The sequence below is a fragment of the Klebsiella sp. F11 genome, assembly GCF_056712265.1.
This window is the reverse complement of sequence record NZ_CM160060.1, coordinates 1,814,730-1,871,882: the sequence shown is the minus strand read 5'-3', so window position 1 is coordinate 1,871,882 and position 57,153 is coordinate 1,814,730. Positions and strand designations below refer to the sequence as shown.

Genomic DNA, 57,153 nt, shown 5'->3' with positions numbered 1-57,153 from the left:
GGGCGGCCCTTCCCGTCTCTTTATCATGCGTCCGGTGGCCACCACCCTACTGATGGTGGCGATCCTGCTGGCCGGGATTATCGGCTACCGGTTTCTGCCGGTCTCGGCGCTACCGGAAGTGGACTATCCGACCATTCAGGTGATCACCCTCTACCCCGGCGCCAGCCCGGACGTAGTGACCTCAGCGATCACCGCCCCGCTGGAGCGCCAGTTTGGCCAGATGTCCGGCCTCAAGCAGATGTCGTCGCAAAGCTCCGGCGGCGCCTCGGTGGTGACCCTGCAGTTCCAGCTGACGCTGCCGCTGGACGTCGCCGAGCAGGAGGTGCAGGCGGCCATCAACGCGGCCACCAACCTGCTCCCTTCAGACCTGCCTAACCCGCCGGTCTACAGCAAGGTGAACCCCGCCGATCCGCCGATCATGACCCTCGCAGTCACCTCTTCCGCGATCCCGATGACCCAGGTGGAGGATATGGTAGAAACCCGGGTGGCACAGAAAATCTCCCAGGTCTCCGGCGTCGGCCTGGTGACCCTCGCCGGCGGCCAGCGCCCGGCGGTGCGCGTAAAACTTAACGCGCAGGCGATTGCCGCCCTCGGATTAACCAGCGAAACCATTCGCACCGCGATTACCAGCGCCAACGTCAACTCGGCGAAAGGCAGCCTCGACGGCCCTTCGCGGGCGGTGACGCTCTCCGCTAACGATCAGATGCAGTCGGCAGAGGACTATCGCCGCCTGATCGTCGCTTACCAGAACGGCGCGCCGATTCGCCTCGGCGACGTCGCCACCATTGAGCAGGGCGCGGAAAACAGCTGGCTGGGAGCGTGGGCGAACGATCAGCGGGCGATCGTGATGAACGTTCAGCGCCAGCCGGGGGCGAATATTATCGCCACCGCCGACAGCGTGCGCCAGATGCTGCCGCAGCTGACCGAAAGCCTGCCGAAGTCGGTCAAGGTGCAGGTCTTATCCGACCGTACCAACAACATTCGCGCCTCGGTGAGCGATACGCAGTTTGAGCTGATGCTGGCGATCGCCCTGGTGGTGATGATCATCTACCTGTTCCTGCGCAACGTCCCGGCGACCATTATCCCCGGTGTCGCCGTGCCGCTCTCGCTGGTGGGCACTTTTGCGGTGATGGTGTTTCTCGACTTCTCGATCAACAACCTGACGCTGATGGCCTTAACCATCGCCACCGGCTTCGTGGTCGATGACGCCATCGTGGTTATCGAAAACATCTCGCGCTATATCGAAAAAGGCGAAAAACCGCTGACCGCCGCGCTCAAGGGCGCCGGCGAGATCGGCTTTACCATCATCTCGCTGACCTTCTCGCTGATTGCGGTGCTGATCCCGCTGCTGTTTATGGGCGATATCGTCGGCCGGCTGTTCCGCGAGTTTGCCGTCACCCTGGCGGTGGCGATCCTCATCTCCGCCGTGGTGTCGCTGACCCTGACGCCGATGATGTGCGCGCGGATGCTGAGCCACGAATCGCTGCGTAAGCAAAACCGCTTCTCCCGCGCCAGCGAACGCTTCTTCGAGCGGGTAATCGCCGCCTACGGCCGCCTGCTGAGCCGGGTCTTGAACCACCCGTGGCTGACCCTCAGCGTGGCGCTGGCCACCCTAGCGCTGTCGATTATGCTGTGGGTATTTATCCCGAAAGGCTTCTTCCCGATTCAGGACAACGGCATTATTCAGGGCACGCTGCAGGCCCCGCAGTCGACCTCTTTTGCCAGCATGGCGCAGCGCCAGCAGCAGGTCTCGGCGCTGATCCTCAAGGACCCGGCGGTGGAGAGCCTGACGTCGTTCGTGGGCGTCGACGGCACCAACCCGGCGCTGAACAGCGCCCGGCTGCAGATCAACCTCAAGCCGCTGAGCGAACGCGACGATCGCGTCCAGACGGTTATCTCACGCCTGCAGCATTCGGTGGACGGCATTCCCGGCATCGCGCTCTATTTGCAGCCCACCCAGGATTTGACCATCGATACCACCGTCAGCCGCACCCAGTACCAGTTCACGCTGCAGGCCAACTCGCTGGATGCGCTCAGCAACTGGGTTCCGCAGCTGCTGACCCGCCTGCAGGCGCTACCGCAGCTCTCCGACGTCAGCAGCGACTGGCAGGATAAGGGCCTGGCGGCGTACATCAACGTCGACCGCGACAGCGCCAGCCGGCTGGGGATCGGCATGGCCGATGTCGATAACGCGCTGTACAACGCCTTTGGCCAGCGCCTGATCTCAACCATCTATACCCAGGCCAACCAGTACCGGGTGGTGCTGGAGCACGACACCCAGGGTACGCCGGGGCTTGCCGCGCTCGACGGCATTCGCCTCACCGGCAGCGACGGCGGCATCGTGCCGCTGAAATCGATCGCCACCGTTGAGCAGCGTTTTACCCCGCTGTCGATCAACCACCTCGACCAGTTCCCGGTGACCACCATCTCCTTTAACGTCCCGGATGGCTACTCCCTCGGCGATGCGGTGGAGGCGATTCAGGCCGCCGAACAGGCGCTGGATTTACCCACCGATATCCGCACCGAGTTCCAGGGCAGCACCCTCGCCTTCCAGTCGGCGCTGGGCAATACCGTCTGGCTGGTCGTCGCCGCGGTGGTGGCGATGTATATCGTCCTCGGCGTGCTGTATGAGAGCTTTATCCATCCGATCACCATCCTCTCCACTCTGCCGACCGCCGGCGTCGGCGCGCTGCTGGCCCTGTGGCTCGCCGGCAGCGAGCTGGACGTGATTGCCATTATCGGCATCATCCTGCTGATTGGCATCGTCAAGAAAAACGCCATCATGATGATCGACTTCGCCCTCGCCGCCGAGCGCGAACAGGGCATGCCGCCGCGGGAGGCGATCTATCAGGCCTGCCTGCTGCGTTTCCGCCCGATTCTGATGACCACCCTGGCGGCGCTGCTCGGCGCGCTGCCGCTGATGCTGAGCACCGGCGTCGGCGCCGAGCTGCGCCGCCCGCTGGGGATCGGCATGGTCGGGGGCCTGATGCTCAGCCAGGTGCTGACGCTGTTTACCACCCCGGTGATCTATCTGCTGTTCGACCGCCTGTCGCTGTATCTCAAAAGCCGCTTCCCACGGCATGAGGAGGAGGCGTAAATGAAGTTTTTCGCCCTCTTCATTTACCGCCCGGTGGCGACGATTCTCATTTCGCTGGCCATCACCCTGTGCGGCATTCTCGGCTTCCGCCTGCTGCCGGTCGCCCCGCTGCCGCAGGTGGATTTCCCGGTAATTATGATCAGCGCCTCGCTGCCCGGCGCCTCGCCGGAAACCATGGCCTCCTCGGTGGCGACGCCGCTGGAGCGCTCCCTCGGGCGCATTGCCGGGGTCAACGAGATGACCTCCTCCAGCTCGCTGGGCAGCACGCGCATTATTATGGAGTTCAATTTCGACCGCGATATCAACGGCGCCGCCCGCGACGTGCAGGCGGCGATCAACGCCGCGCAAAGCCTGCTGCCCAGCGGCATGCCGGGGCGCCCGACCTATCGCAAGGCCAACCCCTCCGACTCGCCGATCATGATCCTGACGCTCACCTCGGATACCTACTCCCAGGGCGAGCTGTACGATTTCGCCTCCACCCAGCTGGCGCAAACTATTGCCCAGATTGACGGCGTCGGCGACGTTGACGTCGGCGGCAGCTCCCTGCCCGCGGTGCGCGTAGACCTCAATCCGCAGGCGCTGTTTAACCAGGGCGTGTCGCTGGACGCCGTGCGCACGGCGATTAGCAACGCCAACGTACGCCGGCCGCAGGGGGCGCTGGAGGACGGCAGCCATCGCTGGCAGGTACACACCAACGATGAGCTAAAAACCGCCGCCGAGTATCAGCCGATAATCGTGCACTACAGCAACGGCGCGGCGGTGCGTCTCGGCGACGTGGCGAACGTTAGCGATTCGGTGCAGGACGTGCGCAACGCCGGGATGACCAACGCCAAACCGGCCATTCTGCTGATGATCCGCAAGCTGCCGGAAGCCAATATCATCCAGACGGTGGACAGCATTCGCGCCCGCCTGCCGGAGCTGCAAAAAACCATTCCGGCGGCGATCGATCTGCAAATCGCCCAGGACCGCTCGCCGACGATCCGCGCCTCGCTGGAGGAGGTCGAGCAGACGCTGGTGATTTCGGTGGCGCTGGTGATTCTGGTGGTATTCCTGTTCCTGCGATCCGGCAGAGCCACGCTGATCCCGGCGGTAGCGGTGCCGGTGTCGCTGATCGGCACCTTTGCCGCCATGTACCTCTGCGGCTTTAGCCTCAACAACCTGTCGCTGATGGCCCTGACCATCGCCACCGGCTTCGTGGTGGATGACGCCATCGTGGTGCTGGAGAACATCTCCCGCCACCTTGAGGCGGGAATGAAACCGCTACAGGCGGCGCTGCAGGGAAGCCGGGAGGTGGGCTTTACGGTGCTGTCGATGAGCCTGTCGCTGGTGGCGGTGTTTTTACCGCTGCTGCTGATGGGCGGCCTGCCGGGGCGCCTGCTGCGCGAGTTCGCGGTCACCCTGTCGGTGGCGATCGGGATATCGCTGGCGGTGTCGTTAACCCTGACGCCGATGATGTGCGGCTGGCTGTTGAAAAGCGGCAAGCCGCACGCGCCTACGCGCAAGCGCGGCTTTGGCCGGCTGCTGGTCGCCGTTCAGGGCGGCTACGGCAAATCGCTCAAGTGGGTGCTGAAGCATAGCCGCATCACCGGCTTCGTCCTGCTGGGCACGATTGCGCTGAGCATCTGGCTCTATATCTCGATTCCGAAAACCTTCTTCCCGGAGCAGGATACCGGCGTGCTGATGGGCGGCATTCAGGCCGACCAGAGCATCTCCTTCCAGGCGATGCGCGGCAAGCTGCAGGATTTCATGAAGATCATCCGCGAAGATCCGGCGGTGGATAACGTCACCGGCTTTACCGGCGGCTCGCGGGTCAACAGCGGGATGATGTTTATCACCCTTAAATCGCGCGACCAGCGCCAGGAAACGGCGCAGCAGATTATTGACCGGCTGCGCAAGAAGCTGGCCAAAGAGCCGGGAGCCAACCTGTTCCTGGTGGCGGTGCAGGATATCCGCGTCGGCGGACGCCAGTCCAACGCCAGCTACCAGTACACCCTATTATCTGACGATCTGGCGGCGCTGCGCGAATGGGAGCCGAAAATTCGTAAGGCGCTGGCGGCGCTGCCCGAGCTGGCTGACGTCAACTCAGACCAGCAGGACAACGGCGCGGAAATGGATCTGATCTACGATCGTGATACCATGTCGCGCCTCGGCATCAGCGTGCAGGACGCCAACAACCTGCTGAACAACGCCTTCGGCCAGCGGCAGATCTCCACCATCTATCAGCCGCTGAACCAGTACAAAGTGGTAATGGAAGTTGACCCGGTCTACACCCAGGACGTCAGCGCGCTGGATAAGATGTTCGTTATCAATAGCGAAGGCAAACCGATCCCGCTCTCCTACTTCGCCAAATGGCAGCCGGCTAACGCCCCGCTGTCGGTGAACCATCAGGGGCTTTCGGCGGCCTCCACCATCTCCTTTAACCTGCCGACCGGTAAATCCCTGTCGGAGGCCAGCGACGCCATCAATCGCGCCATGACCCAGCTGGGGGTGCCCTCCAGCGTCCGCGGCTCGTTCGCCGGCACCGCGCAGGTTTTCCAGGAAACAATGAATTCGCAGATTGTGTTGATTCTGGCGGCGATTGCGACGGTCTATATCGTGCTGGGGATCCTCTACGAAAGCTACGTGCATCCGCTAACGATCCTCTCCACCCTCCCCTCGGCGGGGGTCGGCGCGCTGCTGGCGCTGGAGCTGTTCGGCGCGCCGTTCAGCCTCATCGCGCTGATTGGTATTATGCTATTAATTGGAATAGTGAAGAAAAACGCCATCATGATGGTCGACTTTGCGCTGGAGGCGCAGCGTAGCGGCAACCTGCCGCCGGAAGAGGCGATCTTCCAGGCCTGCCTGCTGCGTTTTCGCCCGATTATGATGACCACCCTCGCGGCGCTGTTCGGCGCGCTGCCGCTGGTGCTATCCGGCGGCGACGGCTCGGAGCTGCGCCAGCCGCTGGGGATTACGATCGTCGGCGGCCTGGTGGTAAGCCAGCTGCTGACGCTGTACACCACGCCGGTGGTGTATCTGTTCTTCGATCGTCTGCGGCTGCGTTTTTCCCGAAAAATCAGGCAACCGGTAAGCGAATAACATGACCGATCTCCCCTCCAGCGTGCGCTGGCAGTTATGGATAGTGGCCTTCGGCTTCTTTATGCAGTCGCTGGATACCACTATCGTCAATACCGCCCTCCCCTCGATGGCCAAAAGCCTCGGGGAGAGCCCGCTGCATATGCATATGGTTGTCGTCTCCTACGTGCTGACGGTGGCGATTATGCTGCCCGCCAGCGGCTGGCTGGCGGACCGGGTGGGGGTGCGCAATATCTTTTTTACTGCCATTATCCTCTTCACCCTCGGCTCGCTGTTTTGCGCCCAGGCGAATACCCTCGACCAGCTGGTGCTGGCCCGGGTGCTGCAGGGCGTCGGCGGCGCCATGATGGTGCCGGTAGGCCGCCTGACGGTGATAAAAATCGTCCCCCGCTCGCAGTATATGGCGGCGATGACCTTCGTCACCCTCCCCGGCCAGGTCGGGCCGTTGCTGGGTCCGGCGCTCGGCGGCGTGCTGGTAGAATATGCCTCCTGGCACTGGATTTTTTTAATCAACATTCCGGTCGGCATTATCGGCGCCATCGCCACGCTCTGTCTGATGCCAAACTACACCCTGCAGACGCGCCGCTTTGATATACTCGGCTTTATCCTGCTGGCCGCCGCCATGGCGACGTTAACCCTCGCCCTTGACGGCAAAAAAGGGCTCGGTATCTCTCCGCTGCTGCTGGCGGCGCTGGTGGCGATCGGTATCGCCTCCATTGGGCTTTATCTGTGGCACGCGCGGGGCAATGACGGCGCGCTGTTCAGCCTCGAACTGTTCCGCAACCGCACCTTCTCCCTCGGGCTCGGCGGCAGCTTCGCCGGGCGTATCGGCAGCGGCATGCTGCCGTTTATGACCCCGGTGTTCCTGCAAATTGGCCTCGGCTTCACGCCGTTCCACGCCGGGCTGATGATGATCCCGATGGTGCTCGGCAGCATGGGCATGAAGCGCATCGTGGTGCAGGTGGTCAACCGCTTTGGCTACCGCCGGGTGCTGATCGTCGCCACCATCGGCCTGGCGCTGATCAGCCTGCTGTTTATGGCCGTCGCGCTGGCGGGCTGGTACTGGCTGCTGCCGGTGGTGCTGTTTTTTCAGGGGATGATCAACTCCAGCCGCTTCTCGTCGATGAACACCCTGACCCTGAAGGACCTGCCGGACCCGCTGGCCAGCAGCGGCAACAGCATGCTGTCGATGGTGATGCAGCTGTCGATGAGTATCGGCGTAACCATCGCCGGCATGCTGCTGGGGATGTTCGGCCAGCAGCACCTCAGCGTCGATGCGGCTGCCGCGCACCAGGTCTTTTTCTACACCTACCTGAGCATGGCGGTCATTATCGCGCTGCCGGCGCTTATCTTTTCCCGCGTGCCGGATGACATAGAAGGTAATACCGTCATCGCCCGCCGCAAAAGGAGTGAATCGTGAAGTTTTGGCGTCCCGGCATTACCGGCAAACTGTTTCTCGCCATCTTCGCCACCTGCATCGTGCTGCTGATCAGCATGCACTGGGCGGTGCGTATCAGCTTTGAACGCGGCTTTATCGACTACATTAAGCGCGGCAACGAGCAGCGGCTGACGATGCTCAGCGATGCCCTCAGCGAGCAGTATGCCCAGCACGGCAGCTGGAAGTTTCTGCGCAACAACGACCGCTTTATTTTTCAGCTGCTGCGCACCTTTGAGCGCGACAACGACGATCGCTCCCCCGCCGGCCGCGGCCCTGACGAGGAACGGGGGCCAGGCCCCGACGCGGACCGCGGCGCGCCGCCGGACGACCGGCCGCGCGGCCCCGGGCCGGATATGCCTCCGCACGGCTGGCGGACAATGTTCTGGGTGGTCGATCAAAAAGGCCGCGTGCTGGTTGGCCCGCGGGAGCCGGTGCCCGGCGACGGTACCAGACGCGAAATCGTCGTTAACGGCGCCTCGGTCGGGGCGGTCATCGCCTCGCCGGTGGAGCGCCTGACCCGCAATACCGATATCAATTTCGATCGCCAGCAGAGGCGCACCAGCTGGCTGATTGTGGCCCTGGCGACCATTCTGGCGGCGCTGGCCACCTTCCCGCTGGCCCGCGGCCTGCTGGCGCCGGTCAAGCGGCTGGTAGAGGGAACCCATCGCCTCGCGGCGGGTGATTTCTCCACCCGGGTCACCGCCAGCGGCGGCGATGAGCTTGGCCGCCTGGCGCAGGACTTTAACCAGCTCGCCAGCACCCTTGAGCGCAACCAGCAGATGCGCCGCGACCTGATGGCGGATATTTCCCACGAGCTGCGCACGCCGCTGGCGGTTCTGCGCGGCGAGCTGGAGGCGATTCAGGACGGAGTGCGCAAATTCACCCCGGACTCGATCCCCTCTCTGCAGGCGGAAGTCGCCACCCTGACCAAGCTGGTTGACGATCTGCGCCAGCTGTCGATGTCGGATGAGGGCGCCCTGGCCTATCAGAAAACCTCCGTGGATATCATTACCCTGCTGGAGGTCGCGGCGGGCGCCTTCCGCGAGCGCTTCGCCAGCCGCGGGCTGGCGATCGGCGTATCGTTGCCGGAAAGCGCCGTCATTTTTGGCGACGGCGATCGCCTGATGCAGCTGTTCAATAACCTGCTGGAAAACAGCCTGCGCTACACCGATAGCGGCGGCCAGCTGCTGATTAGCGCCGCGCAAAACGGTCGGATGCTGAGCATCGACTTTGCCGATAGCGCCCCCGGCGTCAGCGACGCCCAGCTGGAGCGCCTGTGCGAACGCTTCTACCGCGCGGAAGGCTCGCGCAATCGCGCCAGCGGCGGCTCCGGCCTCGGGCTGGCTATCTGCGTCAATATCGTCGCCGCCCACGGCGGCACCTTACGCGCCGGCCATTCGCCTTTTGGCGGGGTTAGCATTAAAGTAGAGTTACCTCTGGAACGCGATTTACCGAGAGACGTATGACTGAATTACCTGTTGATGAAAACACCCCACGCATTCTTATCGTGGAGGATGAACCCAAGCTCGGCCAGTTGCTGGTCGACTATCTGCTCGCCGCCGGCTATGCGCCGACGCTGATTGACCACGGCGATCGGGTGCTGCCCTACGTTCGCCAGGCTCCGCCGCACCTGATCCTGCTGGATCTGATGCTGCCGGGCATCGACGGGCTGACGCTGTGCCGCGAAATTCGCCGCTTCTCCGACGTTCCGGTGGTGATGGTGACGGCCAAGATTGAGGAGATCGACCGCCTGCTGGGGCTGGAGATCGGCGCCGACGACTATATCTGCAAGCCCTACAGTCCGCGTGAAGTCGTGGCGCGGGTGAAAACCATCCTTCGCCGCTGCCGGCCGCGTCCGGAGCTGCAGGCGCTGGATGCCCTCAGCCCGCTGATCGTCGATGAAGGACGCTTTCAGGCCTCGTGGCGCGACAAGCTGCTGGATCTCACCCCCGCCGAGTTTCGCCTGCTGAAAACCCTCTCCCAGGAGCCGGGCAAGGTGTTCTCGCGCGAGCAGCTGCTGAACCATCTCTACGATGATTACCGCGTGGTCACCGACCGAACCATCGACAGCCATATCAAAAACCTGCGCCGCAAGCTGGAGTCGCTGGACGCCGAGCAGTCGTTTATCCGCGCCGTCTACGGCGTTGGCTACCGCTGGGAGGCGGACGCCTGCCGGCTGGCATAGGCCGGGACTATCGCCATTGCCCGCCTTCTGGCGGGTATTTTTGATGCTTACAGCGCCTCCGCCGTTATGCCCAATATAGCGCCTGAATCCTCCGCGCGGCGGGGGCATTTGCCGTCATTGCCCCGCCGCCGCCGGCGGGAAAGGGTTTACCTGCCTGCCCCACGGCGCTACAATGCCCGCCCTTAATGTGGGGACACTCCCCAACTCGCCCACCAGCTGCGGCGAATCTGACCTGTCATCAGAACGAGAAAATCATGTTTAAACCGGAACTCCTTTCCCCGGCGGGAACGCTGAAAAATATGCGTTACGCTTTCGCCTACGGCGCAGATGCCGTTTATGCCGGCCAGCCGCGCTACTCTCTGCGCGTGCGCAACAACGAATTCAACCACGAAAACCTGCAGCTCGGCATCAACGAGGCCCATGCGCTGGGGAAAAAGTTCTACGTGGTGGTGAACATCGCGCCGCATAACGCCAAGCTGAAAACCTTCGTTCGCGATCTGCGGCCGGTAGTGGAAATGGGGCCGGACGCGCTGATTATGTCCGATCCGGGATTAATCATGCTGGTGCGGGAAAACTTCCCCGAGATGCCGATTCATCTCTCGGTCCAGGCCAACGCCGTCAACTGGGCAACGGTCAAATTCTGGCAACAGATGGGGCTCAGCCGGGTCATTCTCTCGCGCGAGCTGTCGCTGGAAGAGATTGGCGAAATTCGCAGCCAGGTGCCGGAGATGGAGCTCGAAATTTTCGTTCACGGCGCGCTGTGCATGGCCTACTCCGGCCGCTGCCTGCTCTCCGGCTATATCAACAAACGCGACCCGAACCAGGGGACCTGCACCAACGCCTGCCGCTGGGAATACAACGTCCAGGAAGGCAAGCAGGACGACGTCGGCAATATCGTTCACAAATATGAGCCGATCCCGGTGCAGAACGTTGAGCCGACGCTGGGGATCGGCGAGCCGACCGACCGGGTATTTATGATTGAAGAAGCTAAACGCCCGGGCGAATATATGACCGCCTTCGAAGACGAGCACGGCACCTACATTATGAACTCGAAGGATCTGCGCGCCGTCGCCCACGTTGAGCGCCTGAGCAATATGGGCGTGCACTCGCTGAAAATCGAAGGCCGTACCAAATCCTTCTACTACTGCGCCCGCACCGCGCAGGTCTACCGCAGGGCCATCGACGACGCCGCCGCCGGCAAACCGTTCGACGAAAGCCTGCTGGAAACCCTCGAAGGGCTGGCCCACCGCGGCTATACCGAAGGCTTCCTGCGCCGCCATACCCACGATGACTATCAGAACTACGAGTACGGCTACTCGCTCTCCGAGCGCCAGCAGTTTGTCGGGGAGTTTACCGGCGAACGTAACGGCCAGCTGGCGGCGGTGGCGGTGAAGAACAAATTCACCCTCGGCGACAGCCTTGAGCTGATGACGCCGCAGGGCAACGTCAACTTCACCCTCGAGCATATGGAAAATGGCAAAGGCGAAGTGATGCCGGTCGCCCCCGGCGACGGCTACACGGTCTGGCTGCCGGTACCGGAAGATATGGTGCTGCAGTATGCTCTGCTGATGCGCAACTTTGCCGGCCAGAGCACCCGAAACCCACATGGCAACTAGTTTATAAGGGTTATTTTTTCAGTATGCACGGATATTAGAAACGGATCACATACCGTTTCGCTCAAAGCCGGTATTATCCATTTCGCTGAAAAACATAACCCATAAATGCTAGCTGTACCAGGAACCACCTCCTTAGCCTGCGTAATCTCCCTTACGCGGGCTCATTTTTTATTATTAACCCACCTGCCTGATTTCCTCTTTATCGCGGGGACCCATTCGCGATCGTGACCCTGAAATTAAAAATAATGCCCGCCTTTCCCGCAGGGTTTGCTTTCGCCGGCCCGATAGCACACGCCGTTTCGCCCCTATTCATTAGACAGATAATTATAATCACCCCAATTAAATGATAATGATAACTATTTGCATTTGATCAAACGGAAGCATAAACTGCCATCCTTTATTTTTATAGCGTTTTAAACCGGTAATTAACCAGCTATTGGTTTTTCATCGCTTACATTGTTGTATTTTCGATATCTTTTTAAAAAATAAGGAAATTTTATGGGAAAGCGCGCCTTAACCCTCGCTTTATCTACGTCGATTTTTACGGGTTCGACGCTGGCTGAGGGAAAAAATGACGCTGAAGAAACGATGGTCGTTTCATCAACGGGAACCACTGAAAACACCCTCTCCGGATCTGATCTAAACCGATTCAGAGGGATTGCCAATGCCGATATTTTCTCCTCTGAAACCTATATCCAGTCAAATAATATGAGAAACGAGGCGGGTTCAATCGATCCCGGAATCAGGGGACTGCAGGGTGAAGGCCGCGTTCCGGTATTTATTGACGGCTCTCTGCAGTCAACGCATACCTCAAGGGGCTATCAGGGAACCAGCGACAGAACCTACATCGACCCTGATTTAATCAGCAATATCGCCATCAGCAAGGGGGCCTCACAGAATAACAATGCCTTTTCATCCGGCGCCATCGGTGGGGTAATAAATATAAAAACCCTCTCCACCGAGAATATTATCAACCCTGGCAATAGCTATGGCTTACTGCTTAAACTAAGAACCTTTAACAATAATAAAAAGCCGGATATTCCCGATGATTACTCGGCGCAGAGCTATTATCAGCTGACGGACAAGCCCCGCGGGTACGATTTTAGAAACGGCTCCGCCACGCTGGCCTTTGGTTTCAGAGATGATACCGTTGATAGCGTTATTGCCTATAGTAAACGATCGACCGGCAACTATTTTTCGGGGAAAAAGGGATTTGATAAATTCAGCGATCCGGTGGTGTTTAAAAATGAAGAGGTCGTAAACACCTACTTCGAAAGTGAGTCGTTTATTTATAAGCTTGCCGTCAGCGCCGGCGACGATCACCACTTCAACCTTGCCTACCGCAACCATCGTCAGCAGGCCGGCGAAACGCTGGCCGCCTACTGGTATAAAAACGCTAACGACGCCGATTTCGAGCCCCTGCCCGCAGGGGTGGAATCCATGCCGCAGTGGAAGCCCGGCAGCGCGATTGTTAACGCCTACAGCGCCGGATATACCTACGCCCCGGTTGACAACCGGCTGCTTAATCTAAATCTGAACTACTGGCTGACCAATACAAACTTAAAGCAGTATAACGGCCTGTGGGCGCTGGGGACCAATGCTCAGCAATATCTGCACGCCTATAGCAACAATAAAAACGGGATCGCCATCGTCAATGAAAGCCAGCTAAACATGCTCACGCTACGCTACGGCTCGTCAACGCAAAAGGAGACGCTGGCGCCAAAATCTGACGGACTGACCCGCTTTACCGCCTACCCCACCTCGCGGCATGGTGAGAGGCGGGAGAATGCCCTTTTCGTCAACGGGATGATTGAGAGCGGCCCTCTCCAGCTCAATCTGGGAATTAACTATCACAATGCCGAAGCCAAAGATTTTCAGACCAATGAAAGCGTAAAATATCAGGCGAAAGCGGATCTGAGTTCCGAAATAAGCTATGCGCTGACCCCAGGCACAACCCTGTTTGTGAAAGCAGCCAGAAACTACAGAATGCCGAGCCTGTATGAAACCACGGTATCAAACGAGATATTCAGCTATAACCCGGCCAACCCCATTGCGCCGGAGGTCTCCCTGCAAAAAGAAGTTGGGGTTAAGATACATCGCCCGGCTTTATTATCCGCAGAAGATGCGCTTGACCTCTCCCTCTCCAGGTTTAACAACCGGACCAATAACTTTATCTCTCCCGGAATAAAGGATAAAACCGCGGGGATGCCGGCATGGGAGGATAACTTCACGTTTATGAATTATGATAAGCTCGATTTATCCGGCATTGACTTTTCGCTAAAATACAACAGCGAACTGTTCTACTCGGCCATTTCCGCCACGTTCTATAGCAAAACGGCGGTGTGTTCAAACTACTATGCGCAAAAATACAATACCAGCAATTGTAATAACCTCGGCTTCGCCTGGGGGTTAACGCCCACCAGAATCCCCGCTAAACAAAATATCGCGGTGAACCTGGGGAAAAAGTTCCTCAACGAAACCGTCGATGCCGGCATCAGATACCACTATCACTCGGCGAAAACCAACCCCGCGGGATGGCTTGAGGGAACGGCGGCCAACCCGGTTATCGAAATCCCTTCCGGCTACCAGGTTGATTTGTATGGCGAGTATATTTTCAATAAAAATGCGACCTTTTTTGCCACCGTTAATAACGTCACCGATCGCTATGATATCCAGCCCGGAGCGGTTATCAGCATGCCCGATCCTGGCAGAACGGTGATGCTGGGCGTTGACCTCCGCTTCTGATCGTACCCGGCGGAAGCGCTATCCGTGAAGAGGGCGATTTTAGCGCCCTCTTCCCTGCCGACTATGCGCTATAAATATTTATAGCCATCACACTTCGAAGAAATCGACCTTCCCGCCGGCAAGATGGTACATGCTGCCAACCATTTTGATTTTCCCTTGTTGTTCCAGCTTTCGCAGCACCGGACTATTCTTGCGAATATTTTCGATCGTCAGCTCGACGTTTTTCCGCGCCACGGCGTCAACGAAGTCGTAATTACTGCCTGTACGTTCGCCGCTGTACTCGGTTTTGGCGATGGCCGGTTTAATTTCATCCAGCAGGCCGGTCAGGTTACCCAATTCGGCATTATCAATGGCCCCGCGGACGGCGCCGCAGCGGGTATGCCCCATCACCAGCACCAGCACCAGCTTCGCCCCGGCGACGGCGCAGGCAAACTCCATGCTGCCTAACATATCGCGGTTGCTGATATTGCCCGCCACGCGAGAGTTAAAGGTTTCGCCGATCCCCGCATCGAGAATAATTTCTGCCGGCGCGCGGGAGTCGATACAGCTGAGGATCACCGCCGCCGGGAACTGCCCCGCCAGGCTGCTGCGCTTTTGCTGCAGATAATCGTGCTTAAGCGGGCGGTTTTCCCGGAAGCGCAGATTCCCCTGTTTAAAATGTTCAATCACCGCATCCGGCGTCATACCGTCGCGTTCTTCTTTGCTCAGAGAGGCGGCAAAAGAGATCGACGGCACCGACAGGGCCGCCAGCCCGGTAATGGATAGCGCGGAAAGCGCTAAAGTTTGTTTCAGAATGGTACGACGTGAAGGTTCAGCTTGTTGCTTCTGTTGCATAATATCGCTCTATAGTCCGGGTTATTCACATTACGCAGATAATCTCCTGGTAAAATGCAACCAAACTAAAACCACACGATAAATAGCGATATATTTTTGCCCTTTGTTTAAATAATGACGCTCGCAGGAGGTGGTTGTTAATATGAAGAAGCCTTTTTGAAAAGACTATTAACATAAAGCGCACAGTTTAAAAACCGTGCGCGAATATGATGAGACGTCATTACGTCATGTCGAATTACCGGTCCGGCACATTTGACCTGACGCTGACCCGCACGGTGGTCGCTTTCTCGGTGATATTCAGCCAGGGGCGGCCATAGACTAGGTTAATATTTCCGCTTCCCTGCTGGACGCCTTTAAAGGTGAAGGTTCTTTCCACCGGACAGCCCGCGGCGCGCTTACCGCAGCTGGCGGGCTGGCGGTAATTCTCGGCGACCAGCATGACCTGCGCAGGTAAGGAACGTAGCATCCACTTGTAGCCGGTGCCCGGGATATCCTGCAGCGTAACGGTAAACTGTTCCCCGCCGGAAATACGCTTCTCCGTCACCGGCGCGGAGATCGCCTGCAGGGAGAAAGCCAGGCAAAATAACGCTATGCCGGAGTTCGTTACGTAGGTGAATGTGTTACGGGACATCCTCTTTTCCTTACTGTATCAATGGTCAAATTTACCCGCGCAATTCTGACACTCCCGTGCAACCTATCACAGGACGAATAGCGCGCTGGTTGAGCTACCATTGCAGAAAAAGGGGGACGCGGCTATCGATAACCCAATATCCGCGCCGTCCGGCCGATAATTGCCAAAATATCCATCCTTCGCCGCATGCGGTACACTTTCTGCATCTTGTGCAATGAGGCAACCATCATGTCCACGTTTCCGGCCAGCTTACTGATTCTGAATGGCAAAGGCGCTAATGAGCCGCAGCTGCGCGAAGCGATAAACCTGTTACGCGCAGAGAGTGTCGATATCCACGTCCGCGTCACCTGGGAAAAAGGCGACGCCGGGCGCTTCGTCGATGAGGCCGAACGGCTTAACGTCGGCACGGTGATTGCCGGCGGCGGTGACGGTACCATTAATGAAGTCGCCACCGCGCTGGTCCAGCGCGGCAGCCAGGCGGCGCTGGGGATCCTGCCGCTCGGTACCGCCAACGACTTCGCCACCAGCGTCGGCATCCCGTCGGACCTTGCCAGCGCCCTCAAGCTGGCGATCGTCGGGCGCGATATGGCGATAGACGTCGCGCGGGTCAACGATAATACCGGCTTTATTAATATGGCCACCGGCGGCTTCGGTACCCGGATCACCACCGAAACGCCGGAAAAGCTTAAGGCCGCGCTGGGCGGCGTTTCCTACCTGATCCACGGCCTGATGCGCATGGATGCCCTTAAGCCCGACCGCTGCGAAATTCGCGGGGAGAACTTCTCCTGGCAAGGGGATGCGCTGGTGATCGGCATCGGCAACGGGCGCCAGGCAGGCGGCGGCCAGCAGCTGTGCCCCCAGGCGTTGATTAACGACGGGCTGCTGCATCTGCGCATCTTTACCGGTCAGGAGCTGCTGCCGGCGCTGTTCAGCACCCTGGCCAATCCCGACAACTCCCCTAACCTGGTGGACGGCGTGTCGTCGTGGTTTGAAATTACCGCCGCCCACGAGATGACCTTTAACCTCGACGGCGAGCCGCTGAGCGGCAAAACCTTCCGCATGGAAATTGTGCCCGGCGCCCTGCGCTGTCGGCTGCCGCCGGACTGCGCGCTGCTGAAATAATACCCGACGGCTGGCGGCTTATCACCGCCGCCGGCCGTCGTTCAGTACGCGGCCACCTCCCGCGCCATCTCCCGGGTATACTGCCGGCTGGCATTGACCAGCATCTGCGTATAGCTCGTCCGCGCCTCGCCGTTGACCAGCGCATCCACCGTCAGGGTTTCGAGGATCTTCCCGTGCTGCATCACCGCCACCTTATGACAGAGATGGGCGATGACCCCAAGGTCGTGGGTGACCATTAAATAGGTGAGCTTCTCCTCCCGCTGAAGCTCCGCCAGCAGGTTGAGGATCTCGGCCTGCACCGAAACGTCCAGCGCCGAGGTGGGCTCGTCCAGCAGCAGCACCTGGGGTTCGAGGATCAGCGCCCGGGCGATCGCCACCCGCTGACGCTGGCCGCCGGAAAGCTGGTGCGGATAGCGGTCGCGAAAGGCGCAATTTAGCCCCACCCTGTCCAGCAGCGTATTGACCCGCCGTTCGCGATCGCCGATACCGTGGATCTGTAGCGGTTCCTCAAGGATATTGCTAACGGTATGCCGCGGATGCAGCGAGCCGTAGGGATCCTGAAAGACCATTTGCACCTGGCGACAGCGCCGGCGGCTGATTTTATGCTCCAGCGCGCGGCCGTCGATCGCCAGCGCCCCCTGCCAGTGGGTAAACAGCCCGGCCAGGCACTTCAGCACCGTGGTTTTACCGGAGCCGGACTCCCCCACCAGGCCGTAGATCTCGCCGGGACGCACCTGAAAACTCACGTCGTGCAGGACCTGGCTACGCTTGTTGCCCTCGCCAAAGGCGAGGTTGAGGTTTTGTACGTCAATCATCAGGCTCTCCTTATTCCATCAGCCAGCTGGCCTGGCGCTGTAAGACCGGCAGCACCGGGCGGCGACGCTGCATATCCGGCAGGGAATTAATCAGCCCCTGCGTGTAGGGATGGCGGGCGTTATCAAGGTCCCTGGCGGCAATGGACTCCACCACCCGCCCGGCGTACATCACCAGCACCCGATCGCAGAAGCTGCGTACCAGGTTGATATCGTGGCTGATAAATATCAGCCCCAGCCCGCGCGACTGCACCAGATCGTCGAGCAGGCCGAGGACCTGCAGGCGCACCGAGACGTCCAGCGCCGAGGTGGGCTCATCGGCAATCACTAGCTCCGGGTCGACGATCAGCATCATAGCGATCATGATGCGCTGCCCCTGGCCGCCGGAAATTTCATGCGGATAGAGCCGATAGACGCGCTGCGGGTCGCGGATCCGCACCACCTCCAGCATCTCCAGCGCTTTGCTTCTGGCCTCGTTTTTACGCCCGGGATGGTGGGTGAGCCAGGCTTCGGCCACCTGATCGCCGACGCACACCACCGGATTGAGCGAATATTTCGGGTCCTGCATAATCATGGAGATGCGCTTGCCGCGCACGGCGCGCATCTGCGCCTCGCTGAGCTGCTGTAAATCAAGGTCGGCGAACTGCATCCGGCTGGCGCTAACCCGCGCTTTTTTCGGATGCAGCTGCAGCAGCGCCCGCCCGACGGTGGATTTGCCCGAGCCGGATTCACCGACAATCGCCAGCTTCTCCCGCCCCAGCAGAAAGGAGACGCCGCGCACCGCATGGGTGACCGCGCCGCCGTTAACAAAGTCGACGCACAGGTCGCGCACGTCGAGCAGCGGTGCGCTATTCGCTACGAGGATCGAGGATGTCACGTAGGCCATCTCCTAAGAAGTTGAATGCCAGACTGTTGATCAGGATCGCCAGCCCCGGAATCGTTACTACCCACCAGCACTCCATCATGTAGGTGCGACCGCTGGAGATCATCGCCCCCCACTCCGGGTCCGGCGGCTGGGCGCCGAGGCCGAGAAAGCCCAGCCCGGCGGCGGTGAGGATAATTCCCGCCATATTCATGGTGATGCGGATAATTACCGACGGCAGGCACAGCGGCACGATGTGCCGCCACAGCACGCGGGTCGCAGAGGCGCCCTGCAAACGCACCGCCGAGATAAAATCGGCCTGCCGCAGAGAGAGCGTCTCCGCGCGAGCGAGACGCGCAATCGGCGGCCAGGCGGTGAGCGTAATGGCAATAACCACGTGCTCAAGGCCGGGGCCCAGCGCCGCCACAAAGGCCAGCGCCAGCACCAGGCTCGGGAAGGAGACAAAGATATCGGTGACGCGCATCAGCACCCTATCCACCCTGCCGCCAAAGTAGCCGGCGCTCACCCCCAGCAGCAGCCCCAGCGGCCCGACGGTCACCGACACCAGCAGCACGATATAGAGCGTGATGCGCGAACCGTAGACCAGCCGGCTAAAGATATCGCGGCCAAACTCATCGGTGCCGAACCAGTGCTGCGCATTGGGCGCCGTCAGCGCGTTGTTGAGGTCCTGTACCAGCGGGTTATAGGGGGCAATCTGCGGCGCGAAAATCGCCACCGCCAGCAGCAGGCCGATGATTGCGCCGCCGATCGCGGTGAGGGGATTACGCGCCATCCTGCCGATAAACCCGGCGCCGCGCTTCAGCCCGCGAACGATCCGCTGACGGCCCTCGTTCGTTCCGCCTTGCAGCGTGGTATCCAGCGAAACCGTCATGATTTGGTCCTCGGGTCAAAGAATTGATACAGCATGTCGGAAAGCAGATTGAGCATCACGAAAATGATCCCGACCAGCAGCACGCAGCCCATCACAGCGTTCATATCCCCGAGCAGCAGGCTGCCGGTGAGATAGGAGCCGAAACCGGGCCACGAGAAGACCGTTTCGATCAGCACCGCCCCTTCCAGCAGCGCGCCGTAGGCCAGCGCCACGACCGTCAGCAGCTGTACCAGAATGTTGCGAAAGGCGTGATGCCAGATAACCTGCCGCTCGGTGAGCCCCTTCACCCTGGCGGTGATAATGAACTCCTGCGACAGCTGGGCCAGCATAAAGCTGCGAGTCATGCGGCTGATGTAGGCCAGCGAGTGAAAGCCGAGCAGCGAAGCGGGTAAAATCAGGTGATTGATGGCGTTCCAGAATACCCGGCCATTCCCCGCCAGCAGCGCGTCGACGGTCATCAGCCCGGTGCGCCGCGGCACGACCCCATCCAGGCCGAGATCCACCCGCCCGGCGCCGCCCACCCAGCCGAGCCAGGCGTAGAACACCAGCAGCCCGATCATCCCGACCCAGAAGATCGGCGTCGAGTAGCCGGCGAGGCTAATAATACGCACCACGTAGTCGCTGAGGCTGTTGCGCCGCGCCGCGGCCAGCACGCCCAGCGGAATGCCGAGCCCGGCACCCACGATAATCGCCATCGTCGCCAGCTCCATGGTCGCCGGGAAAACGCGAATAATATCGTCCATCACCGGTTTCCCGGTCAGCAGGGCGTTGCCCAGATCCCCGTGCAGCAGGTTGACGAAATAGATAGCAAACTGGGTGACCAGCGACTGGTCAAACCCCAGCTGATGGTAAACCTGCTGATAGGTGCCGTGGTCGGCATCCGGGCCAACAATCGCCAGCACCGGGTCGATGGGCATCACCCGTCCGATGGTGAAGGTGAGCAGCAGCAGGCCGAACAGCGTGATCGCCACCTGCAGCAGCCGGTTAGCCAAACGCCGGGCGCGGGAGCCGGGCGTGAGAAGGCGTGTACTCATCCTTTCTCTCCTTCGCTGACTTTATAGACTTCGCGTAAAAAGGTGGTGGCGGACGGATGCGGCCGATAGTCGCGCACCTCCCGGCGGACCACCACCGAATCAACCATCTGTGAAAGCGGGATCAGGGCCGGGATCAGCTGGTCGTAACGGGTCTGAATCGCCCGGTAGTCGGCAACCTGCTTCTGCGGGTCGCGTTCGAGCAGCGCGCCGTCGATCATCGCGTTGAGCTGAGGGTCGTAAAAACCGGTCCGCCAGCCCTGGAAATTGGTCAGCCGCGCGGCGTCGCTGTTATCCGGGTTATAGACCAGCGCCCGCAGGCTGGAGTGCGGATGCGGCTCCATCCCGCTGCCGCCGCGGCCGACCAGCAGGTCGAAGTGACGCTCGCGCATCGCCCCGTAGATCTGGTTGCCGGTACCGGTAATAATTTTGGCGTTAATGCCCGCCTGCATCAGCGTGGACTGCACGGCAATGGCGATATTGAGGAACGGCTGGTCGGAGAGCACCCGCAGCGTGGTAGCGAAACCGTCGGGATAGCCCGCCTCCGCCAGCAGCTTTTTCGCCCGCGCAATATCCAGCCGGTAGCCCGGGTCCGGCAGCGTCGAGGGCATGCCGGCTTTGATCGGCCGCTGGTGCAGCACGCCGTAGCCCGGCATCAGCGCCCGGTTAATCCCCTGGTAGTCAATCAGGTAGCGCAGGGCCTCGCGCACCCTGGGGTTGGCGAAGTGCGCCTCCTTCATGCTCATCGCCACGTAGTACATCGTTCCGCGCTGCACCGCATCGACGCTCAGCTGCGGGTTGCTGCGCAGGGCGTTGATATCCGCTACCGCCATATTGTTGGCGATGTCGAGATCGCCCTTCTCAATCATCAGGCGCAGCGTTTGCGACTCCTGAAAATGGCGTAACACCACCCGGCTCATCTTCGCCTCCCCGCGCCAGTAGTTCGGGTTGCGCTGCATGCGCAGCACCTCCTTCGCCTGCCAGGTTTCCAGCATAAACGGCCCGGACCCGGCTTCGTGAGTGGTCAGCCAGCGGTTGCCCCAGTCGTTATCCTGCGCGTGGCTTTGCACCGTTTTGCTGTCGATCACGCCGAGATTGCCCAGCGCCCCCAAGGAGTAGAGCACCAGTTGCGGATCGTTGGCCTTCGGCAGAGTGATTTGCACCGTCACGTCGTCCAGCGCCGTCACCTGCTTATCGATATTGCTTTTGCTGAAGCCGTAGGATTTCCACACCGAGGCCTGGGCGAGGTTAAGGTGCAGGATCCGCCGCATCGACCACACCACGTCGGCCGCGGTCAGCGGATTGCCGGAGTGAAACGTCACGTTGTCGTGCAGATGGAAGGTCAGCGTCGCGCCGTCCGGGCTTATCTCCCAGGATTTAGCCAGCGCTGGGCGCACGTTGGTGAGCTGCTCGGGGTCCAGTTCAACCAGTGAATCGTAAAGATTGACCACCACCCCCACCACCTCGTTGCCGGTCATGGCCGCCGGGTCGAGTGTCAGCAGGTTATTCATATTCATACCGACGATCAGCTGGTCGGGCGGCGTTTTGGCGTAGCTCGCCCCGCTCCCCAGCGTCACGGCAAGCGCGAGCAGGCACGCTCCCAGTAAGGAGGATTTCTTCATCTATCTTTCGCCTGTAGGGTACACGCCCGTCATCATTTGCGCCGCAGCGGCTGACTCAGGGCCTGTTTTATAATGGTTAACCGTTCGGCCATATCCGCTATGCCTTCGGCATGCGGACTTTTTATTAATCAGTCGTGGCTAACGGTGTTGGCTTCGATATACGCAAAGTTGATGTCTTCCCCGAGGCCCGGGCGCTGCGACAAATGCACAAAGCCCTGCTCATCCATCGGGTCAACGATGCTGTTGAGATAGGCGGCCGGCGCGTCGTAATCGAGGAACGGATGCAGCAGACCGCGCTCGTACCAGCGGCAGTTGCGGATCGCGCCCACCACCGCCAGGCTCGCCGCCCCGTTGCCGTGGACCTCGCAGTCCATGCCGAAAGACTCCGCCAGCGCCGCCACCTTCATGGTGGGCGCAATCCCGCCGACGCCGTTGGCTCCGGCGCGTAAAATATCGCAGGCTCCGGCCTTCACCCATTCAGCGCGCATATGATGCTTGCCGCCGAAGCTCTCCGGGCCGACGATCGGAATGGTCAGGTTTTCCGCCAACCAGGCGTAGGACGACATCGAATCCTCCTCCATTGGCTCTTCAAACCAGGCGAAATCGAGCTTTTCCAGCTCCTTGCCAATCCACAGCGCCTCGGCGCGGCTGTACCAATGGTAGCCGTCAATCATCAGCTCAACGTCCGGGCCAACCGCTTCACGTACCGCGGCGCAGGCTTTGATATCCATCTTCGGATTCGGCGCAAAGGCGATCGGCGGCATCCAGGTGTGCAGCTTGATGGCCCTGTAGCCGCGCACCACCAGCTTTTCGGCAAACGCCGCGAACTCGTCCGGCGTCGACAGGCCGCCGGGCAGATCGTCCCCGCACATGGTGCTGCCGTAGGCCGGCACCTTATCGCGATAGCCGCCCAGCAGCTTATAGACCGGCATATTGAGCCTGCGGCCCTGCAGATCCCACAGCGCCTGCTCGACAAACGACAGCGCGCGCTCGGTCAGCTGGTGGGCGCTGCCGCGCTGCCAGTGGTTAAGATCCTGCCAGATGCGCTCGCGATTAAAGGGGTCCTGCCCCACCAGAACCTTGCGGAAGAAAGCGTCAACCACAAACGGGCGCACCACTTCCGGCGGCGCGAAGGCGTAGCCCTGGGTCCCGTCATCGGCGGTGATGGTCAGCATCGCCATTTTCGCCAGCCCTTCCGCTCCCGGGTGAGAGTGCCCGGCGCTATCGGCAACCCGCCGGGTGGGATAGTGAAAAACGGTGACGTTTACAGATTCAATTTTCATTCTTTGTCCTTAGTACGATGCACCTGAACCCACCTGACCAAAATTCGCCCAATTGATAAGCATGATGAATGAGTTCACATAATTGAAAAAGCGTTTCAATTATTAATCTAAGCACAAATCATTAGCACTGCCTCGGACAAATTCCGCTATACAACGGTCGAATTTTAGGCATCGGCACGACAGGACGTGATTGTTTTCACAAAAGAGAGGGGAAATGTGAGGGCGATCGTCAGGGGAAAAGCGTGAAAAATGAGCGCAGAAAAGAGATAAACCGACCGTTTACACCTCCAGGGATCCTGCGCTCACCGATTCGTGACTATCCGGCCGCCTTAACGCGTTCATCGCGCGACAGCAGCAGCTCGGTTAGCGAATGATGGCGGGCCACGGCGCCGCGAAACCGCGGATGCTGGCAATCTTCAGTCACCGCGATTGTCGGGATGCCCGCGGCCCGGGCGGCCTGAAAGCCGCTGGCGCTATCTTCGATAACCAGGCACTGCTCGGCGCGAAGGCTGAGCTTGCGCAGGGTCGAGAGGTAGACCGCCGGGTGCGGCTTGCCCCACGCTTCGTCGTCGGCGCTGGAGATTGCGTCGAACCAGGGGCGCAGGGCGAGTTTATCGAGCACGGCGGCAATAACCTGATGGGATGAGGAGGTCGCCAGGGCAATCTTATAGCCGCAGCGGCGGAAATGGGCCAGGGCGTCATTGACGCCCTCCATCGCCTCCCCCCTGGCGGTAATCAGCCCGGTGATACGCTGCAGAATGTGCTGCTCCAGCTGCTGCGGAGCAATCAGCAGTCGGCAATGCCGGCACCACACGCGGGCAATATCGTCCAGACGTTTACCTTTGGTCAGCGTTTCGCACTCCTCTTCGCTGACCGTGGCGCCCAGAGATGCCAGGGCCCCCATCTGCGCCTGGCGCCACAGGCCTTCTGAATCAATAATCACGCCGTCCATGTCAAAAATTACCGCTTTAATACTCATCATCCACCTCAGGCGGGCCGCGATGTTGCTCTCGCGACCCGTAGACTCTCATCAGGAAAATTCGACGCTTTTACCGCTACCGGCCGGCTGCTGGCTAAAGCCCGGCTGCTCGACGCGAATAAACGCGCAGAGGAAGAACGCCAGCACGTACAGCCCGGTGTAGGCGATAACCACCCCGATGGTGCTGTAGTACGGCAGCAGAACCACCGCGATCGCCGGGGCGAGGAAGTTGGAGAGCCCCGCCGACAGGTTATACACCGAAATGGCCGCCCCTTTATGCTTCGGCTCAAGGGCCGGGAACACGGCAGCCATCGGCACGAAGGCGGCGACGAAGATCCCCAGCGCGACCGCCGGGATCAGCGCCATGGCGAAGTTATGCCCGAAGTGCTGCGGAATGTAGTAAAAGGCGAGGCTCGACAGCGCCATGCCGACGCAGCCAAACCAGCGCACCACTTTGATCCAGCCCAGCTTCTCGCCGAGGATCCCCCACAGCACGTTGGAGAAAATGGTGGTGAAGAAGAACACCGCCCACACCTGCAGCCACTCCGAGGTGGTGAAGCCCAGCTCATCAACAAACATCAGCGGCATAATGACCGCAAAACCGAACAGCGACAGGGTATTGATAATACGCACCACGCTGGAGAGCAGGATATTGCGATTGCTGTAGAGCAGCGTCACCGCCCGGCCCAGCTCGGCAAACTTCTCGCGGGTGGTCAGATTTTGCATATGCCGCGGGGTCTCAATATTGCGCAGCGCGACCATCGCGATAACGCCGCCGACGACGCAGAACGCCAGCGCCAGCCACAGGGTGCCGAGCTCGCCGATATGCGGAATGGTAAAGCTCGGGATGTAGCTGCCGAACACGCCGATACCGATTGAATAAACCGCCCAGAACCAGCCCAGCGCCGAGCTGGCGCTGTCGCTCTTGACGTTGTGAACAATCGCCACGATAAACGAGTAGAGGAACAGCGGATAGGCAAAGCCGCGGATGCCGTAGAACAGCAGGATCAGCGGATAGTTAGCGTGTCCGAGGCCAAAAACCAGGAACAGAACGTGGAACACGCACCACAGTACGAAGCCAATCATCATCGTTTTGAGCGGGGTGATGATCTCCGCCACCACGCCGGAAATCCACGCCGAGAGCGCGGCGGCCAGGCCGTACAGCGTAAAGGCGAAAGAGGCCTGCGCCGGGGTGAAGCCCAGCTCTTTGATATAGTGCGAGAGAAAAGCCAGCTCGAAACCGTCGCCGGTCATAAACACGGCGATAGCAATGTATCCCCATATCAGATTCAGGGGCAGACCGAGCCACTGTTTATTGGTTGCGGACATAATGACCTCGTTTGCAGGGTACAGGAGTCAGCTCCGGTGACGCCACCGGAGCGGTTGTTCTATCCGTCATCGTTCAGGCTACAGGCGCGTTGGCTTCCTGCAGCCCGAACTCGTTAGGATATGTTATTTATAATTAGCGCCGACGGTAATTCAGGTCGTTGATATATAAAGACTTAAACTGCGCATAGCGCTGCATCATGGCCTGATGGCGGGCCGGCGTTGCCCGCCAGGTTTGCCAGACTTCCGGCTTTGCGCACACCGCAGCCAGCGGCTTCCCTGCCGCCAGGCAGGCCAGCCGCGCCGCCCCCAGCGCGCCGCCGGTTTCGCCCCCTTTGTGGGTGACCACCGGCATCGCGAGAATATCCGCCAGCAGCTGGGCCCAGAACGGGCTTCGGGCGCCGCCGCCGACCAGCGAGCACTGTTCAATTCGCGTGCCGCTCTCCTTCAGCACCTGCAGCCCGTCGTTGATGCCAAAGCTCACGCCTTCCAGCACCGCGTAGCCCAGCTGCGCGCGCAGGCTGGAGTGCGTCATCCCCCAAAACATCCCCCGGGCATCGGGATCGTTATGCGGCGTGCGTTCGCCGGAAAGATACGGCAGGAAGAACGGAGCGTTGGCTTTCTCCTCCTCGCTGAGCTGGGCAATCTCCTCCAGCAGCGCGACTTCGGTAGTGCTGGTAAGACGGCAGAACCACTGCAGGCAGCTGGCGGCGCTGAGCATCACGCTCATCTGATGCCACAGGTTCGGCAGCACGTGGCAGAAAGCGTGAACCGCCGACTGCGGCGCCGGACGATAGGCGTCAGTCACCACGAACAGCACGCCGGAGGTCCCGAGAGAAATAAAGGCATCGCCCGGTGAGACCGCCCCAACGCCAATGGCGCTGACCGCGTTATCGCCCCCGCCGCCGGCCACCACCACCGAGGCGTTCAGCCCCCAGCGCTCCGCCACCTGCGGATCGAGGGTCGCGGAGACTTCGCAGCCTTCGACCAGCGTCGGCATATGGCTGCGCGACAGGCCGCACTTGTCCAGCAGCGCATCGGACCAGTCGCGCTTCGCCACGTCCAGCCACAGCGTGCCGGCGGCGTCCGACATATCGGAGATTTTCCGGCCAGTCATCCGATAGCGCAGATAGTCCTTCGGCAGCATCACCGTCGCCGTACGCTGGAAGTTGGCCGGCTCATGGCGGCGCACCCACAGCAGCTTCGGCGCGGTAAAGCCCGGCATCGCCAGGTTTCCGGCAACCTGATGCAGCTCGGGAGCCATCTCCTCCAGCTCGCGGCACTCGTCGGCGCAGCGGGTGTCATTCCACAGGATGGCCGGACGGATCACCTCCCCGCGGTCGTCCAGCAGCACCGCGCCGTGCATCTGCCCCGAAAGGCCAATCGCCTTGATAGCCGACCAGTGATGGCCGCACTTTTCCCGCAGGGTGGTCATCAGATACTCCGTGGCTTCCCACCACGCCTGCGGAGATTGCTCTGACCAGTGGGGATGGGGCCGCTGAATGCTCAGCGGCGCGCTATGGCTGGCGACGACGTCATTGTTCTCATCAATGACCAGCGCTTTCACTTCCGACGTGCCAAGATCGATCCCTAAGTACATAGCCACCTCTTACTTAATCAGCGTATAAACTGCGGCGATCTTCTCGCGCAGCAGCGCCAGGAAGTCTTCGTTCTCCGCCAGCGCGCCAAACAGCGCCCGGTCTTTGGCGTAGACGGCAATCGGGTCGCCGGCTTCGAACATCTCGTGCACCGCCTGCTCGTCGAGGATCCCGTCCTGGTACTGATACGGCAGCGTTCCCTTATGCCACTGCTCCATAAAGACGAAGAACAGCGCCGGGAGCATCGCCGTCGCTTCCGGGCGCGCGCCGCGCTGGTAGCACTCCTGCAGGGTCGGGGCGATCATCGCCGGGATTTTAGAGAAGCCGTCCGCCGCTACCCGCTGGTTGGTGTCCTGGATATAGGGGTTGGTAAAGCGTTTGAGCACCACGTCGCGATAGGTCGCGAGGTCGATACCGTTATCGCCGAGGCACGGGATCACGTCTTCGGTGACGTAGCGATCGGCGATGGCGTAAATGAACTCGGTCAGCGTGCTTTCGTGGATATAGCGCTGGCCGATGAGGGTACCCGCCCAGGCGATACAGCTGTGCGAGGCGTTGAGAACGCGAATTTTCGCCTCTTCGTAAGGGATAACCGACTCCACCATCTCAACGCCAACGGCTTCGAGATTCGGCCGTTCGGCGCGGAAGTTATCCTCCACCACCCACTGAATAAAGGTTTCGCCCATGACCGGCGCCTTATCGTCAATGCCGGTTTGCGCTTTAATGCGCGCCGGCAGATCCGCCGCCGGGCGCGGCGTGATGCGGTCAACCATGGTGTTCGGACAGTTGGCGTTCGCCGCCAGCCACTCGACCAGCGCCTGCCTGCCGGTGAGCTGCAGGAACTCCACCAGCCCGTCGTGGAAGCGCTCGCCGTTATGGCGGACGTTATCGCAGTTCAGCAGGGTCAGCGGCCCGGCGTTATCCGCCATGCGTTTTTCCAGAATACGCGCGATGGTGCCGTAAATGGTCTGGCAGTCGCCCTGCAGATCGGCAACCAGATCGGGGTTGCTGGTCTCCAGACGGTGGCTGGTATTGAGGTAGTAGCCCCCTTCGGTGACGGTGAAGGCAATGACCTTAGTCTGCGGGTTGGCCCCTTCATCAATCAGCGGCTGCAGCCCCTTCTGCCACGGCAGCAGCTTCTGAATAGAGGTGATTTCTTCATACTCGCGTTCACCTTCCGGGCTGACGGTCTCCAGCACGTAGCGCCCGCCCTGCGCGGTCAGCGCCTGCACCACCTGCTCGGCGTCAGCGCGAATATTGCCCGCCGCGATATGCCAACGCTTGTCGCCGCCGGAGATCAGGCGATGCAGATACCACGCCTGATGCGCACGGTGAAAAGAACCCAAACCGATGTGAAGCCATGTGTATTGCTGATTCATATTCCGATCTCCTTAAGTGATGTGGCTCACTGTAGATGATCATTTGACCTAAATAAGAGCCATAGATCACAAAAGAGCAATTACCCAAATAAATTACAAATAACCAAAAGAGAGCAAAAGCTTGCCTGTTTTCTGAGCCGCGGCCAAAATGCTGCTAACAGTCAAAATTATCGGGCCCGCGAAAAGACGTGCTTATCGCCGCGGCCGCCAACTTAAGGCAGGGAACCGTGAGTAAAGAAGATGACATCAGGCTGGACCAGAAGGTCCGCGCCGCGTGGATGTACTACATTGCCGGCCAGAATCAGAGCGAGATCGCCAGCCAGCTCGGCACCTCAAGGCCGGTGGTCCAGCGGCTGATTGCCGCGGCGAAGGAGGAAGGCATCGTCTCGATTGGGCTACATCATCCGGTAGCCAACTGCCTCGACTACGCCCAGCTGCTGCAGGAAAAATATCGGCTTATCGACTGCAATATCGTCCCGGCCTACAGCGAGGAGAGCACCCTCGATAGCGTGTCGTTCGGCTGTTACCAGCTGATGGCCCGCTATCTGCAGGACGATAAGGTCAAAATTATCGGCATTGGCTCCGGGCTGACGCTGAAAAAAACCATGCAGCGCATCGATTTCGACAGCCTGAACACGCGCTGCGTGGCGCTGATCAGCGCGATGGACGCCGACGGACAGTGCAACTATTACGACGACGTTCCCCTGCTGCTGGCGCGGAAAATTCAGGCCAAATATTACCAGTGGCCGGCGCCGCGCTACGCGCAAACGGCGGACGAACACCGGATGTGGTGCACCAGCCGGCTGTTCCAGAACGTGTCGGGCGTAGCGCAGCAGGCGGACGTGATTTTCGTCGGCATCGGCCCGCTGGGCACCCACAGCCCGATCTTCAAGGACGGATTTATCGATCGGGCGCAGCTTGACGAGCTGACGGCGCAGGGCGGGATCGGCGAGATCCTCGGCCGCTTTATCGATGCCGAAGGCGGCGTGGTGGAGAGCAATATCAACCAGATGATCACCAGCTACGATATTCGTCACAACCGCTGTCCGCGCATCGCGGTGGCCTGCGGCGAATATAAGCGTCCGGCGATTCTCGCCGCGCTGAAAGGCGGCTGGATCAACGGCCTGGTGACCGATGAGCACACCGCCCGCTGGCTGCTGACTCGCTAACGCCCGCGCCGGTTCAGATAGGTTCGCGGCTGCCGATCAGCAGCGGCGGGATTTCGATCAGCTGTTTAGCGGCGTCGCCGGAATCGATAATGCCGAACACCGCCTCCAGCATCGCCGGCACGTTCTGCTGAACCATGTCAATATCGTGCCCCAGCAGGTAGACGAAAGGGTCCCAGTCAAAGCAGCCCATCGGCGGCTGCCCGGTGCCGGTCAGGCCGCGCTGGGCCAGCCAGCGAACGACCCCTTCAAGCGAGATGGTCGAGTTGACGAAGAAGCCCTGCAGATGCTCATCCGGCGCGCCGAAGCGGGCCTGCATGCTGGCCTCAACTTTGCCTTTCGAGTAGCCGGGGGCGAGAATATTTTCCGCCGGCACGCTCAGGCCGCGCGCCCGATGCGCGTCGTGAAAGCCGCGCAGGCGCTCAAGGGTGTTGTGGTCGCTGCTGCGTCCGCCGACGAAGGTCAGCGGCGCCAGGCTGCCGTGCCGCCGCAGGCTATTGTCGAGGATTTTATCGGTCAGCGCCCGCGCCCCGGCGTAGTTGTCGGAGATCACCGACGGCGCAATGGTGCCCGGCAGGTCAAGATTGACGGCGGGCACCCCAGCCTGCTGGCACAGCTCGGTAATTTTGTCCGGGTTGGTCGCCCCGGTCGCCACCACCCAGTCTACCTGCCAGGAAAGCATCGCCTTCACCGCCTCAATCTCCAGCTCCGGGCGCCGGCGGGTACAGGTAATAATCGGCAGCAGGCCGCGCTCGCGCGCCATCTCTTCGAAACTTTCCGCCACCGAGCCGAAGTAGCGGTTATCATATTTAGGGACGATCATGCCGATCACGTGGGATTTTTTACTGCGCAGCATGCTGGCCTGGCGGTTGATGGCGTAGCCCTGCTCTTCGGCAATCCGGGTGACCTTCTCCGCCAGCTTCGCGCTGATGCGGCGTTTTTTCCAGTTACCGTTGAGGATCGCGCTCACCGCGCTGGCCGAAACGCCGGATAATTCCGCCAGATCGTAGATAGTGATTTTTTTCATTTTCCCAACTTGCGTCACAAATTCATTTCGCTGTTAATTTCCCCACTTGCTCAACCGATGAAGCTGGCGCACATTAGCTTCATCGATTGAGCAACCACTATGCTCCCCGGCGCGCCAGGTTGCACGCCGCTCAGTATCCAGCGTATATAAATAAATGATGCTGCTATTCAAAATCTTAGCAAGATTTAGTGTCCGACTCCAACGCTGGTCCCGGCTTGTTACGGGCCAGATCGATTTACCAAAATAGACTCGGTGAAGGATTATAAAATGAACCACTCTGTATCCTCTATGAATACTTCTCTCAATGGTAAAGTCGCCGCGGTGACCGGCGCGGCTTCCGGTATCGGCCTTGAATGCGCCAAAACCCTGCTCGCGGCGGGCGCGAAGGTGGTGCTGATTGACCGCGAAGGCGAAAAGCTAAATAAGATTGTGGCCGAACTGGGCGAAAACGCCTTTGCTCTGCAGGTGGATCTGATGCAGGGCGAGCAGGTCGATAATATTCTGGCCGGTATTCTCAAGCTGGCGGGCGGGCTGGATATCTTCCACGCCAACGCCGGCGCCTATATCGGCGGGCCGGTGGCCGAAGGCGATCCGGACGTCTGGGATCGCGTGCTCCATCTCAACACCAACGCCGCCTTCCGCTGCGTGCGCAGCGTACTGCCGCACCTGATCGCGCAGAAGTGCGGCGATATCATCTTTACCAGCTCCATCGCCGGGGTGGTGCCGGTTATCTGGGAACCTATCTACACCGCCTCGAAGTTTGCGGTGCAGGCCTTCGTGCACACCACCCGCCGCCAGGTATCGCAGCACGGCGTGCGCGTCGGCGCGGTTCTGCCCGGCCCGGTGGTAACCGCCCTGCTTGACGACTGGCCGAAAGAAAAAATGGAAGAAGCGCTGGCCAACGGCAGCCTGATGCAACCGATTGAAGTGGCTGAATCCGTGCTGTTTATGGTGACCCGCTCGAAAAACGTCACCGTGCGCGACCTCGTTATCCTGCCTAACAGCGTGGATCTCTAACTCTTTAATCAGGCTGGCTAAAGGATGGCTCTATGAACTGCGATACACCAACCATTATTGGCGTCGACGTCGGCTCGGGCAGCGTGCGGGCGGGCGTTTTCAACCTCAATGGTGAACTGCTCGCCCACGCGACGCGGGAGATTACCCTCTTTCGCAGCCCGGGAAGCATAGTTGAACAATCCAGCAGCGAGATTTGGCAGGCGGTGTGCGATTGTATTAAAACCGCGATCGCCCGCTCCGGCGCCGCGCCGGACTCGGTGGCGGGCATCGGCTTCGACGCCACCTGTTCGCTGGTGGTGGTCGGCGAAAACGACGCGCCGCTGGCGGTGGGTCCTTCAGAGGACCCCAACCGCGACATTATCGTCTGGATGGATCACCGCGCCACCGGCCAGGCGGAAAAAATTAACGCCACCGGTCACCCGGTGCTGCAGTACGTCGGCGGCATAATCTCGCCGGAGATGGAAACGCCAAAAATATTGTGGCTTAAGGAGAACCGCCCGCAGGTTTATCAGCAGGCGCGACACTTTTTTGACCTCGCCGACTACCTGACCTGGCGCGCCACCGGCGACGAGGCCCGCTCGGTCTGCACCGTTACCTGTAAATGGACCTATCTGGCTCACGAGCGGCGCTGGGATGCCGACTACTTCCGCCAGATTGGCCTCGGCGAGCTGGCGGACGAGGGGTTTGCGCGCATCGGCCAGCGCATTGTCGACCCGGGGACGCCCTGCGGCAGCGGCCTTACCGCCGTCGCCGCGCAGCAGATGGGCCTACCGGTCGGCACGCCGGTGGCGACCGGCATGATTGACGCTCACGCCGGCGGCATCGGCACCGTCGGAGTGCTCGACGGCGCGCTCAGCAATATGGCCTACGTCTTCGGCACCTCCTCCTGCACCATGACCACCTCGCCAGAGGCCATCTTCGTGCCCGGCGTCTGGGGCCCCTACTACTCGGCGATGGTGCCGGGCCTGTGGCTTAATGAAGGCGGCCAGAGCGCGGCTGGCGCCGCTATCGACCGGCTGCTGAGTTTCCATCCGGCGGCGCACGAGGCCCGTCAGCTGGCGCAGGAGGCCGGTCTGCCGCTGCCGGTCTATCTCGCGGACCGGGTGCTGGCTCGCCTGGAGAGCCCCTCCGAGGCGGTACGCCTCGCCGCCGGTCTGCACGTGGTGCCTGAATTTTTAGGCAACCGCGCGCCGCTGGCGGACCCCGGCGCCAGGGCGATCGTTGCCGGTCTGGGAATGGAGGAGGATGTCGAGAATCTGCTGGCGCTGTACGTGGCCGGGCTGTGCGGTATTGGCTACGGCCTGCGGCAGATTCTTGATGCCCAGGCGGCCTGCGGCGTGCGCAGCGAGAATATCGTGATTAGCGGCGGCGCGGGGCAGCATCCGCTGGTTCGCCAGCTGCTGGCCGATACCTGCGGCATTCCGGTGATGAGCACCGAGTGCAGCGAGCCGGTGCTGCTGGGTTCAGCGATTCTTGGCGCCGTTGCCGGCGGGGTTTGCGCGTCGCTGCCGGAGGCGATGAAGCGGTTTACCCGGGTGGATAAGACCTATTTCAGCGCGACGCAGCATCAGGCGGTTCATCAGCGGCGCTATGAGGCTTATCTGGCTTTGCAGCAGGCGGCCAGGCTGATAAGGGAGTAGCGGCAACGGCGGAGGACATTTTCTTGCTCCGCAGGATGTTGCGCTCCCTGGCGATTTTGGAGCCGGCTACACCAGAGGTTTTATCCGCCATCTTTGCGGTGGCGGAGGATATTTTCTTGCTCCGCAGGATGTTGCGCTCCCCGGAAGTTTCCCTGCCCTATGTTTCCCAAAGCGCAGGGAGCGCACAGGGGGCGGCCCATCGCCGCCGCCCCCTATCCCCCCGGGCTCCGGCCAGCCAAAATCGCCGCTACGCGGTCCCTTCGACCGATGCCGACAGGCTGTCGGGTCGGGCCGAGGTAACGTCCCTGTAAATCACGGCCCTCAGCCCGCATCCATGCGGGCTGCCCCGGCCTGCCGGCAGCGTCTCAGCGATTTTGAGGCCGACAACACCAGCAGTTTCAGCCAGCTTCCGAACATTCGATAAACGACGTTCAGAGACATAAAGGCGTACGATAGCTGGCTACGCTATCGTTACCTTGCCGTCGAGATAGACGTCCTGCACGGCGTTGATCAGCTTCACGCCGTCGGCCATCGATTTTTTGAAGGCTTTACGGCCAAGGATCAGCCCCATGCCGCCGGCGCGCTTGTTGATTACCGCCGTACGCACGGCATCGCTCAGGTCGGTCTCGCCTCCCGCCGCGCCGCCGGAGTTGATCAGCCCCGCTCGCCCCATATAGCAGTTCGCCAGCTGGTAGCGAACGAGGTCGATCGGGTTCTCGCTGGTCAGCTTGCTGTAGACGCGATCGTCGGTATAGCCGAAGTTAACCGCCTTATAGCCGCCGTTATTCTCCGCCATTTTCTGCTTCACGATATCCGCGCCAATGGTCGCCGCCAGGTGGTTCGCCTGTCCGGTCAGGTCGGCGGAGACGTGGTAATCGACGCCATCTTTCTTGAAGGCCGAATTGCGCAGATAGGCCCACAGCACGGTTACCAGCCCCAGCTCGTGCGCGCGCTCGAACGCCGCGGAGATCTCTTCGATCTGCCGACGCGACTCTTCGGAACCGAAATAGATAGTCGCCCCCACCGCCACCGCGCCCATATTAAAGGCCTGCTCAACGCTGGCGTACAGGGTCTGGTCGAAGGTGTTAGGGTAGCTCAGGGTTTCATTGTGGTTCAGCTTGACGAGGAACGGAATGCGGTGCGCGTAGCGGCGCGATACCGAGGCCAGCACGCCGTAGGTCGACGCCACGCAGTTACAGCCGGCCTCAATCGCCAGCTCGACGATATTTTTCGGATCGAAGTACAGCGGGTTGGCGGCAAAAGAGGCGCCCGCCGAGTGCTCCACGCCCTGGTCAACCGGCAGAATCGACAGATATCCGGTGCCGGCCAGGCGCCCCGTGTTATACAGGGTCTGCATATTACGCAGCACCGCCGGCGGACGATTGTTATCAACCATCACCCGGTCGACGTAATCCGATCCCGGTAAATAGAGCTGATCGGCTGGAATAGTTATACAACGGTGCTGTAACAGGCTGTCGGCATCTTTGCCAAGCAATTGCGTAATATCAGTCATAGCAATAACTCCCGTAAGGCCGGCCGCGGCCGGCGTCAATGTTCCTGACCCAACTTTTTTTGGGCAGGTTAAGCCTGGTACCGACTTAGCATATTTTCCAGCCGGGATCGCATTTTTTCAGCAACTTCTGCTGGCACGATTCAGATACGAAAAAGTGTTATCTTGCTCAAACAATCAGCCCAATGGTATTTCAAAGGTATTATCAAATGGTACTCTAAATGCGTACCTTACCTGTCATGAAGGATTTACAAATGAAAACTACAGCAAAGCTGTCGTTCATGATGTTCGTTGAGTGGTTTATCTGGGGAGCGTGGTTTGTTCCTCTGTGGCTGTGGCTGAGCAAAAGCGGCTTCAGCGCCGGCGAAATTGGCTGGTCCTATGCCTGTACCGCCATCGCCGCCATTCTCTCCCCAGTGCTGGTCGGCTCGCTGACGGACCGCTTCTTCTCGGCGCAAAAAGTGCTGGCGATTCTGATGGTTGCCGGAGCGATACTGATGTACTTCGCCGCGCAGCAGACCACCTTCAGCGGCTTCTTCCCGCTGCTGCTGGCCTACTCTCTGACCTACATGCCGACCATCGCCTTAACCAACAGCATCGCCTTTTCCAACGTCGCCGACGTCGAACGCGATTCCCCGCGCATCCGGGTGATGGGAACCATCGGCTGGATCGGCTCCGGGCTGGCGTGCGGTTTCTTACCGGGAATGCTCGGCTTCGGCGATATCTCGCCCACCAACGTGCCGCTGCTGATCGCCGCCGGCAGCTCGCTGGTACTGGGGATTTTTGCGCTGTGCCTGCCGGATACGCCGCCGAAGAGCACCGGCAAGCTGAGCCTGAAGGTGATGCTGGGGCTGGACGCGCTGATTATGCTGCGCGATAAAAACTTCCTCGTCTTTTTCTTCTGCTCGTTCCTCTTCGCCATGCCGCTGGCCTTTTACTACATCTTCGCCAACGGCTATCTCAGCGAATCGGGGATGAAAAACGCCACCGGCTGGATGACCCTCGGCCAGTTCTCGGAAATCTTCTTTATGCTGGCGCTGCCGTTCTTCACTAAGCGCTTTGGTATTAAAAAGGTTCTGTTACTTGGTCTTATTACCGCCGCCATTCGCTACGGATTTTTCGTCTACGGCGCGGCAGATAACTATTTCACCTACACGCTGATGTTCCTCGGTATTCTGCTGCACGGCGTCAGCTACGACTTCTATTACGTCACCGCCTATATCTACGTCGACAAAAAGGCGCCGGTGGCGATGCGCAACGCCGCGCAGGGGCTCATCACCCTCTGCTGTCAGGGGTTCGGCAGCCTGCTGGGCTACCGCCTCGGCGGCGTAATGATGGAGAAACTGTTTGCCTACCCAACGCCGGTTAACGGTCATACCTTTAACTGGGCAGGAATGTGGACGTTCGGCGCCATCATGATTGCCGTTATCGCCGTCCTGTTTATGGTGTTCTTCCGCGAATCGGATAAGGACATTACCACCATTGAGATCGACGCGCAGGATGCTGCGCTTACACAAGAGGAAGTCAAATGAAAGCAGAACGTATTCTCGGTGCCCTTTACGGGCAGGCGTTAGGGGATGCGATGGGCATGCCGTCGGAGCTGTGGCCAAGATCGCGGGTGAAGGCCCATTTTGGCTGGATCGACCGTTTCCTGCCCGGACCGGCGGAGAACAATGCCGCCTGTTACTTTGCCGAGGCCGAGTTCACCGACGACACCTCAATGGCCCTGTGCCTCGCCGATGCCATCATCGAATGCGACGGGCGGATTGTTCCCGATGCCATCGGCCGCCACATCCTCCGCTGGGCGGAGGAGTTTGACGCCTTTAATAAAAACGTCCTCGGGCCGACGTCAAAAATCGCCCTCAAGGCCATTCGCAGCGGCACGCCGGTGAGCGAGCTGGAGAATAACGGGGTGACCAACGGCGCGGCCATGCGCGCCTCGCCGCTGGGGTGCCTGCTGCCGACCGGCGACCTCGACGCCTTTATTGCCGAGGTTGCCGCCGCCTCCAGCCCGACGCATAAATCGGATTTAGCCATCGCCGGCGCGACGGTCATCGCCTGGGCCATCTCGCGCGCCGTTGACGGCGCAGGCTGGTCCGCCATCGCCGATGCGCTTCCGGCCATCGCCCGTCATGCCCAGCAGCAGCGCGTCACAACCTTTAGCGCCTCGCTGGCCCTGCGCATTGAGCTGGCGCTGCGCACCGTCCGCGATGCGGGCGGAGTCGAGTCCGCCTGCGAGCAGCTTTATCAGCTGGTCGGAGCCGGAACCAGCACCATCGAATCCGTGCCCTGCGCCGTGGCGATGGTGGAGCTGGCCGGCACCGACCCTAACCGCTGCGCGGTACTTTGCGCCAACCTTGGCGGCGATACCGACACCATCGGCGCGATGGCCACCGCCATCTGCGGGGCGCTTAACGGCATAGCCGCCATCGATGGCCGGCTCAAAGCGCGTCTGGACGAGGTCAATAAGCTGGACTTCACGCGCTACGCCGACGCCCTCGGCCGCTACCGCCGGCAGCGGGAGGCGCAATGAATAGCCGCCAGCTGAGCGATAAGCTCGCGACCCTCGCCGCCATCCGGCCGGTGACGGTTATCGGAGCCGCGGTGATCGACGTAATCGCCGACGCTTACGCCCTGCCGTGGCGCGGCTGCGATATCGAACTGCAGCAGCAAAGCGTCAACGTTGGCGGCTGCGCCCTGAATATTGCGGTGGCGCTCAAAAGGCTCGGAATCGCGGCGCAAAACGCGCTGCCGATCGGCGAAGGGGTGTGGGCGGAAATCATCCGCAATCGCCTGGCGCAGGAGGGGATAACCAGCGTTATCACCCGCGCCGGCGGCGACAACGGCTGGTGCCTGGCGCTGGTGGAGCCGGACGGAGAGCGCACGTTTATGTCCTTCAGCGGCGTCGAAACCCAGTGGTGCGACGCCTGGCTCAGCGAGCTCGATGCCGGGCCCAACGGCCTGGCGTATCTTTCCGGCTACCAGCTGGCCTCCGCCAGCGGCGAGCGGCTGGTGGCGTGGCTGGAGAAGCAGCGTGACGTCACGCCGTTTATCGACTTTGGTCCGCGCATTGCCGATGTCCCCGAAGCGCTAATGGCGCGTCTGATGGCGCTGAAGCCGCTGGGTTCCGTTAACCGCCAGGAGGCGCTGATTGCCGCCGAGACTAACAGCTTCTCCCCCGAGGTGAGCGAGTTCGGCGCCGCGTGGCTGAACAAGTACGGTGCCCCGCTGATCGTTCGCCTGGATAAAGAAGGCGCGTGGTATTTCAGTCCGCACGCCTGCGGAGAGGTTGCGGCCTTCCCGGCAACGGTGGTCGATACCATCGGCGCCGGGGACAGCCACGCCGGCGGCACCCTCGCCGGACTCGCCGCCGGCTGGAGCCTGGAGGAGGCGGTGACGCTGGGGAATGCGGTGGCGGCATGGGTGGTCAGCCATCGGGGCGGCGACTGCGCCCCGGATCGCGAAGCCCTACTCCTCGCACACAAAGACGTATAGATCGCTGCGGCAGTAGCTAATGCTGTATTCGATAGGGTGCTGGTGCTGATCGAGGGCAACCTGCTTAATCACCAGCACCGGAATCGCGCTATCCATCTGAATATGCGACTGAAACTCGGCGTCCGGCATCCGGGCGCTAACCCGGGAGCGGGTGCGCTGGGGCAGGATCTGCCGGCTGCGGAAGTAGTCGTACAGCGAGACGCTGATCGCATCGACATCGTGGATCAGGTGCGCGGGAACCCACGACTCCTCGAGCGATACCGCCGCCTCATCCACGTAGCGGATGCGCTTGAGCATAAACACGTCGCTGCCGGCGGCAATCGCCAGCTGCTGCGCGACCTCCTCCGGGCATTTGACGATCCGCTTGTTGACCCACAGGGTGTCGGGCTTTTTCCCCCGCAGCACAACCTGCTGGGTAAAGCCGCGCGCCTCCTTCAGGGAATATTCGAAAATATTGTTAACCCGGGTGCCGTAGCCCTGGGCGCGGGTAACCACGCCCTCATCTTCCAGCGTCCGCAGCGCCTTGCGCACGGTGATGCGCGACACGCCGGTAAGCTGGCTCAGATCGCGCTCGCCGGGCAGGATATTGCCGTTCTCCAGCCAGCCGCTGCGCACGGCCTCTTTGATAGTGTCGGCAAACCTGATGTACAGCGGCGCGTTATCCGTCGCGGCCATGCGTTCAACGAGCTGGTGAATCAACCGGGTATGCGCCTGTTCCATTTGTCTTTTCCTGACTGAAATCTGGCGTCAGTATATCAGGCTTACCACCAGGCGTGGAAATGGTGCACCGGGCCAATCCCCTGCCCCACCTCCAGCGAATCCGCCTGCGCCAGCGCCGCCGAGAGCCAGCCTTTGGCCTCGGCAACGGTTTGTCCCCAATTGTCGTAGTGCGGGCGCAGCGCGGCCAGCGCGGCGGAGAGCGTACAGCCGGTGCCGTGGGTATTTTTGGTGAGGATCCGCGGGGCGGTGAAGCGCTGCTCGCCTTCGGCGCTAAAGAGCCAGTCCGGGCTTTCGGCATCGTCGAGATGGCCGCCCTTCATCAGTACCGCGCCGCAGCCCAGCGCCAGCAGCGCCCGGCCCTGCTCGAGCATCTCTTTTTCATTGCGCGCGTGAGGCGCGTCCAGCAGCGCCGCGGCCTCCGGCAGGTTGGGCGTAATCAGCGAAACCTGCGGCAGCAGCCGGGTGCGCAGCGTTGCCACCGCCGATGCTGACAGCAGCGGATCGCCGCTTTTCGCCAGCATCACCGTGTCCAGCACCACGTTGGCGATCCGGTAGCGCGCCAGCCGCTCCGCCACCGCCTCGACGATGTCCGTCTCCGCCAGCATGCCAATCTTGGTGGTATCGATGCGCACGTCGCTGAACACCGAGTCCAGCTGGGCGGCAACAAAATCAGGCTCGATGCGGTACACCGACTGCACGCCGCGGGTATTCTGCGCCACCAGCGCGGTGATCACCGAGCAGCCGTAGGCGCCGAGGGCGGAGAAGGTTTTCAGATCGGCCTGAATTCCCGCGCCGCCGCTGGGGTCGGTGCCGGCAATCGTTAAGGCATTGATTCGTTTCATTGCTGCTCCTCCTGATACAGCGCATCAAGGAACGCCGGGGTAAAGCTACCCGGGCCGCCCTGACGAGCCGCCAGCCCGCCCGCCAGCTTCATCAGGCCGCAGGCCGCCGCGACGTTTTCCAGCCGGTCGCCGGGCAACGCCGTACTGGCGGCAACTACCGCAGAGAGGGCGCAGCCGGTGCCAACAACGCGGGTCATCAGGGGATCCCCGCCGCTGACGGCGCGCGTGCGCTGCCCGTCGGTGACGTAATCCACCTCACCGGTCACCGCTACCACCGTATTCAGCTGACGCGCCAGCGCCCGGGCGGCCGGCAGCGCCGCCGCCGCGGTATCGGTGGTATCGACCCCGCGCCCACCGCCGCTCATCCCCGCGAGGGCCATAATTTCCGAGGCATTGCCGCGAACGGCGGCCGGCTGCAGGGTTAGCAGATCGCGACAGAATTCGCTGCGCAGCGTGAGCGCCCCGACCGCAACCGGGTCCAGCGCCCACGGCTTGCCGGCCTGCTGCGCGCTACGGACAGCCGCACGCATGGCGTCGGCGCGGTCGACGGTTAAGGTACCGACGTTAATCAGCAGCGCATCGGCGATGGCGGCAAACTGGCTGGCCTCCTGCGGGTCAATCACCATCGCGGGGGAAGCGCCGATCGCTAACAGGACGTTGGCGGTGAACGTCTGCACCACGTCGTTGGTCATGCAGTGAATTAGGGGGGAGTGGCGGCGAAAAAGGTGTCGCAGATGCGCGATATGCGCGGGGTTCAGTGGCTCAGCTTGCATCGTTTGCTCCAGCCAGGCGATGAATAAGCAACGACCTCGTGGTCTCTGACTTCCCTACGCTGGTATTATCCAGATCAGGTGGTACGGGTTTTTCTCAGCCTTCACAAAGAAGGGCACCCCGAGTCATGTAGATAGATTCTTTATACTTACAGACAGTTATATCTGAAAGATGAATTTGATCAGAACAGCAATATACACCTAAACACCCCGTCGTCAGTACCTCTTTTTGTACCTAACCGTCCCTATCGCTTCGGGCATTATCAATCATTTATCTTTCGGTGGATTTAGCTCCGCTTAATAGACCATACAATTTAACTTAACCCCTTTAACTTTAAGCGCTATTCCAGAGAGAAAGTACCGGATTTTCAGAATTTTCCCTGAAATTCCCACTCCTGATACCAATTACGGAAGTGTACGATTATTGCTCAAACCACACAAAAATGAGGTCTTATAATAATGGCGATACCTGTTTATCTATGGTTAACCGATGATTCGGGAAATCAAGTTAAAGGTTCTGTTGATATGCAGGATAGAGAAGGTTCTATTGAGATTATAGAACTCATGCATAGTGTAGAGTTACCAACAGATGATCTAACCGGAAAGATTACGAGTAAACGCCAGCACGGAGACTACGCACTAATCAAAGAGTTAGATAGCTCATCCCCATACCTCTACAGAAGCGTTTCAACCGGGAAAAAGTTCAGACTGGCTGTGTTGAAGTTTTATCGAATTAATTACAATGGACAAGAAGAAGAATATTTCCGCATCACGATGGAAAACGTAACAATCAATGAAATTGAACCTTTCATGTTCGATATTAAAAGTCCTATATTTGAAAAACATAACCATCTTGAAGCTTTCTATTTAGCGTATAAGAAAATCACATGGCATTATCTTGATGGGAATATAATTTACTCAGATTCATGGAATGGTAATAAGGAGGTTGCATAATGACCTGGGTTTATAAAGTAAGCTCTCATAGTTTTTATCTGAATGGTACTTATCAATTCGATGCTAACTACTCTGGTAGACCTGGCTTTAAAAATGATTCAGCTAACGAGTGCATCAAGGGTAAAGGGCCCATACCCAGGGGGACTTATACTATTGGCGATCCTTTCTATCACCGTAAAACCAAAGCATGGACCATGAGACTTACCCCCTATATTGAAAATCAGATGTGTGGGCGCGATGGTTTTATGATACATGGCGATAGTTCAGCGCATCCGGGAGAAGCCTCAGACGGTTGCATCATTCTAAAATTGCCCTATCGTAAGATCGTTGCGGCCAGTAGCGATAAAACTCTGGTCGTGGAAGATTAAAAATGATCGGAACAACATTAATCTTCACACTGACTGCGGTTCACTTCGCTGCTTATGCCGAGGATCCCGGCTGCGCTTCTGTTGGCGCATCAATGGAGTCATCCTTGCTCGACGCTATTTCAAAGGATTTAAAAATTGATATATCCGCGATTCAAAGAGACAAAACGGCGGTAGAGGTAATCAATACGACAGCCGTTTCTGAACTGTATGCAGAATCACTGGCTAACGTGGATCGAGAAAATGATGTCGATAAAGGCAAAGCGACAATCCCCACTGGCGATTATTTTTCCAGCTACTATGCAAATCACGCCAAATCAATTACCGCAAAATATACTTACACCAATAACCAAGGAAAGAAAGACATATTCATTGCTTCGAGCCTTATGAATAAAGAGGAGTGTTCTGTCAGGTTTAATGGCTATCTAACCCTCGCCAGAGAGTTTTAATTCCGTAATGCATAAGCAGGACGAAATGCCGGACGACATGGATAAGTTTGCCTCCGGCTTCGCCAGCCCTTTCTGCGCACATCTCGATTTGCTTTCGCCGCTACCCGGGCACAAGATTAGCAGTGGGAATAATGATTTGCGCAGATAACCATCCGAGGTGGGCTATGTCCGTTTATCACCATGCGCTGGTGCTGATTAACAGCAGCACTGACGGGATTCCGCTGCTTCAGCACGCGGCTAAAATGGCCGAAGAGAGCGCCATGAAGGTAACCATCGCCCACATCAGCACCGACTATCGGGCGCTGAACTACGTTTCCGACTGCCTGATGGATGATGACGTCTCGCAGGAGGTTATCCAGGCCAAAGCCTTGCTCAACGAACTGGCGACCACCGTCGCCCTGCCGGTGCAGACGCTGGCGCTGGTCACCGCCCGCCGCTTTTCCGACGTCGAAGCGTGCGTGCATCAGCGCAGCGTCGATTTGATTATTGCCGGGCACCGCAACCGGCTGCTGGGGGTGATGGCTTCCCACTCCCTCGAGTACATTAACCATCTCAGCGTCGACGTGCTGATTAAGCACCTGCCGTAGGTCGCTCGTTCAAACCTCGTCCGGCTGATTAGGGATTCACTTCCCGCAGCGAGCTCAGCAGCAGCGCAAAACACGCCTCAATCAGCGGCGGTAGCGGCTGCGGCCCGCGCATCAGCGCCACGGTGCGGCTCAGCGCCGGCTGCTGCAGCTGGGCTATCTTCAGCTGCGGATCGCATAAATGGGTGGTATAGAGCTCGGGCAGGATGGCGACAGCCAGCCGCGAGCGCACCAGGCCATACAGCGTTTCGATATAGTCCACCTGGTAGCGGGTATTCAGCGTCAGGCGATGGCTCTCCGCCAGCGCCCCCACCAGCCGCTGGATATTGCCCTTCGAGAACACCGCGATATCGCGGCCGGCCAGCAGCTTCCACGGCAGATGCGGCTGGCCGGCGAGCGGATCGTCGCCGTGCAGCACCGCCACGAACGGGTCCTCGCGTAGCGGATAAACCTGCAGCTCAGCGGGAAGCGAACTGTCGATGGCGCCGACGGCGAAATCAATCTGCCCGCTTAGCAGCTCGCGCACCAGCGCGTCGTTGGCCCGATCGTGAAACTCGACCCGCAGGCGCGGAAAGGTCCCGGCCAGGGTCTGCGGCAGCAGGGGAAACAGCAGCGAGCTGACCGACGGCATCAGCCCAATGCGCACCGTACCGTCGCCGCCGGCTTCAACAATCTGCCGCATATCCTCGAACGCCAGCTGGGCCACGCTCAGCACGCGCTGCGCGTGGGGCAGGATCGCCGCGCCCAGCTCGGTCAGCGTCACCGCAGAGGTGGTGCGGTTCACCAGCTTGCCGCCGAGCACCGCCTCGACCTGGCGCAGCGCGCTGCTCAGCGCCGGCTGGCTGATGGCCAGCCGGTTGGCGGTATCGGTAAAGTGACGCAGCTGCGCCAGGGTAACGAAATACTGTAGCTGCTTAAGAGAAAGCGCGGGCAGCCGCTGCCACGGTTCGGTCATGTTATCCATCGCTGAGAGTGAGCAGGCAAAATAACCCGAGCTTATCGGGCGATAAATTTATTCATCTGGGCAAACGTTTGCCGTGCACCTAGAGTATCGTCATTATCCTTGTGCCGGAGTTGCTATGTCCAGCAGTGCTGAAAACCGCCGCCGCGCCGTACAGGCCGCCCGGGGCGAATTGCCCTTCGACCTCCTGCTCACCGGGGGAGAGATCGTTGATATGGTCACCGGGGAGATCCGCGCCGCCGACGTCGGCATCGTCGGCGAGATGATTGCCAGCGTCCATCCGCGCGGCAGCCGCAGCGACGCCGCGAAATCCCACGACCTGCAGGGCGCCTACCTCTCTCCGGGGCTGATGGATACCCATGTCCACCTCGAAAGCTCCCATCTGCCTCCCGAGCGCTACGCGGAAATCGTCCTCGCCCAGGGCACCACGGCGGTATTTTGGGATCCGCACGAGCTGGCCAACGTGCTCGGCGTGGAGGGCGTGCGCTACGCCGTTGCCGCCAGCCGCAATCTGCCGCTGGAGGTGATGGTCGCCGCCCCCTCCAGCGTCCCGTCCACGCCTGGGCTGGAGATGTCCGGCGCCGATTTTGCCGGCGAAGAGATGACCACCATGCTGGCGTGGCCGGAGGTGCGCGGCGTGGCGGAAGTGATGGACATGCACGGCGTGCTGCATGCCAGCGAGCGGATGCAGGAGATAGTCCAGGCGGGCCTCAACAGCGGCAAGCTGATTGAAGGCCACGCCCGCGGGCTGAACGGCGCGGATCTGCAGGCCTATCTGGCCGCCGGCGTCACCTCCGATCACGAGCTCACCTCCGCGGAGGATGCGCTGGAAAAACTGCGCGCCGGCCTGACCCTGCAAATTCGCGGCTCGCACCCCTATCTGCTGGAGGATATCGTCAAGGCGCTGAAAACCCTGCCGCACCTCTCCTCGCAAATTACCGTATGCACCGACGACGTACAGCCGGATATGCTGCTGGAAAAAGGCGGCATTATCGCCCTGCTTAACCTGCTGATCGGCCACGGCCTGCCGGCCACCGACGCCCTGCGCTTCGCCACGCTGAACGCGGCGATTCGCCTGCAGCGCCATGACTTAGGCCTGATTGCCGCCGGCCGCCGCGCGGACCTGGTGGTGTTCCCGGCGCTCGATAAGCTGCAGGCGCGGGAGGTCTACGTTGCCGGGAAGCTGATTGCCCGGGACGGGCGGCTGTGCCAGCCGATTCCTGCGGCCGCCGGCGTCGCGCCGCCGCGCGATACCCTGCGGCTTGCTCCGCTGAGCGCCGACGACTTTATCCTCAAGGTGGGCGGTATTCGCCACGGCGTCGCCCGCCTGCGGCATATTCGCGGCGCGCGCTTTACGCAATGGGGGGAAGTTGAGGTGCAGATCCGCGACGGTCGCGTCCAGCTGCCCGACGGCTTCAGCCTGATTTGGGTCAAGCACCGCCACGGGCGCCATCAGGCGACGCCGCAGATTGCCCTGCTTGAGGGCTGGGGCGAGCTGCGCGGGGCGATTGCCACCAGCTACTCCCACGACTCGCACAACCTCGTGGTGCTCGGGCGAGACGCCGAGGAGATGGCGCGGGCCGCCAACCGGCTGATCGCCTCCGGCGGCGGCATGGCGCTGACGCAGCGGGGAGAGATTCTGGCCCACGTCGCCATGCCGATTGCCGGGATGCTTTCCGACCTGCCGGCGGCGGAGCTGGCGCGCCAGTTCCGCGAGCTGCGCGATCTGAGCGCCGAGATTGCCGACTGGGAGCCGCCGTACCGGGTGTTTAAGGCTATCGAGGGAACCTGCCTCGCCTGTAACGCCGGGCCGCATTTGACCGATTTGGGTTTGACCGACGGCACCACCCGCCGGATCGTCGACCCGCTGATAGCCTGCCGGGAAACCCCGGAGCATACCGACAACAATAATCATCACGGAGCCTGATAATGGCCGACAACACACTTCCTGCATCAACCCGGGGCAGCTGGCTGGAACGGCGATTTTCCCTCTACTCGCGCGGCAGTACGCTGCGTACCGAGTGCCTGGCGGGTATCACCGGCTTTCTCGCCGCCGCCTATCTGCTGGTGGTCATCCCCGGCCTGCTGGCGGTCGGCGGGATGGATAAAGGCGCGGTCACCACCGGAACGATTCTGGTCTTCGTCGCCGGCACGCTGCTGATGGCGTTCTACGCCAACCTGCCGTTTATCGTCGGCCCCGGCATCGGCGGGTCGGTGCTGGTGGGCGTCACCCTGGCCGGCAGCGAAGGTATCGGCTGGCAAATCGGCCTCGGCATCGCCTGCTGGTCCGGGATTCTGTTCTTCCTGTTGACCAAATTCGGCCTGCGCGAGGTGGTGACCCGCTCGGTGCCGCAGTCGATCAAGCTGGGGCTCACCGCCTCCATCGGGCTGTTCGTGGCGGTTCTCGGCTTTCGCAACGCCGGCCTGGTGCTGGCGAATGCCAAAACTAACGCCCTGATGCTCGGCGATTTCCTGGCCCCCGGCGCGCTGGTGGCGCTGTGCGGCCTGTTTCTCGCCATTGCGCTGCAGGCGCGGCGCATCCCGGGCGCGATCCTGTGGGCGATCCTCGTCGCCACCCTGGTGGGGATCCCGTTCGGCGTCACCCGCCTGCCGGGCAGCTTTATCGCCATGCCGCACTCGCTGACGCCGGTGCTCGGCCACGTCGATATGCTCGGCGCGCTGAATATCGCCTTTCTGCCGTTCCTGTTTATCTTTTTCGCCTCCGAGTTTTTCTCCACCATGGGAACCACTCTGGCGGTAGGCGGCGAGGCGGGCCTGCTGGATGAGGAAGGCAATATGCCCCACATCAACCGGCCGTTTATGGTCGACTCCATTGCCGCCGCCATCGGGCCGTGGGTCGGCATTACGGCCGCCACCGCGCTGATTGAGTCCTCCGCGGCGGCCGAAGCGGGCGGTAAAACCGGGCTGACGGCGCTGGCGGCGGCGGTGATGTTCCTGCTGATGCTGCTGTTTACCCCGATTGCGCTGATGATCCCCAAAGAGGCCACCGCGCCGGCGCTGATCCTGATCGGTCTGAATATGTTCAGCGGTCTGCGCAAGGTCGATTTAGCCAACTTTACCGACGGGCTGCCGGTGCTGATGATGGTGATGATCACCCTGATTGCCAACAGCTTTGGTACCGGCATCGCCGGCGGGCTGCTGTTCTATATCGTGATTAAGGCCGTGGCCGGCAAGTGGCGCGAGATCCCGCCAGGGCTGTGGATCCTCGCGCTCCCGCTGGTCTACTACTTCGCGACCCTGGTCAGGCACTAAGGCGCCGGGCGCTGGTTGTGCAGCGCCTCGCAGCGGGCCTTCACCTCTTCATACAGCAAACGCACCGCGGCGGAGAGCTGCTTGCGGTGCGGGCAAATCATATTCAGCGGCACCCGGTCGCCCTGATACTGCGGCAGCAGAACCTTCAGCCGCCCGGCGCGAATATCGTCGCTGACGTCGAGCCAGGATTTGTAGGCAAACCCCTCCCCGGCAATCGCCAGGCGGCGAATCACTTCCGCATCGTCGCTGACGATAACGCCGGAAACCTGCAGGTGCTGAACCTCCCCCGCCAGGCTTAACGACCAGCGATCGAACTGCGCCGGCTGCTGCCCGACCTCCCGCGCCGCCTCGCTGAAGCTACCCAGCGCCGCCGCGCGGACGAATAACGTCAGATCTTCCAGTCTGAACATATTAGCTCCCACCTCCCAATCCCCGGACTTTTCCTAAAACAGGCGCCGTTCGCTGAATCGCGTAATCCGCACCATCGTTTGCTTACATTTTTAATCAACCAGTACTTGCCATCGCCCTCATGCTTCGGAATGATACGAGGCTGCGATTTTGAGTCCAGGATAATAATGAGGAATTTATGCGTAAAACAAAAATGCTGCTTCTGGGCGTACTGCTGGCCGGTACCGGCACCGTTTGCTCGGTTTCCGCCGCCGATCTGCAGAAATATGAGCTGGACGGCGTCACCTCCGACTTTCAGCAGTTTCGCGTAGGCGATACCGTGCCGCCGCTGTATATGACCCCGGAGTACACCATCAAGCAGTGGCAGCAGCGCCACCTGCCTGCGCCGGACGCCAACACCCACTGGACCTACATGGGCGGCAGCTACGTGCTGGTGACCGAGCCTGAAGGCAAAATTGTCAAAATTTACGACGGCGAGATTTTCTACCAGCACTGATTGCGCGCAGCGACGATTAGCCGCCACGAAAAACGCCCGGTCCTTCTGCTGCTCCCGCATGGCGCAGCGAAGTCCCGGGCGTTGTTTTACCCGCGTCGGTTACACCGCGCGGAAGGCGATCTCGCTGGGGATAACCTCACCCTGCCAGTAAAGCTGGGCCGCCACGCGCCCTGCCAGTTGGCGATAGATATCGGTAAACTCGCTTTCCGGGCGGGCGATCACCGTCGGGGTCCCGTTATCGAGGTCCTCGCGCAGGTGAATGTGCAGCGGCAGCTGGCCGAGCAGCTGGGTGTGATATTTTTCCGCCAGCTTCTCCGCGCCGCCGGCGCCAAAGATAGCCTCATGGTGACCACAGTTGCTGCAAATATGCATGCTCATGTTCTCCACGATACCCAGCACCGGCACCTCGACTTTTTCGAACATCACGATGCCCTTTTTGGCATCGATCAGCGCGATGTCCTGCGGCGTGGTCACTACCAGCGCGCCGGTCACCGGGATGTTCTGCGCCAGCGTCAGCTGAATGTCGCCGGTGCCCGGCGGCATATCCAGCACCAGATAGTCGAGATCCGGCCACAGCGTCTCCTGCAGCATCTGCATCAGCGCTTTGCTGGCCATCGGCCCGCGCCACACCATGGCGTTCTCGTCAGTCACCAGATAGCCGATGGAGTTGGTGGCGAGGCCGAATTTGATAATCGGCGCCATATGGGTGCCGTCAGGGGAGGTGGGACGCTGATCTTCCGCGCCCAGCATGGTGGGAATCGACGGGCCGTAAATATCGGCGTCGAGAATACCAACCTTAGCCCCTTCCGCCGCCAGCGCCAGCGCGAGGTTAACCGCCGTAGACGATTTCCCGACCCCGCCCTTGCCGGAGCTGACGGCAATAATATTCTTCACGCCGTTGACGCCCGGCTGATTTTTCACCCGTTTCAGAGTGGCGATGCTGTACGTCAGCTTCCAGTCGATAGCCTGGGCGCCGGTAATGCGCAGCAGCTCGGCGCTGCACTGCTCTTTCAGGATTTCAAAAGCGCTATGCCAAACGAACGGCATCTGAATCTCGATATGCACGGTGTCGTCCAGCCAGGCGACGTGGTGCAGCGCCTTCAGCGCGGTGAGATTGTGCTTCAAAGTGGGGTGCTGAAAATTAGCCAGAGTCCCGGCGACCATCGCGCGTAGACGTTCGGGGGATTTGGCCTGGGATTGCGAATTCATCCCGACTCCTTTGTTGTTATGAGATGCTTTCAGTAATGATTGAGTCTATCACAGCTGGGGATTATCCATATATGGATAGCCATTTATGGCGCACCCAGTGCCCTTTTGGTAATATCAAAAGCCCTTTTTACAACAGAAGATGTAATGCTCACTATGACTCAAGTCGCGAAGAAAATTCTGGTAACGTGCGCGCTGCCGTACGCCAACGGCTCAATCCACCTCGGCCACATGCTGGAGCACATCCAGGCTGATGTCTGGGTCCGTTACCAGCGAATGCGCGGCCACGAGGTCAACTTCATCTGCGCCGACGACGCCCACGGCACGCCGATCATGCTGAAAGCTCAGCAGCTTGGCGTCTCTCCGGAGCAGATGATTGGCGAAATGAGTCAGGAGCATCAGGCCGATTTTGCCGGTTTTGACATCAGCTACGATAACTACCACTCCACCCACAGCGAAGAAAACCGTGAGCTGTCGGAGCTTATCTACACGCGCCTGAAAGAGAACGGTTTTATCAAAAACCGCACCATCTCTCAGCTCTACGATCCGGAAAAAGGGATGTTCCTCCCCGACCGTTTCGTGAAGGGCACCTGTCCGAAGTGTAAATCACCGGATCAGTACGGCGATAACTGCGAAGTGTGCGGCGCGACCTACAGCCCGACCGAGCTTATCGAGCCGAAATCGGTGGTTTCCGGCGCGACGCCGGTGATGCGCGAATCCGAGCACTTCTTCTTCGACCTGCCGTCGTTTAGCGAAATGCTGCAGGCGTGGACCCGTAGCGGCGCGCTGCAGGAGCAGGTGGCGAATAAGATGCAGGAGTGGTTCGAGTCCGGTCTGCAGCAGTGGGACATCTCCCGCGACGCGCCGTACTTCGGTTTCGAAATTCCCAACGCGCCGGGCAAATACTTCTACGTCTGGCTGGACGCGCCGATCGGCTACATGGGTTCATTCAAAAACCTGTGCGACAAACGTGGCGACAGCGAAAGCTTTGACGCCTACTGGAAGAAAGATTCCGCCGCCGAGCTGTATCACTTTATCGGCAAGGATATCGTCTACTTCCACAGCCTGTTCTGGCCGGCGATGCTGGAAGGCAGCGGCTTCCGCAAGCCGACCAACCTGTTCGTTCACGGCTACGTGACGGTCAACGGCGCGAAGATGTCTAAATCGCGCGGCACCTTCATTAAAGCCAGCACCTGGCTGAACCACTTTGATGCCGACAGCCTGCGCTACTACTACGCCGCCAAGCTCTCTTCGCGCATCGATGATATCGATCTCAATCTCGAAGACTTCATTCAGCGCGTCAACGCCGACATCGTCAACAAGCTGGTTAACCTCGCGTCGCGCAACGCCGGCTTTATCGCCAAACGCTTCGACGGCGTGCTGACCGCCGAGCTGGCCGATCCGGCGCTGTACAAAACCTTCACCGATGCGGCCGCAAGCATTGGCGAAGCGTGGGAAAGCCGCGAGTTCGGTAAAGCCATCCGTGAAATCATGGCGCTGGCCGACGTGGCTAACCGCTACGTTGACGAGCAGGCGCCGTGGGTCGTCGCCAAACAGGAAGGTCGCGACGCCGATCTGCAGGCTATCTGCTCCATGGGCCTGAATATGTTCCGCGTACTGATGACCTGGCTCAAGCCGGTGCTGCCGCAGCTGGCCGCCCGCGCCGAAGCCTTCCTCAACGCCGAGCTGAGCTGGGATGGCGTCCAGCAGCCGCTGCTGGGGCACAAGGTCAACGCCTTCAAGGCGCTGTATAACCGCATCGAAATGAAGCAGGTTGAGGCGCTGGTAGAGGCATCGAAGGAAGAGGTGAAGGCGCTCTCCGCCCCGGTCACCGGCCCGCTGGCGGACGATCCGATTCAGGAAACCATCACCTTTGACGATTTTGCCAAAGTGGATATGCGCATCGCGCTGATCGAAAACGCCGAATTCGTCGACGGTTCCGACAAGCTGCTGCGCCTGACCCTGGATCTCGGCGGCGAGAAGCGCAACGTCTTCTCCGGCATCCGCAGCGCCTACCCCGATCCGCAGGCGCTGATTGGGCGTCTGACGGTGATGGTCGCCAACCTGGCGCCGCGCAAGATGCGCTTCGGCATCTCCGAAGGAATGGTGATGGCGGCGGGCCCTGGCGGGAAAGATATCTTCCTGCTCAGCCCGGACAGCGGCGCTCAGCCCGGTCAGCAGGTCAAATAACCCCCGCGTAAAACGCTGCCCCGGCAGCGTTTTTTTGCCTGAAGCCCCTCCCGGCAGGCTCTTTAATTTGCACAGTCTGCCAATCAGAACAATAATCAATACGCTATTCTGACAACGGAACGGTATTAATAACAACACAGGGAACCGGGATGAAATACACACACAGGCTGGCCGCGATCGCCGTCGCCGCTCTGCTGACCGCGGCGCTGGCCGGCTGCGATAATCAAAAAGAGCAGAGCAAAACCTTTAACCGCGCGGCCGAAGGCGTCAAGCTCAGCTTCACCTACTATTATGACGGCGACAAAGTGCTGCGCCAGGATGCCAACAACACTATCCCCTATAAAACCATCGGCGCCAGCAACAAAGAGCAGGCGCGGGCGATTATAGAACCGATGAGCAGCGTCTACCGCAGCATCAAGGGCGTGGAGCAAACCATCGACTATAAGGACAGCTATGCTCTGGAGCATCTGAGCGTCGATTTTAAGGAGGCGAAAATTAGCGAACTGTGCAAGCTGCCGGGATCGATGTTCACCGACTGCTCGCGGCAGTTTGTGTCGATGTCGGTATCGGAAAAATTGCTCGAAGAGCAGGGTTTTCAGGAAGTGAAGTAGGCCGTAGCCCGGCGAAGCGCTGCGCCAGCCGGGCCGTCTGATGCGCTAACTCAGGGTTTGGCGGCGTGCACGCGCTCGGTCAAACCGCGCAGGAAATAGCGCAGGAACTGGTCGCCGCACTCGCGGAAGTTTTTATGCTCCGGCGCGCGCATCATGGCGGTAATTTCCGGCATCGAGACGCGGAACTGCTGCCGGGTCAGAATGGCAAGAATATCGTCGGTCTTCAGAGAGAAGGCAATGCGCAGCTTTTTCAGCACGATATTGTTATTTACCCGACGCTCAACCGCCAGCGGCGGCGCGGACTCATCTTTACCGCGTTTGTCGTAAATCAGACCGTTGAGGAAGACCGACAGAAGGATATCCGGGCAGCGCTGGAAGCCCTCCTCGTCCTCTTTTTTCAGCCACGGTACCAGCTGCTCTGCGCTGACGACGGAATCGCCGAGCGCAAAAATACGCACCAGGCCATCATTATTGGTTTTTAAGGTGTAGCGCAGGCTACGTAGGATATCGTTGCTGATCATAATGCCTTCATGATGAAAAAAACTGGCGCTAAGTCTACCACGATTCTGCCGTTTTACAGACCAATCGCCTCTTTCAGGCTTTTTAAGTAGCGGCGGCTGACCGGCACCGTATGCCCGGCGCGCATCAGCAGCTCGGCCTGGCCGTTCTCCTCGAGACGAATCTCCTTCAGGTGGGCCATATTGACCAGATACTGGCGGTGGCAGCGCAGCAGCGGCGTGCGGCTCTCAAGAGTGCGCAGGGTCAGCTCGGTAAAGCCCTCCTTCCCTTCGCTGTCGGTGACGTAAATCCCGCTCATCCGGCTGCTGACAAACGCCACGTCCTCCATCTGCAGCAGCCAGATCCGACTATGCCCGCTGCAGGGGATATACTTCAGCGCCTGCTGAGCATCGTCGAGCAGCGAAATATCCTGCAGGCTACGCTCCTGGCGCAGACGAGCCAGGGTTTTATCCAGCCTGGCGGCCTCAATCGGCTTGAGCAGATAGTCAAACGCGTGCTCCTCGAACGCCTTCACCGCATATTCGTCGAAGGCGGTCAGGAACACGATATAGGGCCGATGCTCCGGATCGAGCATGCCGACCATCTCCAGCCCGCTGATGCGCGGCATCTGAATATCGAGGAACAGCACGTCCGGGCGCAGCCTGTGCACCGCGCCGATCGCCTCAACCGCGTTACCGCACTCGCCCAGCACCTCGATATCGCTCTGCGCTTCCAGCAGGATACGCAGGTTTTCACGCGCCAGCGGCTCATCATCAACGATTAATACTTTTAACACGCGCACTCCTCCACGGGCAGTCGCAGCGTAACGCGGGTAAAGCGCTCGGCTTCACAGGTCACGGTAATTCCACACTCGGCGCCAAAGCGCGCCCGCAGCCGCCGATCCACCAGGCTCATGCCGAGTCCGCTGGCGTCCGGATTGGCCTGATACAGCCCGGCGTTATCTTCGATATCCAGCCGCAGCCAGCGCGCGTCCTGGCTGGCACGAATGATAATCTCGCCCACGCCAAGGTGCTGCGAGGTGCCGTGCTTAATGGCGTTTTCCACGATCGGCTGCAGGGTAAACGCCGGTAATTGATGATGCGCCAGCGCGTCGGGCACCAGCATCTGAATCTGGAGATTGGCCTGAAAACGCGCTTTTTCAATCTGCAGATAGGCGTTCACATGCTCAATCTCATCGGCGAGGGTGACAATTTCCGACGGCCGCTTCAGGTTCTTGCGAAAGAAGGTCGACAGATACTGCACCAGCTGGCCGGCCTGATCGCTGTCGCGGCGAATCACCGCCTTCAGGGTATTGAGGGCGTTGAACAGAAAGTGCGGGTTCACCTGGGCGTGCAGCAGCTTAATTTCCGACTGGGTGAGCAGTGCCTTCTGTCGTTCGTACTGCCCGGCCAGAATCTGCGCCGACAGCAGCTGGGCAATCCCCTCGCCCAGGGTACGGTTGATGGAGCTGAACAGCCGGTTCCTGGCCTCATAGAGTTTGATGGTGCCAATCACCCGCTGGTTCTCGCCGCGCAGCGGGATCACCAGCGTCGAGCCGAGCTTGCAGTGCGGATGGATTGAGCAGCGGTAGGGAACCTCGTTACCGTCTGCATAGACCACTTCGCCGCTTTCGATCGCCTTTTGCGTGTAGAGCGAGGAGATAGGCTTGCCGGGCAGATGGTGATCGTCGCCGATGCCGGTAAAGGCCAGCAGCCGCTCGCGATCGGTAATCGCCACCGCGCCGATATCCAGCTCCTGGATCAGCACCTGCGCCACCCGCATGCTGTTCTCTTCGTTAAATCCCTGGCGCAGGATCCCCTCCGTCGAGGCCGCAACCTTCAGCGCGGTGGCGGAAAACGCCGAGGTGTATTTTTCAAACATCGCCCGCTTATCGAGCAGGATACGCATAAACAGCGCGGCGCCGACGGTGTTGGTGACCATCATCGGCGCGGCAATGCTCTGCACCAGATGCAGGGCGTCCTGAAACGGGCGCGCGATCAGCAGAATGATCATCATCTGCACCAGTTCGGCAAAGAAGGTGATCGCCCCGGCGGTCAGCGGGCTGAAGACCTTGTCCGGCCGCCCGCGCTTCACGAGGACGCTGTGCACCAGCCCGCCAAGCAGCCCTTCAACAATGGTCGAAACCATGCAGCTTAGCGCGGTCATACCGCCGAGGGAGTAGCGATGCAGCCCGCCGGTGAGGCCCACGAGGCCGCCGACCACCGGCCCGCCGAGCAGGCCGCCCATCACCGCGCCGATGGCCCGGGTATTGGCGATAGAGTCTTCGATATGCAGACCGAAGTAGGTCCCCATAATGCAGAAAATAGAGAAGGTAACGTAGCACAGCAGCTTGTGCGGCAGGCGGACGGTGACCTGCATCAGGGGGATGAACAGCCGCGTCTTGCTCATCAGCCACGCGATGACCAAAAAGACGCACATCTGCTGAAGCAGCAACAACACCAGATCGAACTCGTACATACCCGCAGACCACACATCACCTGAAAGCGCGTAACATACACCACCCCGCCGAATCTTTCTTTGAAGCGCTACAAGAAAATGAGCATTCGTGGCCACGATCGCACTTCTCTGCGCCCCGCCTTAGCTGACGCGAACAAAAAATAAGCAAACACTTCCCCTTCCCGAAACAGCTTCTACAGTTATAGGGAGGAGAATTCTGCGGGAGGGGAAGAGATGACGCTTTATACGATTGGTGAAGTGGCGCAGCTTTGCGATATTAACCCGGTAACGCTTCGCGCCTGGCAGCGGCGCTACGGGCTGCTCAAACCCCAGCGCACCGACGGCGGCCACCGCCTGTTCAGCGAGCAGGAGATTGACCGCATCCGCGAAATTAAGCGCTGGATTGACTCCGGCGTTCAGGTGGGAAAGGTCAAAACGCTGCTCACCGACAGCGACCCGCAGGAGCAAGGCGGCTGGCGCGAACAGCAGGAGATCGTGCTGACGCTGCTCCACGACGGCAGCTACCACCGCCTGCGCTCGTGGATTAAAGAGCGCAGCCACAGCTATTCGGCGCACACCCTGGTCAACCACCTGTTTATTCCTTTACGCCATCGCTTGCTTAGCCCGCAGCCAACGCTTATCGCCCTGCGCGGCATTCTCGACGGGATCCTCATCAGCCATATTGCGCAAAGCCTGGCCAGCGCCTGGAAGCGCCCCGGCAGCCACGCGCTGGTGGTGGGCTGGAACACCGGCGACATCGCCCGGCTGTGGCTGGAGGGCTGGGTGGCCAGCGAACAGGGCTGGCGGGTCGACGTCGTCGCCCACTCGCTGACGCAGATTCGCCCGGAGCTGTTTTCCGGGAGCACCCTGCTGGTGTGGTGCGGCGAAACGCCCGCCCCCGCCGAGCAGGAACAGCTGCTGGGCTGGCAGCAGCAGGGGCGCGTTATCTGGCTAAATAGCAATTAATGTTTCGTTAACACCCGCGCTTCACCGTATAATCGCCCGGTTAACATCAGGAGCCTATTATGAAGCCAGCAAAAATTGCGGTTATTACCCTGTTCTTATTTATGGCTATCGGCGGGATCAGCGGCGTGATGCTTGCCGGTTACTCCTTTATCGTTCGCGGCGGTGTCGGCTGATTCGCTGATTCAGCCGCTCAAACCCGCGATCGACCAGGATCGCCGCCAGCGCCACCAGCAGCGCCCCCTGCACAACATAGGCGGTATTAAACCCGCTCAGGCCAATGACAATCGGCGTGCCGAGAGTATTGGCCCCGACCGTTGAGGCGATCGTCGCCGTCCCTATATTGACGATCGTCGAAGTGCGTATACCCGCCAGCATCACCGGCGCCGCCAGCGGCAGCTCAACTTTAATTAGCCTCTGCCAGCGGGTCATCCCCATTCCCTGCGCCACCTCAAGAGCCCCCGGAGGCACCGCGCTCAGGCCCGCCAGGGTGCCCTGCAGCACCGGCAGTATGCCGTACAGCGCCAGCGCAATCAGCGCCGGCTCCCAGCCAAATCCCAGCACCGGAACGGCAATCGCCAGCACCGCCACCGGCGGAAAGGTCTGCCCCATCGCGGCGATGGTCTCCACCAGCGGGCGAAATTCGCGGCCCGCGGGACGGGTTACCGCAATCCCTGCCCCAACGCCAATAAGGGTTGCCGCGAGGCTGGAGAGCGCCACCAGCCAGCAGTGGGCGAAGGTCAGAGAAAGAAAGCTCTGCTGCTGATAGACCGGGCGCGGCAGCTCCGGAAACAGAGCGCTAAACAGCGGCCCGCTGTAGGGCAGCGCCAGCAGAATGGCGATAAACAGCGCCAGCAGCCACAGCAGCGGATCACGCAGAACCGTCACGCCGAACCTCCTCGCGCAGCAGGTCGGCAAAGTGCAGCGTCCCGCACGCATCCCCCCGTTCGTCCACCACCGGCAGCACCTCGCGGCGGTGGGCCACGAACAGCGACAGCGCCTCGCGCAGGGTCATCGTCACGTT

General features: G+C 60.4%; 49 protein-coding genes, 1 pseudogene and 1 riboswitch (2 of these 51 running past the window's edge). Of the genes and pseudogenes, 25 read left to right on the top strand and 25 right to left on the bottom strand.

What is annotated here, in order from left to right; all coding sequences use genetic code 11:
* From AC1M2H_RS09295 to AC1M2H_RS09265, 7 genes are all read left to right on the top strand, one after another.
* A protein-coding gene (locus AC1M2H_RS09295) for an MdtB/MuxB family multidrug efflux RND transporter permease subunit (protein WP_480151149.1) crosses the window boundary here: on the top strand, positions 1-3,097 show its 3' portion. 26 nt of this gene lie to the left of the window's left edge; 3,097 of the gene's 3,123 nt are visible here — the last part of the coding sequence; the start codon falls outside the window, past its left edge; it ends in the stop codon at positions 3,095-3,097.
* Positions 3,098-6,175, top strand: coding sequence for a multidrug efflux RND transporter permease subunit MdtC (mdtC, locus tag AC1M2H_RS09290; protein WP_480151148.1), 3,078 nt, complete (start codon positions 3,098-3,100; stop codon positions 6,173-6,175).
* 1 nt (position 6,176) lies between these two features.
* Positions 6,177-7,592: a multidrug transporter subunit MdtD gene (gene mdtD, locus AC1M2H_RS09285; protein WP_480151147.1), complete on the top strand. Its 1,416-nt coding sequence runs from the start codon at positions 6,177-6,179 to the stop codon at positions 7,590-7,592.
* Entirely contained in the window at positions 7,589-9,076 is a 1,488-nt protein-coding gene (gene baeS / locus AC1M2H_RS09280) for an envelope stress sensor histidine kinase BaeS (RefSeq protein WP_480151146.1), read from the top strand. Before mdtD ends, baeS begins: the two co-directional genes overlap by 4 nt.
* Entirely contained in the window at positions 9,073-9,795 is a 723-nt protein-coding gene (baeR, locus tag AC1M2H_RS09275) for an envelope stress response regulator BaeR (protein WP_480151145.1), read from the top strand. The genes baeS and baeR overlap by 4 nt, the downstream gene beginning before the upstream one ends.
* 254 nt (positions 9,796-10,049) lie before the next feature.
* On the top strand, positions 10,050-11,411 hold the full coding sequence (gene trhP, locus AC1M2H_RS09270; protein WP_480151144.1) for a prephenate-dependent tRNA uridine(34) hydroxylase TrhP: 1,362 nt from the start codon (positions 10,050-10,052) through the stop codon (positions 11,409-11,411).
* Positions 11,412-11,909: 498 nt separating this feature from the next.
* Positions 11,910-14,156, top strand: coding sequence for a TonB-dependent receptor domain-containing protein (locus AC1M2H_RS09265; RefSeq protein WP_480151143.1), 2,247 nt, complete (start codon positions 11,910-11,912; stop codon positions 14,154-14,156).
* 87 nt (positions 14,157-14,243) lie between these two features.
* Here the strand turns inward: AC1M2H_RS09265 and AC1M2H_RS09260 are convergent, their stop codons facing one another.
* Positions 14,244-14,990: a carbonic anhydrase gene (locus AC1M2H_RS09260; protein WP_480151142.1), complete on the bottom strand. Its 747-nt coding sequence runs from the start codon at positions 14,988-14,990 to the stop codon at positions 14,244-14,246.
* A 235-nt stretch (positions 14,991-15,225) separates the two neighbouring features.
* A complete protein-coding gene (locus AC1M2H_RS09255; protein WP_480151141.1) occupies positions 15,226-15,621 on the bottom strand; it encodes a protease inhibitor I42 family protein in 396 nt (131 codons plus the stop codon).
* Between the two features lie 228 nt (positions 15,622-15,849).
* On the opposite strand from AC1M2H_RS09255, the gene yegS reads away from it, so the two are divergent.
* On the top strand, positions 15,850-16,743 hold the full coding sequence (yegS, locus tag AC1M2H_RS09250; protein ID WP_480151140.1) for a lipid kinase YegS: 894 nt from the start codon (positions 15,850-15,852) through the stop codon (positions 16,741-16,743).
* Between the two features lie 41 nt (positions 16,744-16,784).
* Here yegS and AC1M2H_RS09245 read toward each other — a convergent pair whose 3' ends face one another.
* The 10 genes from AC1M2H_RS09245 to dalD form a co-directional block, all read right to left on the bottom strand.
* Positions 16,785-17,558, bottom strand: coding sequence for an ABC transporter ATP-binding protein (locus AC1M2H_RS09245; protein WP_480151139.1), 774 nt, complete (start codon positions 17,556-17,558; stop codon positions 16,785-16,787).
* Positions 17,559-17,568: 10 nt separating this feature from the next.
* Positions 17,569-18,432, bottom strand: coding sequence for an ABC transporter ATP-binding protein (locus AC1M2H_RS09240; RefSeq protein WP_480151884.1), 864 nt, complete (start codon positions 18,430-18,432; stop codon positions 17,569-17,571).
* The gene (locus tag AC1M2H_RS09235; protein ID WP_480151138.1) at positions 18,404-19,309 is read right to left on the bottom strand and encodes an ABC transporter permease; all 906 of its coding nucleotides are present in this window, start codon (positions 19,307-19,309) and stop codon (positions 18,404-18,406) included. Before AC1M2H_RS09235 ends, AC1M2H_RS09240 begins: the two co-directional genes overlap by 29 nt.
* A complete protein-coding gene (locus AC1M2H_RS09230; RefSeq protein ID WP_480151137.1) occupies positions 19,306-20,343 on the bottom strand; it encodes an ABC transporter permease in 1,038 nt (345 codons plus the stop codon). The genes AC1M2H_RS09235 and AC1M2H_RS09230 overlap by 4 nt, the downstream gene beginning before the upstream one ends.
* Entirely contained in the window at positions 20,340-21,962 is a 1,623-nt protein-coding gene (locus AC1M2H_RS09225) for an ABC transporter substrate-binding protein (RefSeq protein ID WP_480151136.1), read from the bottom strand. The genes AC1M2H_RS09230 and AC1M2H_RS09225 overlap by 4 nt, the downstream gene beginning before the upstream one ends.
* Before the next feature lie 128 nt (positions 21,963-22,090).
* A complete protein-coding gene (locus AC1M2H_RS09220) occupies positions 22,091-23,245 on the bottom strand; it encodes a mandelate racemase family protein (RefSeq protein ID WP_480151135.1) in 1,155 nt (384 codons plus the stop codon).
* 316 nt (positions 23,246-23,561) lie between these two features.
* Entirely contained in the window at positions 23,562-24,224 is a 663-nt protein-coding gene (locus tag AC1M2H_RS09215; protein WP_480151883.1) for an HAD family hydrolase, read from the bottom strand.
* 51 nt (positions 24,225-24,275) lie between these two features.
* Positions 24,276-25,553, bottom strand: a complete 1,278-nt coding sequence (locus AC1M2H_RS09210; protein WP_480151134.1) for an RbtT/DalT/CsbX family MFS transporter — start codon at positions 25,551-25,553, stop codon at positions 24,276-24,278.
* 133 nt (positions 25,554-25,686) lie between these two features.
* Positions 25,687-27,150, bottom strand: coding sequence for a xylulokinase (gene xylB, locus AC1M2H_RS09205; protein WP_480151133.1), 1,464 nt, complete (start codon positions 27,148-27,150; stop codon positions 25,687-25,689).
* A 9-nt stretch (positions 27,151-27,159) separates the two neighbouring features.
* Positions 27,160-28,527 (bottom strand): D-arabinitol 4-dehydrogenase, encoded by a 1,368-nt coding sequence (gene dalD, locus AC1M2H_RS09200; RefSeq protein WP_480151132.1) that lies wholly within the window; start codon positions 28,525-28,527, stop codon positions 27,160-27,162.
* A 227-nt stretch (positions 28,528-28,754) separates the two neighbouring features.
* On the opposite strand from dalD, the gene AC1M2H_RS09195 reads away from it, so the two are divergent.
* Entirely contained in the window at positions 28,755-29,696 is a 942-nt protein-coding gene (locus AC1M2H_RS09195; RefSeq protein ID WP_480151131.1) for a sugar-binding transcriptional regulator, read from the top strand.
* A gap of 13 nt (positions 29,697-29,709) precedes the next feature.
* On the opposite strand, the gene AC1M2H_RS09190 is transcribed toward AC1M2H_RS09195, so the two are convergent.
* Positions 29,710-30,720, bottom strand: coding sequence for a LacI family DNA-binding transcriptional regulator (locus AC1M2H_RS09190; RefSeq protein WP_480151130.1), 1,011 nt, complete (start codon positions 30,718-30,720; stop codon positions 29,710-29,712).
* 267 nt (positions 30,721-30,987) lie between these two features.
* On the opposite strand from AC1M2H_RS09190, the gene AC1M2H_RS09185 reads away from it, so the two are divergent.
* Entirely contained in the window at positions 30,988-31,737 is a 750-nt protein-coding gene (locus AC1M2H_RS09185) for an SDR family oxidoreductase (protein WP_480151129.1), read from the top strand.
* A gap of 32 nt (positions 31,738-31,769) precedes the next feature.
* A complete protein-coding gene (locus AC1M2H_RS09180; RefSeq protein ID WP_480151128.1) occupies positions 31,770-33,377 on the top strand; it encodes an FGGY-family carbohydrate kinase in 1,608 nt (535 codons plus the stop codon).
* Between the two features lie 460 nt (positions 33,378-33,837).
* On the opposite strand, the gene fbaB is transcribed toward AC1M2H_RS09180, so the two are convergent.
* Complete coding sequence (gene fbaB / locus AC1M2H_RS09175) at positions 33,838-34,890, bottom strand: class I fructose-bisphosphate aldolase (protein WP_480151127.1); 1,053 nt, start codon at positions 34,888-34,890, stop codon at positions 33,838-33,840.
* Between the two features lie 251 nt (positions 34,891-35,141).
* Here fbaB and AC1M2H_RS09170 point away from each other — a divergent pair, with 251 nt between their 5' ends.
* From AC1M2H_RS09170 to AC1M2H_RS09160, 3 genes are read left to right on the top strand one after another with little or no spacing between them, the layout of a single operon-like run.
* Positions 35,142-36,419, top strand: a complete 1,278-nt coding sequence (locus tag AC1M2H_RS09170) for a nucleoside permease (protein ID WP_480151126.1) — start codon at positions 35,142-35,144, stop codon at positions 36,417-36,419.
* Positions 36,416-37,420 (top strand): ADP-ribosylglycohydrolase family protein, encoded by a 1,005-nt coding sequence (locus AC1M2H_RS09165; RefSeq protein ID WP_480151125.1) that lies wholly within the window; start codon positions 36,416-36,418, stop codon positions 37,418-37,420. The genes AC1M2H_RS09170 and AC1M2H_RS09165 overlap by 4 nt, the downstream gene beginning before the upstream one ends.
* Positions 37,417-38,382, top strand: coding sequence for a PfkB family carbohydrate kinase (locus tag AC1M2H_RS09160; RefSeq protein ID WP_480151124.1), 966 nt, complete (start codon positions 37,417-37,419; stop codon positions 38,380-38,382). The genes AC1M2H_RS09165 and AC1M2H_RS09160 overlap by 4 nt, the downstream gene beginning before the upstream one ends.
* On the opposite strand, the gene AC1M2H_RS09155 is transcribed toward AC1M2H_RS09160, so the two are convergent.
* From AC1M2H_RS09155 to thiM, 3 genes are read right to left on the bottom strand one after another with little or no spacing between them, the layout of a single operon-like run.
* Positions 38,356-39,102 (bottom strand): GntR family transcriptional regulator, encoded by a 747-nt coding sequence (locus AC1M2H_RS09155; protein WP_480151123.1) that lies wholly within the window; start codon positions 39,100-39,102, stop codon positions 38,356-38,358. The genes AC1M2H_RS09160 and AC1M2H_RS09155 overlap by 27 nt on opposite strands.
* Before the next feature lie 41 nt (positions 39,103-39,143).
* On the bottom strand, positions 39,144-39,944 hold the full coding sequence (gene thiD / locus AC1M2H_RS09150; RefSeq protein ID WP_480151122.1) for a bifunctional hydroxymethylpyrimidine kinase/phosphomethylpyrimidine kinase: 801 nt from the start codon (positions 39,942-39,944) through the stop codon (positions 39,144-39,146).
* Complete coding sequence (gene thiM / locus AC1M2H_RS09145) at positions 39,941-40,717, bottom strand: hydroxyethylthiazole kinase (RefSeq protein WP_480151121.1); 777 nt, start codon at positions 40,715-40,717, stop codon at positions 39,941-39,943. The genes thiD and thiM overlap by 4 nt, the downstream gene beginning before the upstream one ends.
* A gap of 34 nt (positions 40,718-40,751) precedes the next feature.
* Positions 40,752-40,848: riboswitch (TPP riboswitch) on the bottom strand.
* 325 nt (positions 40,849-41,173) lie between these two features.
* Between thiM and AC1M2H_RS09140 the strand changes: the two genes are divergently transcribed.
* The 4 genes from AC1M2H_RS09140 (at position 41,174) to AC1M2H_RS09125 (ending at position 43,069) form a co-directional block, all read left to right on the top strand.
* Complete coding sequence (locus tag AC1M2H_RS09140) at positions 41,174-41,668, top strand: Hcp family type VI secretion system effector (RefSeq protein WP_480151120.1); 495 nt, start codon at positions 41,174-41,176, stop codon at positions 41,666-41,668.
* A complete protein-coding gene (locus AC1M2H_RS09135) occupies positions 41,668-42,036 on the top strand; it encodes a tlde1 domain-containing protein (RefSeq protein ID WP_133599051.1) in 369 nt (122 codons plus the stop codon). Before AC1M2H_RS09140 ends, AC1M2H_RS09135 begins: the two co-directional genes overlap by 1 nt.
* Before the next feature lie 2 nt (positions 42,037-42,038).
* Positions 42,039-42,482, top strand: coding sequence for a Shiga toxin A subunit (locus tag AC1M2H_RS09130; protein WP_480151119.1), 444 nt, complete (start codon positions 42,039-42,041; stop codon positions 42,480-42,482).
* 164 nt (positions 42,483-42,646) lie between these two features.
* Positions 42,647-43,069, top strand: coding sequence for a universal stress protein (locus tag AC1M2H_RS09125; RefSeq protein ID WP_480151118.1), 423 nt, complete (start codon positions 42,647-42,649; stop codon positions 43,067-43,069).
* Between the two features lie 28 nt (positions 43,070-43,097).
* Here AC1M2H_RS09125 and AC1M2H_RS09120 read toward each other — a convergent pair whose 3' ends face one another.
* Positions 43,098-44,021: a LysR family transcriptional regulator gene (locus AC1M2H_RS09120; RefSeq protein ID WP_480151882.1), complete on the bottom strand. Its 924-nt coding sequence runs from the start codon at positions 44,019-44,021 to the stop codon at positions 43,098-43,100.
* A 124-nt stretch (positions 44,022-44,145) separates the two neighbouring features.
* Here AC1M2H_RS09120 and AC1M2H_RS09115 point away from each other — a divergent pair, with 124 nt between their 5' ends.
* Together AC1M2H_RS09115 and AC1M2H_RS09110 are read left to right on the top strand one after the other, a co-directional pair.
* Entirely contained in the window at positions 44,146-45,954 is a 1,809-nt protein-coding gene (locus AC1M2H_RS09115; RefSeq protein WP_480151117.1) for an adenine deaminase, read from the top strand.
* Positions 45,955-45,956: 2 nt separating this feature from the next.
* Positions 45,957-47,300 carry an NCS2 family permease gene (locus tag AC1M2H_RS09110; protein ID WP_480151116.1) on the top strand — a complete coding sequence of 448 codons (1,344 nt, stop codon included), beginning with the start codon at positions 45,957-45,959 and terminating at the stop codon, positions 47,298-47,300.
* On the opposite strand, the pseudogene AC1M2H_RS09105 reads toward AC1M2H_RS09110, so the two are convergent.
* Positions 47,297-47,614 (bottom strand): annotated as a pseudogene (locus AC1M2H_RS09105) (LysR substrate-binding domain-containing protein); the annotation flags it as partial. The gene AC1M2H_RS09110 and the pseudogene AC1M2H_RS09105 overlap by 4 nt on opposite strands.
* A 272-nt stretch (positions 47,615-47,886) precedes the next feature.
* Between AC1M2H_RS09105 and AC1M2H_RS09100 the strand changes: the two are divergent.
* Entirely contained in the window at positions 47,887-48,204 is a 318-nt protein-coding gene (locus AC1M2H_RS09100) for an RcnB family protein (protein ID WP_480151115.1), read from the top strand.
* A gap of 99 nt (positions 48,205-48,303) precedes the next feature.
* Here AC1M2H_RS09100 and apbC read toward each other — a convergent pair whose 3' ends face one another.
* Entirely contained in the window at positions 48,304-49,413 is a 1,110-nt protein-coding gene (apbC, locus tag AC1M2H_RS09095) for an iron-sulfur cluster carrier protein ApbC (RefSeq protein ID WP_480151114.1), read from the bottom strand.
* Positions 49,414-49,566: 153 nt separating this feature from the next.
* Between apbC and metG the strand changes: the two genes are divergently transcribed.
* Positions 49,567-51,600, top strand: a complete 2,034-nt coding sequence (gene metG / locus AC1M2H_RS09090) for a methionine--tRNA ligase (protein WP_480151881.1) — start codon at positions 49,567-49,569, stop codon at positions 51,598-51,600.
* A 149-nt stretch (positions 51,601-51,749) separates the two neighbouring features.
* Entirely contained in the window at positions 51,750-52,211 is a 462-nt protein-coding gene (locus AC1M2H_RS09085) for a YehR family lipoprotein (protein ID WP_480151113.1), read from the top strand.
* A 50-nt stretch (positions 52,212-52,261) separates the two neighbouring features.
* Here AC1M2H_RS09085 and AC1M2H_RS09080 read toward each other — a convergent pair whose 3' ends face one another.
* Genes AC1M2H_RS09080 through AC1M2H_RS09070 form a run of 3 tightly spaced genes read right to left on the bottom strand, consistent with a single transcriptional unit; the run spans position 52,262 to position 55,187 of the window.
* Entirely contained in the window at positions 52,262-52,732 is a 471-nt protein-coding gene (locus tag AC1M2H_RS09080; protein WP_480151112.1) for a YehS family protein, read from the bottom strand.
* A gap of 53 nt (positions 52,733-52,785) precedes the next feature.
* Entirely contained in the window at positions 52,786-53,505 is a 720-nt protein-coding gene (btsR, locus tag AC1M2H_RS09075; RefSeq protein WP_480151111.1) for a two-component system response regulator BtsR, read from the bottom strand.
* Positions 53,499-55,187 carry a LytS/YhcK type 5TM receptor domain-containing protein gene (locus AC1M2H_RS09070; protein WP_480151110.1) on the bottom strand — a complete coding sequence of 563 codons (1,689 nt, stop codon included), beginning with the start codon at positions 55,185-55,187 and terminating at the stop codon, positions 53,499-53,501. The genes btsR and AC1M2H_RS09070 overlap by 7 nt, the downstream gene beginning before the upstream one ends.
* A gap of 213 nt (positions 55,188-55,400) precedes the next feature.
* On the opposite strand from AC1M2H_RS09070, the gene AC1M2H_RS09065 reads away from it, so the two are divergent.
* Complete coding sequence (locus AC1M2H_RS09065) at positions 55,401-56,132, top strand: MerR family transcriptional regulator (RefSeq protein WP_480151109.1); 732 nt, start codon at positions 55,401-55,403, stop codon at positions 56,130-56,132.
* A gap of 59 nt (positions 56,133-56,191) precedes the next feature.
* Complete coding sequence (locus AC1M2H_RS09060) at positions 56,192-56,305, top strand: protein YohO (protein WP_071844955.1); 114 nt, start codon at positions 56,192-56,194, stop codon at positions 56,303-56,305.
* Here the strand turns inward: AC1M2H_RS09060 and AC1M2H_RS09055 are convergent.
* Both AC1M2H_RS09055 and AC1M2H_RS09050 read right to left on the bottom strand, forming a co-directional pair.
* Complete coding sequence (locus AC1M2H_RS09055; RefSeq protein ID WP_480151108.1) at positions 56,280-57,017, bottom strand: ABC transporter permease; 738 nt, start codon at positions 57,015-57,017, stop codon at positions 56,280-56,282. The genes AC1M2H_RS09060 and AC1M2H_RS09055 overlap by 26 nt on opposite strands.
* A protein-coding gene (locus AC1M2H_RS09050; protein WP_480151107.1) for an ABC transporter ATP-binding protein crosses the window boundary here: on the bottom strand, positions 57,001-57,153 show its end. Its footprint extends 795 nt past the window's final position; the window shows 153 of its 948 coding nt (coding positions 796-948); its start codon lies beyond the right edge, outside the window — the gene reads right to left on this strand; it ends in the stop codon at positions 57,001-57,003. The genes AC1M2H_RS09055 and AC1M2H_RS09050 overlap by 17 nt, the downstream gene beginning before the upstream one ends.

What these genes read in the sequence shown, in the direction of transcription:
- mdtC (WP_480151148.1), top strand. Translation starts at nt 3,098, where the DNA reads ATGAAGTTTTTCGCCCTCTTCATTTACCGCCCGGTGGCGACGATTCTC.
- mdtD (WP_480151147.1), top strand. Translation starts at nt 6,177, where the DNA reads ATGACCGATCTCCCCTCCAGCGTGCGCTGGCAGTTATGGATAGTGGCC.
- baeR (WP_480151145.1), top strand. Translation starts at nt 9,073, where the DNA reads ATGACTGAATTACCTGTTGATGAAAACACCCCACGCATTCTTATCGTG.
- trhP (WP_480151144.1), top strand. Translation starts at nt 10,050, where the DNA reads ATGTTTAAACCGGAACTCCTTTCCCCGGCGGGAACGCTGAAAAATATG.
- AC1M2H_RS09265 (WP_480151143.1), top strand. Translation starts at nt 11,910, where the DNA reads ATGGGAAAGCGCGCCTTAACCCTCGCTTTATCTACGTCGATTTTTACG.
- AC1M2H_RS09260 (WP_480151142.1), bottom strand. Translation starts at nt 14,990, where the DNA reads ATGCAACAGAAGCAACAAGCTGAACCTTCACGTCGTACCATTCTGAAA.
- AC1M2H_RS09255 (WP_480151141.1), bottom strand. Translation starts at nt 15,621, where the DNA reads ATGTCCCGTAACACATTCACCTACGTAACGAACTCCGGCATAGCGTTA.
- yegS (WP_480151140.1), top strand. Translation starts at nt 15,850, where the DNA reads ATGTCCACGTTTCCGGCCAGCTTACTGATTCTGAATGGCAAAGGCGCT.
- AC1M2H_RS09245 (WP_480151139.1), bottom strand. Translation starts at nt 17,558, where the DNA reads ATGATTGACGTACAAAACCTCAACCTCGCCTTTGGCGAGGGCAACAAG.
- AC1M2H_RS09235 (WP_480151138.1), bottom strand. Translation starts at nt 19,309, where the DNA reads ATGACGGTTTCGCTGGATACCACGCTGCAAGGCGGAACGAACGAGGGC.
- AC1M2H_RS09230 (WP_480151137.1), bottom strand. Translation starts at nt 20,343, where the DNA reads ATGAGTACACGCCTTCTCACGCCCGGCTCCCGCGCCCGGCGTTTGGCT.
- AC1M2H_RS09225 (WP_480151136.1), bottom strand. Translation starts at nt 21,962, where the DNA reads ATGAAGAAATCCTCCTTACTGGGAGCGTGCCTGCTCGCGCTTGCCGTG.
- AC1M2H_RS09220 (WP_480151135.1), bottom strand. Translation starts at nt 23,245, where the DNA reads ATGAAAATTGAATCTGTAAACGTCACCGTTTTTCACTATCCCACCCGG.
- AC1M2H_RS09215 (WP_480151883.1), bottom strand. Translation starts at nt 24,224, where the DNA reads ATGAGTATTAAAGCGGTAATTTTTGACATGGACGGCGTGATTATTGAT.
- AC1M2H_RS09210 (WP_480151134.1), bottom strand. Translation starts at nt 25,553, where the DNA reads ATGTCCGCAACCAATAAACAGTGGCTCGGTCTGCCCCTGAATCTGATA.
- xylB (WP_480151133.1), bottom strand. Translation starts at nt 27,150, where the DNA reads ATGTACTTAGGGATCGATCTTGGCACGTCGGAAGTGAAAGCGCTGGTC.
- dalD (WP_480151132.1), bottom strand. Translation starts at nt 28,527, where the DNA reads ATGAATCAGCAATACACATGGCTTCACATCGGTTTGGGTTCTTTTCAC.
- AC1M2H_RS09190 (WP_480151130.1), bottom strand. Translation starts at nt 30,720, where the DNA reads ATGAAAAAAATCACTATCTACGATCTGGCGGAATTATCCGGCGTTTCG.
- AC1M2H_RS09185 (WP_480151129.1), top strand. Translation starts at nt 30,988, where the DNA reads ATGAACCACTCTGTATCCTCTATGAATACTTCTCTCAATGGTAAAGTC.
- AC1M2H_RS09180 (WP_480151128.1), top strand. Translation starts at nt 31,770, where the DNA reads ATGAACTGCGATACACCAACCATTATTGGCGTCGACGTCGGCTCGGGC.
- fbaB (WP_480151127.1), bottom strand. Translation starts at nt 34,890, where the DNA reads ATGACTGATATTACGCAATTGCTTGGCAAAGATGCCGACAGCCTGTTA.
- AC1M2H_RS09170 (WP_480151126.1), top strand. Translation starts at nt 35,142, where the DNA reads ATGAAAACTACAGCAAAGCTGTCGTTCATGATGTTCGTTGAGTGGTTT.
- AC1M2H_RS09165 (WP_480151125.1), top strand. Translation starts at nt 36,416, where the DNA reads ATGAAAGCAGAACGTATTCTCGGTGCCCTTTACGGGCAGGCGTTAGGG.
- AC1M2H_RS09160 (WP_480151124.1), top strand. Translation starts at nt 37,417, where the DNA reads ATGAATAGCCGCCAGCTGAGCGATAAGCTCGCGACCCTCGCCGCCATC.
- AC1M2H_RS09155 (WP_480151123.1), bottom strand. Translation starts at nt 39,102, where the DNA reads ATGGAACAGGCGCATACCCGGTTGATTCACCAGCTCGTTGAACGCATG.
- thiD (WP_480151122.1), bottom strand. Translation starts at nt 39,944, where the DNA reads ATGAAACGAATCAATGCCTTAACGATTGCCGGCACCGACCCCAGCGGC.
- thiM (WP_480151121.1), bottom strand. Translation starts at nt 40,717, where the DNA reads ATGCAAGCTGAGCCACTGAACCCCGCGCATATCGCGCATCTGCGACAC.
- AC1M2H_RS09140 (WP_480151120.1), top strand. Translation starts at nt 41,174, where the DNA reads ATGGCGATACCTGTTTATCTATGGTTAACCGATGATTCGGGAAATCAA.
- AC1M2H_RS09135 (WP_133599051.1), top strand. Translation starts at nt 41,668, where the DNA reads ATGACCTGGGTTTATAAAGTAAGCTCTCATAGTTTTTATCTGAATGGT.
- AC1M2H_RS09130 (WP_480151119.1), top strand. Translation starts at nt 42,039, where the DNA reads ATGATCGGAACAACATTAATCTTCACACTGACTGCGGTTCACTTCGCT.
- AC1M2H_RS09125 (WP_480151118.1), top strand. Translation starts at nt 42,647, where the DNA reads ATGTCCGTTTATCACCATGCGCTGGTGCTGATTAACAGCAGCACTGAC.
- AC1M2H_RS09120 (WP_480151882.1), bottom strand. Translation starts at nt 44,021, where the DNA reads ATGACCGAACCGTGGCAGCGGCTGCCCGCGCTTTCTCTTAAGCAGCTA.
- AC1M2H_RS09115 (WP_480151117.1), top strand. Translation starts at nt 44,146, where the DNA reads ATGTCCAGCAGTGCTGAAAACCGCCGCCGCGCCGTACAGGCCGCCCGG.
- AC1M2H_RS09110 (WP_480151116.1), top strand. Translation starts at nt 45,957, where the DNA reads ATGGCCGACAACACACTTCCTGCATCAACCCGGGGCAGCTGGCTGGAA.
- AC1M2H_RS09100 (WP_480151115.1), top strand. Translation starts at nt 47,887, where the DNA reads ATGCGTAAAACAAAAATGCTGCTTCTGGGCGTACTGCTGGCCGGTACC.
- apbC (WP_480151114.1), bottom strand. Translation starts at nt 49,413, where the DNA reads ATGAATTCGCAATCCCAGGCCAAATCCCCCGAACGTCTACGCGCGATG.
- metG (WP_480151881.1), top strand. Translation starts at nt 49,567, where the DNA reads ATGACTCAAGTCGCGAAGAAAATTCTGGTAACGTGCGCGCTGCCGTAC.
- AC1M2H_RS09085 (WP_480151113.1), top strand. Translation starts at nt 51,750, where the DNA reads ATGAAATACACACACAGGCTGGCCGCGATCGCCGTCGCCGCTCTGCTG.
- AC1M2H_RS09080 (WP_480151112.1), bottom strand. Translation starts at nt 52,732, where the DNA reads ATGATCAGCAACGATATCCTACGTAGCCTGCGCTACACCTTAAAAACC.
- AC1M2H_RS09070 (WP_480151110.1), bottom strand. Translation starts at nt 55,187, where the DNA reads ATGTACGAGTTCGATCTGGTGTTGTTGCTGCTTCAGCAGATGTGCGTC.
- AC1M2H_RS09065 (WP_480151109.1), top strand. Translation starts at nt 55,401, where the DNA reads ATGACGCTTTATACGATTGGTGAAGTGGCGCAGCTTTGCGATATTAAC.
- AC1M2H_RS09060 (WP_071844955.1), top strand. Translation starts at nt 56,192, where the DNA reads ATGAAGCCAGCAAAAATTGCGGTTATTACCCTGTTCTTATTTATGGCT.